This window comes from Acinetobacter sp. FY731 (assembly GCF_059515905.1).
The window spans coordinates 57,672-115,342 of sequence record NZ_JCAKNB010000007.1; the positions used below are offsets into that span (position 1 = coordinate 57,672).

Consider the following 57,671-nt stretch of genomic DNA (forward strand, 5'->3'; position numbering starts at 1 on the left):
CCTAAGCATTGCAATTGACGAAGCCCCAAACCTATTTGTGTGTTGATACGTCTCATCTTAAATGCAAACAATTCACTTTTAGTTAAAGTAAAAGATGACTTATTCTTAACTTGCCCAATAATAGAATTATAAATACAGTCGCATGACACTGCATATTCAGGACACTTATCACTTTGCAATAATGTAGCAGGTTCAATTTGAAATGCTTTAAGCCTATAACAACTATGAATAAACTCATCAGATAAGCCTATTGGACGTTTACTCATAAACTCTAAAAGAATTTTAGCACCCGATGGATATAGGACATATCCTCCTGTTCCGCTACGATCAACATATATTTCAAAAAGATTATATTGATTATTCGCTACTGAATATGCCGATTTTTTGGCTACTATTTTTTTACGACCATGCACTTCTAAATTTACATAATCAATATCAGTTAACCTATCAAGATCATTTATTATATTTTTAAAATCTTTAACTAAAACAGCATCATCTTCTAAAACAACACATGGCTCATTGTGCTCAACAATATAATCCCAGGCTTTTTTGTGACTTAAAAAACATGCTAATTCAGATTGCTTCATTGGGCGCTGACCATTAAATGCCATTCGCTTATAGTCATCTTCAGAAAAATCATGAATTGTCACGGCTGGTAATCGTTCAAAATCCAAGCCTATTTTTTCAAATTGATTTATTTGCTGCTCTAAACGATCTTTAGATGAATCTAAATTAATTAATAAGATTTTCATGATTTATTCGATTTTAATATGTTTTAAAGTATAAATATTTCATCGCATTGATTTTGTTTTTCCAAAGTCTTTTTTGCTTTGGGATAAATCGATCAACACGCAAACTATCTTTCTTTAGTGCTATTGTATTTGCATCAATATCGCTATCAACACCATTCGGACGTACTATCGCAGGATATATAGACAAACCTAGACCTGTTTTACATGCCCAAGACTGAATTTCAACATCAATAGGCGTATAAATCTCTTTCATTTGAGATAAAAAGGAGTTAGCCCCTTCTTTCGTCCAGACTAAACCAAGTGCCAAAATTGGAAAATAGTACGCATGTAAAAGCGAGTGATGAGCAAAATCCATTATAGGTTTAGAAAGCTTCCTTTTATTAGCAGCGACATTAATGACTGCCCAATTTAAGGTGTTTGTTTCTAAATAATGAAAAGTCTGAGCTAAAACTTCATTAAAATCATCAATTATATCTAGATCATCTTCTAAAATTAATGCATATTCGTGCTCTGATGAAACGAATGTTTCCAAAGCCTTTTTATGACTTAAATAGCATCCAATTTCAGCACCAATTAGATCTCGACCTGTGTATAAATTAGAACGAACTGAGTTATATCCATCAAAAGTTTTAACATCTAATTTTCGCCCATCAACAGCTGAAATACGTTCAAACTCAATATTATGCTTTTTTAACTCAGCTGAAGCTTGGGCTAAACGATCTGCACTTGAATCTAAATTAATTAAATAAACACCTAATTTCATTGTTTAATTCCAATTAGACCATTATTGCCAAGCATCTTTAATCCACTGCGAAGGTAGTACATAACGATACCATTTACCACCACCACCATTAATTGCATCGGGTGGATTAATCTCACCATGAAAAATAATGATTTTAACACCCTCAGGTTTTACTGGTGGCTTAAAGAATGCCATTGGAATTTTTTGTAGGCAATGATATTTATAACTTTTACACCAGCTATCTGGCCAATATGTTTGCTTACCTTCTTTATCCACGTACCAAGATAAATAAGCTTGTTCATTGCGGAATTTTTGACGAATATCATCAAAGTTTTCACGGAAATATGGTAATAAACCAGGAAATGCACCAAGCTTAAAGCGATATACAGAGCTATTTCCTGTAATACGCCAAGGACGTTTCCAATCATGGATAATAAGGAAGTCACCAGGATAAGTAAAAAATTCATCCATGTTATCGACAATAACAACATCTAAGTCTAAAAATAAAGCATTCCCTTTTAAACCGTATAAATCTGGCTCAAAAGTTGATAGTTTATTCCAACCACGTTCAGGACTACCTTCAGGCAACGCAAGTGGAGGTATAGGGAAGCATTGAACCTCCGGATTAATCCCTTCCGTTCGGTCTGTCAAACACACCATTTTAAAATCAACAGTCGTGTGACGTTTTACCATGTTATATAAACGATTGACGTATTCAGAACCGTATTTAGTTCCCCACTTCATGCACAACACAATGTTTTGATTATGCTGTTCTGATGTAGCTAAAACATCATCATTTTCAGGCAAAGACATGCTTTCTATATCCATCCAAATATTCAGAAACATCATATCATAGTCTTTTCACGATTTTATTTTTGAAAAGTAGTTACAATATTATTAAAAAAAAAACGAGGATTACTCCTCGTCTTTCTATCTATAATTATTCAAATTACAAGCAATTCTCTTATCTCTAATAATTTGTTTATAACAAACTAAAGCTAATGGGTGAAAAATTTGTCCAAGTATCGAATTCCATGGAATCGGATATCCTTCATTATCTCCCCAAATATTCCCAGGGTTTTTTTTCAAATCATCAAAAACAATATCAAGTCTACGGTGTAACTCTGTCATCCAAACTTTTGAGAAAGGGCTATATGGTTTAAAAATATAAGCAGTATTACCTATCATATATGGAAAATGCTTATGCATTTTGGTATTTAAGTTTGAAAATTGATACCCATCAACAAAATCATTCGAATATGCAATATACCAAGAGTATGTTTCCGGACAACCCAATGCAAATTTCGAATGGTCACTATTCAACCTATCAAATAATGGTTTCCAACTATGCGTAGCTCCTTTAACATCAGAATACCCCCCCCCATGATGATGCATGAAATAACATCTCAAATAGTCTGCTTTATGTACACATGAAAGGTATTTATACGCTGGATGTAAAGGATAATCCTTCAAAATATAACCTGATAAATTTTTAGGTGTTATGAGTTTCACCTCACACTCTGATATTAATACAAGCTCTTCAAATGCGGTCCTTCTATTCTCAGACATTTCATTATCACCTGTCCAAAAACAATAAATAACCTCTTCCGCAACATTGAATTCACCTGATTGATAAACTAGATAAGAAGGAATATCATAATTAAATAAATTATCGGATTTAAAATGTTTTGCTGTTATATACTCACAACGCTTTTCCCTAAGAAACCCACGAATACGACGACGCAACCCCATAACTTCCCCTAAACTAAAAATCTAACTCTATAAAATAGGGCTCCTTAGAGCCCTCTCACATCTTATTTTACGTAAGTTAACCAGTGAGCATATTTAGGATCTTTACCTTGAACCGCATCGAAATATGCTTTTTGGATTTGTGTTGTGATTGGTCCACGTACACCTTCACCAATTTGACGATCATCATATTCACGAATTGGAGTAACTTCAGCAGCAGTACCTGTGAAGAATGCCTCATCAGCAATATAGAATTCATCACGCGTAATACGACGCTCAATAACTTCGTAACCTAAGTCTTTTGCAATAGTGATAATCGTTTGACGAGTAATACCGTCTAACGCACCACCAGCAATATCAGGCGTATGAATCACACCATCACGCACTAAGAATACGTTTTCGCCTGAACCTTGGCATACATAACCTTGTGGATCAAGAAGCATTGCTTCATCATAACCAGAATGAGCCACTTCTTGATGAGCAAGAATAGATAATGTGTAGTTACCAGAAGCCTTTGCCTTACACATTGTCACGTTAGGGTGATGATGCGTGAAAGATGAAGTCTTAACACGAATACCCTTCGCCATTGCTTCTTCACCAAGGTAAGCACCCCAGCTCCACGCTGCTACAACTGCATGAATTGTATTATCAGTTGCAGCAATACCTAACTTTTCTGAACCAATAAAAATAATTGGACGTAAATAGCAAGATGCTAATTTATTCTCACGAACAACATCGATTTGCGCTTGTTCTAATGCAGCATGATCAAATGGAACATTCATTTGATAAATTTTTGCTGAGTTCAATAAACGCTTAGTGTGTTCTTTTAAACGGAAAATAGCCGTTCCATTCGGAGTTTCATAGGCACGGACACCTTCAAACACACCCATGCTGTAATGCAATGTATGTGTTAATACGTGAGTTTTTGCCTCACGCCAGTCAACCAATTGTCCATCTTGCCAAATAAAACCATCACGATCAGCCAAATTCATGACACACACTCCAAATTTTTATACACAGTCATTTTTATCCAAAGCTATATTTGCTGTTGGATCTATTAATCTTTGCCACAGTTTGCAAACGACCTTACGGGTATCAAGCCAGTCCGCAGCATTTACTTGCATGGATTGATTTGCAAGGGCTAAACGGTGACTCTCGGCGCGTTCACTTAAGTAAGCTTGAATCAATGCTGTCGCATCGTCACTGGATAAGTAACTTGTTTTTGCGGCATCCTCAAGGATTCGTACGTTGTCGGAGTAATGGGCGAGATCTGGATTCGACCCACTCCATGCCAATACTGCATACTGTGCCATAAATTCAATATCAACGATACCACCCGCATCCTGTTTTAAATGAAAAATTCCATCTTTTTTCTGATCAGCAGATGATCCAAGATGATCTTTCATTTTTTCCCGCATTTTCAAAACTTCAGCACGAACATTCTCTTCATTTCGTACACGAGTCAAAATATCACAGCGTAATAATTCAAATTTTTCTCGTAAACTCGATTCACCTGCAATTGTACGGGCGCGTACTAATGCCTGATGCTCCCAAACCCATGCACTTTTATTTTGGTATTGTTCAAATGCTTTTAAGCTTGTCACAAGAAGACCTGCCTCACCCGATGGACGTAAGCGAGTATCAACTTCATAAACTCGACCATCTAAAGTTTGTGTGGTCATAAGCGACATAAATTTTTGTGCAACCCGCATGGCAAATTCAAAGCCACTAATTTGCTTTTGACCATCTGTATCGGCTTGCTCATCCATATAATGAATAAAGACTAAATCTAAATCGGAGCCATAACCCAGCTCAATTCCACCTACTTTTCCATAACCAATCACAGCAAATGCAAGTTGATCTAAAGAACAACGCTGCCCATCTAAACATAATGGATAACCATGTTTTTTTGCTGTAATTTGATAAGCCAAATGTAAGGCTGCATTGACTGAAACTTCTGCAATATCGGTTAAGGCATCAGACACTTTCATTAAAGGACTTTCAGCAAGTACATCACTTGCTGCAACAGTCAGTACATTCGACTTTTTAAATAAGCGTAGCACACGCATTTGATCTTCAACTTGATCAATCTCAATGCGAAGCAATTGCTGGCGCAAAGAATCTTCTAAGTCTTTACGTTTTGGCAATTCAAAGTCCATCGATAAGAATTCGTCAAGAAGCACAGGGTAATGCGTAAGTTCTTCGCAAATCCAAGGACTTACTGTTGCCATTTTTACTAATCGTTGCAGCGCACCTTTACTCTCTATAAGCATCACCAAATACACCGTACGGCGCATAACAGACTCAACCAAAGGCATCAAACGAACCAACGCAATTTGCGGCTTATCTGATTGAAAAATAGCCTCTATAAGATGTGGCCAAAATGTTTTTAAACGCTGTACCGCTTTTGCAGGTAGTTTTTTAAGTGCGTGCCCATGCCAAAACTCATAGACTAAATTTTTCGCGCTATCATCTAAAACTTCATCCAATTGTTTTTCAATTTGAGAAAAGCTATCTACCAGTGGATCTGCTTCTTTTTCTTTAATTAAATGTTCAAATTGATAAATTACCTTTTCACGCTTTTTATTCAGAACTTCAAGAAATGCCTCCCAAGATGCATAACCCAACGTTTCAATCATTCGATTGCGTTGATCTGGTTCTGTCGGCAAAGACTGAGTTTGTTGATCATCTAAAGCTTGAATTGCATGCTCAACACGTCGTAAGAATAAATATGCATCCTCAAGCTCTTCAACAACTCTAGGCTCAAGTAAACCCACCTCACCTAAATGATGTAAGCTGACTAAACATTGACGGTCTTGTAGTTCAAGTTTTGATCCACCATAAATAAGCTGAAAAACTTGCACAATAAATTCGACTTCTCGAATACCACCAGCACCCAACTTAATATCATCTTCAATATTACGACGCTGAACTTCTCGCTCAATCATCGCTTTCATTTCACGCATAGCTTCAAAAGCAGTGTAATCGACATACTTTCTGAACACGAATGGTCGTGTCATCGCAAGTAATTCATCACCATCTTTTCCGCCAGTTACAACACGAGCCTTAATCCAAGCATAACGCTCCCACTCACGACCATGTTGGCTTAAATATTTCTCTAAAGCAGCGTGACTGATTGCTAATGCTGAGCCATCACCCCATGGGCGTAACCGCATATCTACACGAAATACAAAACCATCTGCCGTAATATGATCGAGCAAATAAATTAATTTCTGCCCCCATAAAATACAAAACTGTTGAGCATCAATACACTTACGACCATTGGTTTCACCTTGCTCATCAAAAGCAAATATAAGATCTATATCACTCGATAAATTCAGTTCTTGCGCACCATGCTTCCCCATTGCAATTACAATAAGATCTTGTACTTTCCCACCATAACCAATGGGTTCACCATGTTTGGCAACCAGTGCTGTTCGAGCAAAATTTTTCGCCACACACACAGCTAAATCGGCAAAGTCAGATAATTCTTGAGTTAATTGTTTTACATTAGTCAATTGATTTGCATCTTGCCAAATCCAGCGAAACATTAAACGAGCACGTAAAATACGAAGTTCACGCATCCACTGATTTTCATCTGTAATGTCATTTAATGTGTCATCGACAATTTTTGTAATTTGTGCGCGACTTAAAGGCTTTAAAAATTCATCTGAAATATAATCTTTTTCTATTCGTTCTTTATGCTTTTCTAAAACAAGCTCAGCATACTGACTTGCGCGTAATGTTTTATGCAATTGTTCCGAGTTCATTCCCAAACCTAAAGCCTTATATTTTTCTTAGTTATAGCAGTACTTGTAGTAAATTTGGAAAATAATTAATTAGAAATTTGTCTTTATTATTTTAATTTTTATGCCGCTAAAACCGTATTTTTATTTTTGGGTAAAGATACTTTAAATGTTGTTCCAACACCTTCTTTAGACGACACAGAAATTGCCCCATGATTTAGATCTACAAAACGCTTACATAGTACCAAACCTAAACCTATTCCCTTCTCACCAGAAGTACCACGAATACTGACCGTCAGATTAGGATTAAACAAATTATCCATTTGTTTTGCGTTCATTCCAAGCCCAATATCTTTAACATAAATATGAACATATTGTTCATCTTCATCTGCACTAATAATTACTTTACCTTGACCATCGGTATAACTAAATTTTAAAGCATTCGATACTAAGTTTTGGATAACTGAAGTCACCATATTAATATCTGCATATACTTTTAAATGTGGCGATACCTGACTAATAATTTCAATATTTTTCTTTGCAGCTAAACTTGCCAAAACATTTTGCACAATACTTGTTAATTGCGTTAAATCGAAACAAATTGGGTGATAAACAAAACGACCTCCTTCTGCCATTGCCCAATGTAACAAGCTTTCTAATAAGTTATAGGTCGACTGAGATGTTTCAAATAAATATTCTGCAATATCTCGAACACCCTGTTCATCTAAAGTTTCTTGCTCATGTGCTAACACATCTGAAAAGCCCATTAATCCATGGAAAGGTGCTCTTAAATCATGTGCAATAATTTGAAAAAATTTAGTTTTACTGGCATTCAATGCAGACTGTTGTTCACATATTTCTTTTAATTCTGCATTCTCAAGACGCAACTTAATAATATTCACTAGGCTTTGTACGAACTCTAAAACAACTTCTAATTGTTTATTATCAATCAAATCTGTTCGTTCATCATATAAAACCACATGACCGATAGATCTACCTTCATGCTTTAAACTCATCGTTACAAAGCGCTTGTGTTCCACGCCCCGTTCCAGAATATAGCCTGATACTTTTTCATAGTTAGGATGATTTACATCTATATAAGCTTGGTCTAAAAAAAAGTACTCATACTCTTCATGTGGCTGTGCCAAAAATGCGTGACAACGACCTTCTGACTCAAGCCATCCATAAGGTTCATCTTTAAAAACGAGAATACCGCAGTCCATTTGCAACATACCGCATGCAAATTTCAAAAATTTAACAATTTGATTTTCTTGAGACAAAATACCTAATAGTAAAGATAAACGGCATGCACCAAGCTGTTCTGTTTCTTCGCCTACGTCTAATAATTCTAATTTCATCTAGATCTCATTGTTGTTATCTTTAGCTTGCTAAAACTTTTAAATACAAAATATTACATAAAGTATAGTTTATCCACTAGTTTCTCAATAAAATTTAAATAAAGCATAATTAAACCAATATATTATGTAATTTTATTTTTGTAACACAGATTTTCTCACTTACCGCCTAGACCATAAAAAATAATAATCTTTATTCATAATTCCAACGAAATCTAAAAAAGAATTTATTTCACTTAATTTTAGTAAAAAAACGAATAACTTAGAAATATTTTCAACTTACAACACTAAAAGCTTTGCATATTCGCAAAATGCTAGTTTTTTGTTCAAAACAGACAATAAATAAATAAATAAAAAATACACTGATAATACATCTGTACTCAACGAAATGACTCAACAAACATTTCATTATTACTTTTTTAATTTAATATAGGACTCTTAAAATGAAACTTAAAACAATATTTATTACTGCATCTTTATCTCTAGCGCTTCCAGTTGCTGCAATTGCTGCTCCAACTGTAACATTCCAAGGTGAAGTAACTGATCAAACATGTAAAGCAACAATTAACGGTCAAACAGATTCGTTATTTGGGGGAGTGACTCTCTCGATCGTTGCATCATTAATTATGAAATTCCACAGGATCAAATAGGCAAGCCACTTGTTCGCCTAAATGAAATTTGCAAAATTGAGAACTAGATCATGAAAATATTTTTTAAAGTTTTCCTAGTCGTAGCAGCACTTATCATCATGAATACATCACATGCTCGCTGTACTCGTACTGGAAGTCTTAACGCTGCAGATAGTTATGCAACACCCATTGAATTTGGTAACTCAAATTTAGACTCTGCCTATTTACAACCTGTCGGAAGTGTTCTAGCTCATACTGTCGTGCAACCTTGGCATCGATCGCTTACAGCATCAGCTGTCATTTGGACTTGCGATGCTGCTGACTTACCCAACATCTACTTCCTTGTTGCAACCAATGGAGATGAACCTTTTGGCGGACATGTTGACATCGGTACAGCAGATGGTCTAAACGGTGTATATGCAACTTGGTGGCAATATATTGGACTTAAACAATCTATGGATGGCGTTGTATTCTCACGTTATTGGAAACGATTAGACATCAAAAACTATGCTGTTGCAGCAAATGGTCAAATTCAAATTCGTCTTATGGATATTCCGCCACTTGAAGCTACTTTATACAAAGTAAGCTCACTACCCTCTTTTAGTCGTGGATCATTTTGTCATAAAAATATGATTTCGGATGGTACATATAAAAGTGGTACTAAAGTTGGCACAACTCTAAAAATTTCATGTAACCAACCAAGTGCATACATTCAACTTGGTGGAAACAGTAATGTAAGCTTCCCATGGACACCAGATAAAGAGGGGGCAGACTCAAATACAAGCTACCACTTTTTCTCTGCCTATGGCATCGCTTATGGCTTAAATACGAGTTCTTCAAATTTATCACGTGCTCAATCATGTGTAGCTCGAAATGCAACACCTACTGTTAACTTCCCTGCTATTGCAGCCACACAATTAAGAGCTGGCGTAACATCTGAAGCTAATTTTAATGTTGAAGTAGAATGTAGTAATACGGCAAATTCTGGTACTGCTAGTAATCAAGTTGCTATTGGCTTTCAGCCATCTTCTGCAGCATACGCCAATGCTCAAAAGCTCAACTTAATTAATGCAAATGGATCTAGTGAATATCTAATTTCAGATGATTACACCAACCCGCAATCTGCAAAAGGTGTAGGAGTTAAAATCCAAAATAGTAGCACTGGCACAAATATGCTATTTTTAAATCAATATGCAATTAGTGGTGGTGGAGCATCTGCTGGGTGGTACCCTGTTTTAGAAGGAAATTCTGGTCCTTCAGGCTCCCAACAAGCAGGATACACTTCCTATTTACAACAATATCGTGCAATTTTAACGAAAATACCTACGCTTGATCCAATGCCAGGTAAAGTTAAAGCAACGGCTACTGTGGTTGTGAAAGTACAGTGAAAAAAATATTTAAAAATATACCGCTATTCCTATGTGCTTTTTTTAGTATAAATATAAGCTATGCGGGAATTTTGGCATCATCTACACGTGTGGTTTATTCTCAAACCGACACAGAAAAAAGCTTAATGCTCGTGAATACCAACGAGTATCCTGTGCTTACACAAGTCTGGATTGATAATGGGCAAATGGACTCTGAATTCCAAAACACTCCATTTGCTGTCTTGCCAGGTGTTTTTAAATTATCCCCTAGAGAAACCAAGGGTATTCGTATCATTTATAACGGGATGCCATTGGCTTCCGATCGTGAATCACTTTACTGGCTAAATTTATATGAAATTCCTGCCATAAAGAAAGATAACTTAGCTCAAGAATATTTAAATTTAGCTATGAATACACAGATGAAGATTTTTTATCGACCTAAAAATCTTCCATCTTTTACGCTTAATGAATTACAAAAAAAAATCCAATATGAACTCATTTCATCGGATCATAAGGTTGAATTAAAGCTTAAAAACCCAACCCCCTACTATCTAAATTTTGCCAATATCAAAATTTCGAATGCTCAATTTAATTCAGATATTCAACATCAAGACGATAATATTTTACCGCCTTTTTCTGAAAAAACTTATTCGTTAACCAATCCTAATTTCCAAAAAAAATCACCCGATCTTTTGGAGTACACGCTCATTGATGATACAGGGAAATCATATCCTTATAGCTATCAATTCAAGTGAGTTTAATTATCTAGATTGAGATCATTTTCAGTCAATTTTTCAATATTTAAATCACGCCAGCGCATTGGACTATAACCCGTCCAATTTTTAAATACACGATTAAAAGACGTTTGCTCTTGATATCCCAACAAACTCGCAATTTCCACAATAGTTATATTTGGATTTAATAAATATTGTTTTGCTAATATTAAACGAGCCTTATTTTGCAGGTCTTTAAAGCGTACACCATACTCTTTCAAAGTCATTTGTAAAACACGTGTACTCATATTTAAATATCCAGCAACAACACTAATTTGCGGCTCTTGAGCATTAATTGATTTAATAATAGCTTGATGTACATTTTCTAAAAACTTTGTATGTTTAGGCATGTTATTAAACATTTGATCTGCTGGTTTTTTTAGAATGTGCAGTAACATTGGGTCTTCCGTACTCAAGTCTGCATCAAAAACACTCACGGGCATTTGAAATAGTGTCCGTTCAGTATCAAAACTCACAGGGCAATTAAAGTATTTTTCATATAACTTCGTGTTTTTGGGTTTAGGAATAGCAAGCTCAACTTTAGTGAAAAGCTCATAATTTCCTTGAAAGAGTTTTAATAGTCTTTGATAAATAATTGCAACTTGTAATTCTTCTGAAATTGCTGTTTCACGAACATGTAAACCAGCACTGTAATAAGCAGGCTTTCCCCACGAAACCTGAACCTGATCACCTATCGTTTCTACATCTTTATACATATAGTCATACCACACCGAAATATACTGTAGTGGTAGCTCTGTATAACTTTTTAAGCTCTTGCAAGATGCAGCGATATACAATGAAACACCTAAATGACTTGGATGACTTAACTTCGCAATTTCTAAGCCGATTCCCTCTTTACCGTACTGTTGATCTACATATTTGAGTTTTCTCAACCAACGACTAAAAATCACTCTATCATCAAGATCATAAATACTATGTACTGGTGTTTTTAAATTATTCTGCTCACAAAAAGCATCCAACAATCGAACCATTCCACTATAAACACTTCTCGTTTTTAAAAATGATTTCATGTTAGATTCCTTCTAATCTCATAAAAATTTCATACTTATAATGACTAAAATAATTATGTAAATGACACTTCATTATTCATCTAAAAACTGTAATATTTTTAACATAAAGTTATTCTAAAACGACATTATTATTTTGCGAATACCTAAAGATATCTAAATTTTAAATATCAGATTCAATTTATGCACTAGACTATAAATTAGATCATTTGCCTTCATTTTTTATAAAACTTAACAGTAAATATATTGGCTTATAAAGTTCATATCTAATCCGTGACATGCCCAATACTAGAAAAAACAATAAAATAGTAAATTACAGGCAATAAAAAAGGCTCTAAGTCTTAATTTGCTTAGAGCCTTTTTAGGTAGATGGTCCCGAGGGTCGGACTCGAACCGACACATCATCTCTGATAGTGGATTTTGAATCCACCGCGTCTACCAATTTCACCACCTCGGGATGCGGCTATATTACTCTGTTTCAAAAACTTGTCAACGCAAGTTTAAAACATTTGTATATTTTTAAATCAGTCTTATTTTTTTTGACTTATAATCAATCAATATCATCTATAAAACTTAAAAAAGCATATACTAAGCCTAGTTTTAATATATGTGTTTGTTCTATTTCATCATGCAACTTTCCGATTTTAATTTCGATCTCCCAGATGAGCTTATTGCTCGCTACCCTCTTGAAACTCGTAGTGCTTCTCGCCTTTTACATTTAAATGCACAAGGTCAGTACCAAGACCTTCATTTCACCGACATTTTAAATTTACTAGAACCTGGTGATTTACTTGTATTAAACGACACCAAAGTCATGAAGGCTCGCTTAAAAGGTAAACGAGCAAGTGGCGGAGCTGTAGAAGTTCTTGTTGAGCGTATGCAAGATCAATTTGTTGCACACTGTCACATCAAAGCAAGTAATTCACCTAAAGCAGGTGCTGAATTATTTATTGGTGTAGATGAGGTTAAGGTCACGGTAACAGGTCGTCACGAAAATCTATTTATTGTTGAGTTTTCTCAACCTATTTTAGATGTACTCGATAAATACGGAAAGCTCCCTATTCCGCCATATTTCAATCGTGAAGCTGAAGATATTGATACAACACGCTATCAAACTGTTTTTAACGATCCAACGAAACTTGCTAGTGTTGCAGCACCAACAGCCAGTCTTCATTTCGACCAAGCACTTTTAGATCAATTAGAAGCAAAAGGGATTAATAAAACATTTGTCACGCTTCACGTTGGCGCGGGTACTTTCCTACCTGTTCGTACCAATGACATCGAAAATCATATTATGCACAGTGAATGGTGCCAAGTTTCCGATGAATCAATGCAGTTGATTAAAGAAACAAAAGCTCGTGGTAACAAAGTTATTGCTGTAGGAACAACTGCAACTCGTGCAACGGAAAGTGCTGCTCAAGCCAATGGTGGCGAATTAAAAGGTTGGACTGGAGACACTCAAATCTTCATTTATCCAGGTTATGAATTCAAGGTAGTTGATCGTTTAATTACAAACTTCCACTTACCTGAATCTACATTGCTTATGCTTGTTTCTGCTCTGTCAAATCAAGAAAATATTTTGAATGCATATCATCATGCTGTTGCAGAGAAATATCGCTTCTTTAGCTATGGCGATGCCATGCTGATTGACCAATTTAAAGGTTAAATATTCTTCGCAAACTCTAAGAATGATCTCATTTTATGAGATCGTAAAAACCCAATATCTAAAACCTTGGATATTGGGTTTTTTAATGAATAAACTTGAATGCTTAAGCACTCCTATTCAAAAAATTAATTTCCATAAACAAAAATAACAGAGTTAAAACTCAATAAAGCTAGCGTTTCATAGCAGAATCTAGGAAAATATTGAACTTTTAGCACATTTAATCAGCGAACTGTTTTTTCGCCTCGATTTCGGAACGTATATGAAGTTTGAAAAATTAGGTCAGTCGGGTCGTGCTCGACGTGGTCGTTTAACACTTGAACATGGTGTTGTTGAAACGCCGATGTTTATGCCTGTTGGTACTTACGGTACAGTAAAAGGCATGCTTCCTCGTGATGTTGAAGAAATTAAATCTCAAGTCATTCTTGGTAATACCTTCCATTTATATTTACGCCCAGGTTTAGATGTAATCCGTGAACACGGCGGTTTACATGAATTCATGAAATGGAATAACCCTATTCTTACAGATTCGGGTGGTTTCCAAGTGTTTAGCCTTGGTGCTATGCGTAAAATTAAAGAAGAAGGTGTAACTTTCCGATCTCCTATTGATGGTTCAAAAGTTTTCCTTTCTCCTGAAATTTCAATGGATATTCAACATACATTGAATTCTGACATTGTGATGATTTTTGATGAATGTACGCCTTACCCTGCTACACGTGAAGAAGCTCAAAAATCTTTACAGCTTTCTTTACGCTGGGCAAAGCGTTGTAAAACTCAACATCATGACGTATTAAAAAACCGTAATGCCCTATTTGGTATTATTCAAGGTGGTATGTATGAAGATCTTCGTGAGGAATCACTAAAAGGTCTACTCGACATCGACTTTGATGGTTATGCAATTGGTGGTTTATCTGTAGGTGAGCCAAAAGAAGAAATGATTAAAGTACTGGATTATCTACCTGAGCAAATGCCAGCAGATAAGCCACGTTACTTAATGGGTGTAGGTAAACCTGAAGATATCGTAGAAGCCGTGCGCCGTGGTGTCGATATGTTTGACTGTGTTATGCCAACACGAAATGCACGTAATGGTCACTACTTTGTGACAGATGGCTTGGTTCGAATTCGTAATGCGAAATATCGTCATGACCAAAGCCCACTTGATCCTCATTGCGATTGCTACACTTGTACAAACTTCACTCGCTCTTATTTATTCCATTTAGAAAAATGCGGTGAAATGCTGGCATCTATGTTGGGCACAATTCATAACTTACGTTATTACCTGCGTCTTGCAGAAACTATGCGTGATGCGCTAGATAACGGCACATTCGATGAATTTGTAGCAGATTTTTATGCGCGTCGTGGCTTAGAAGTTCCACCTTGTCCTCAAGATTAATATTTCAGTGTTTGCGCTGAAGAAAAAGACAAGGTAAATTGCTATCAAGTTAATTTATTATCATTTAGTTAATTACTGCTTTTTTATTTTAGGAAAATCAAATGAGTCTTTTCATTTCTACTGCTCATGCAGCGGGCGAAGCTTCACAACAGCCTAGCTTAATTGCTAACTTAGGTATGATTGCTGTATTCGTTGCAATCTTTTACTTCCTTATTTGGCGTCCTCAGTCTAAACGTGCTAAAGAACACCGCGCATTAGTTGAAAGCTTAGGTGTTGGTAGTGAAGTAGTTTTTGCTGGTGGTCTTATGGGTAAAGTCCTTAAGATCGAAGGTGATTTCGCTGTTGTTGAATTGAACCGTGGTGTTGAAGTAAAAATTCAACGTGCAAGCGTGATTTCAGTTCTTCCTGAAGGCACATTAAATAATCTTTAATCAAAAAAAAGTCGTGCGATTCGCACGACTTTTTTCATTTTAAGAAGAAAATAAATGCGTTACCCAGCATGGAAATATCTACTAATCCTATTTGTTCTTGTGATTAGTACATTATATGCCCTGCCAAGTTTGTATCCAGATGAACCTGCTGTTCAAATTTCTGGTGCCAAAGCTGGTACCCAAATTGATCAAAGCATCGTACAAAAAGCAGAGCAAATTTTAAAAAGCGAAAAAATTGCCAGTCATGACAATAGTTTCACCAACAACGCGGCATTATTACGCTTAGATTCGTCTGAAGCACAATTAAAAGCAAAAGATGCTTTGCGCCGTGGCCTTGGTGACAATTATGTTGTTGCTCTTAACCTTGCGCCTACAACTCCAGAATGGCTTCAAAAAATTGGTGCAAAACCAATGAAGTTAGGTCTAGATTTACGTGGTGGTGTTCACTTCTTACTTGAAGTAGATATGGACAAAGCCATTAGTCAGCGCATGGAAACATCAGCAACTGATTTACGTCGTCAATTCCGTGATAACAAAATTAAATTCAATAGCCTTTCGCTAAACAACAATGTCATCACAGTTCAATTCGCAGATAACTCTGATCGCGATGCCGCTGCAGATTTCTTACGCCGAAATGGTAATGAATATACACAGCAAGCCGTAGCAACAACGAATGGTTCAACTTTACGTTTAACTTATACAGATGTTCGTAAGCAAGAAATTCAGTCTTATGCGGTTAACCAAAACTTAACGACTTTACGTAATCGTATTAACGAGTTAGGTGTAGCTGAAGCACTTGTACAAACTCAAGGTAGCAACCGTATTGTGGTTGAACTTCCTGGTGTACAAGATACTGCTGAAGCAAAACGTGTATTAGGTCGTACAGCAAACTTAGAATTCCGTTTAGTATCTGACTTAAACGATCAACATATTGACCCTTATACGGGTCAGTTAAAAGATCAAGCACCTCCAGGTACAGAAGTATTCGCATTCCAATCACTAGACAGTGGTCGTGAATTACTTTTAAACCGTAGCCGTATTTTAACAGGTGAACGCGTTCAAAATGCATCTTCAGGCTTTAGCCAAGATTCTGGCGGTGCTGAGGTTAACATTACTCTAGATTCTTCTGGTGGTAAGTTAATGTCTGATGCCACACGTAATGCTGTTGGCAAACGTATGGCTGTATTGTTCATTGAGAACAAACAAAAGATTAGCTACGTTAAAGATCCTGTAACTGGTGCACAGACTGAAGTACGTACACCATATACAGAATCTGTTGTTATTAATGCTGCAACCATTCAAGCTGTATTAGGCTCGCAATTCCGTATTACAGGTCTAGATTCTCCTCAAGAGGCAGCTGAGCTTGCATTAATGCTACGTGCAGGTGCTTTAGCAGCGCCAATGTATTTTGTTGAAGAACGTGTTATTGGTCCAAGTTTAGGTCAAGAAAACATCGACAAAGGTGTTCTTTCTACTCAAATTGGTTTCTTACTTGTTGCAATTTGGATGGTTGTATTCTTCCGTCTATTTGGCCTCATCGCCAACTTTGCGCTTGTACTTAACCTTGCTATGATTTTAACAGTTATGTCTTGGCTTGGTGCTTCTCTCACCCTCCCTGGTATTGCAGGTATTGTGATTACCATTGGTATGGCGGTCGATGCCAACGTACTTATTTGTGAGCGAATAAGAGAAGAAATGAAATGGGGAGCCTCTCCTAAACAAGCCATTGTGGCAGGTTATGATCGTGCGTATAACACCATTTTTGACTCAAACTTAACCACATTCCTTGTTGCATTTATCTTATTTGCTATTGGTACAGGTCCTATTAAAGGCTTCGCTGTAACACTAATGATTGGTATCATTTGTTCGATGTTCACTGCCATTACGGTAACACGCGCAATTGTTCAAATTATTTATGGCAAAAAACGTAACTTGAAAAAGTTGAGCATTTAGGAGATCAATGATGACTGATAATACTCAACTAGATTCAAAAAAATACGGTCGCCCTGAAGAAGAACGTGTTATTCCGTTTATGAAAGTTGCAGTGCCTATGGCATTGATCTCAATTTTTTTAACAGTAGCAAGTATCTTCTTTATTGCAACCAAAGGTCTAAATCTAGGTTTAGATTTTACGGGTGGTATCGCTGCTGAGCTTAACTACAGCAAACCCGTTCAAGCAACTGAGGTTTCTGCTGCATTAACTAAATCTGGTTTCCGTGATCCTGTTGTGCAAACATTAGGCTCAAACCAAGACTTAATGGTGCGTATGCCCGTACAAGCAGACATGTCTGTGGAAGACCTAAATAACGTCATCAATACAGCGGTACAACTCCCTGGTAATCCAGCAGTTGTAAATAAAATTGATGTGGTTGGTGGTCAAGTTGGTAATGAGCTTTATTTACGCTCTGCTGGAGCAGTTGCTTTAGCATTACTATTAATGCTTGTTTACGTCACAATCCGCTTCGAATTTAAGCTTGCAATGGGTGCTGTACTTTCATTGTTCCACGATATTGTGGTGACTTTGGGTATTTTCGCCATGATGCAGTGGCCTTTCGACTTAACGGTTCTTGCAGCGTTACTTGCAATTATTGGTTTCTCACTCAACGATAACATTGTTGTGTCTGACCGTATTCGTGAAAACTTCCGTAAAATTCGTGGTGCTTCGCCATTAGAAATCATCAATATTGCATTGACTGAAACTTTACGTCGTACCATTCATACATCTATGACTTTATTGCTTGTTGTTATTGCAATGATGTTAATGGGTGGTGATGGTCTTAAATGGTTCTCTGTTGCAATGTTTGTTGGTGTTTTTGTAGGTACATATTCATCTATCTACATTGGTACTGCATTCGCTTTATGGCGTGGTATCAACCGTCAAGACTTCATTGTTCAAGTAAAACCTGAGTTTGAAGAAGAAGAAACTCACTAAGTAGATATCTAATTTCATCAAAAGCTCATCTTAGGATGGGCTTTTTTAATGCTGATAAATTTGTATTTGGGCTAGGTTAAAGCCTTTACAAGACTGCTCTGAACGCCAAGCAACCGTTAACATAACATGATCAAGCTGGAAGTTTTGGAAAGCGAATGTGCCTATTTGAGGATGATGACACATCCCCCCATTTTGTTCAGGATGGACTTGCGTATCAAACTCATTTAAATTAATTCGAATACCTAAACCTGCTGCTTTTAGTACAGCTTCTTTGGTTGTCCATACTTTAAACCAATATTCTTTTTGCTGTTCTAAGCTATTCCAAGTTTCTAATTCTTTAGGATGAAAAGCATGTTGAGCTAAAGCTTCAAAACGCACTTTACGGTCTAGGTCTTCAATATCAACACCCAAATTTTGTACAGAATGACTGAGTGCCAAAGCATAATTTTTTTGACTATGACTGTGATTAAAATAAAACTTTGGATGATGCTCTAAATAAGGCTTACCAAATTCTGTTGACACAATATCTGCATTCGAAACTTCCGTATTTAATTCACTAGACAAATATTGATTACGCTGCGTATAAATCTGTTCTTTTTTATAAAAATTAAATGATCGAATATCAGAAAAGTCTGATTTCGATTTTGCAATAAGTTGTGCCAATGAATGTACATGGATGTTAATTAATCTTTGCTTTTTCATTGGCTCAACTCAAGTACTGCTTAGAACTTAACAAGATTGCCCTTTAAAGCAACACCAGCAAGTGCTGTACCCTTATAGCATTCGTATGTTGTAGTGCTCTTAGACGTATTTGCCTTATAGTAACTTACAATATTTGTGACTGCATTAGCACCGCGTGCTTTTGCTGTATTTTGTAGCTGAATCAATGCTGAACGAAGCACATGATCACATGCATTTTCAGCAGATTTTGCAAAACCATTGGTTTTCTTATTGGTAACAACACCTTTTTCAATTAGCTTTCCACCAGACTGTGTTCCTGCTAAAAAAAAGCGCACTGAACCATCTAAAGTACCATCAGCAACTGCACGATCAACGGCTTCTTTAAAATTAAAGTTGTGTACCTTATCTGCAGCTTGAACAGATGTAAAGCCAACCAAACCTAATGCAGTAACTAAACAGATTTTTTTCAATAACATGGTATAACCTCTTTGCTTGTTATTATGAAATATCTTTTACCCTTCACCTTTTCTTACAACCTAACCATAAAACAAAAGTGTAAATTCAGATAAAAAATATATCCCTAAAGTACTTATACACGCATTAATTGTGCATAAACATGTTTGTCTAATTTAAGTTTCCAAGCCATAGCATTCTTATGAATAACATCGCCTTTTTGATTTAAATTTTGACTACCTGTGATTTGTGAAAATACTTGCTTACCGTGAACAAAATACGTTACTTGTAAATAATGACGACCATGAGTAAAACCTGCCGTCACCTTATTTACATCAGAATTTTCTACATACCAACCTGCTTTTGCATTACGTGCAATTGCAGCACGAATACGATCTTCAATATCTACAGGTGTTAAGTTTCCACGAACCATCATTTGTTTCTGTGGGTACGAAGAAATTCGAACACCACTTCCACATCCCACAAGAGCTAAAGTACTACAGCTCAAAACTATCGATAAAACGATATGTTGAATCTTCATTCCACCCCCGAAAGTATTATTCACTTTCACGTTTTAAAATAATTGACGTATTAATTCCGCCAAAAGCAAAGTTGTTACTCATTATAATATTGGCTTGCATTGGACGTAATCCACCAGTGATATAGTCCAAATCACCACAAGCTTCATCAACTTCTTCCAAATTTAATGTTGGAACAAATTGATTGCGATGCATCATCTCGATACTCAACCATGCTTCAACAGCACCACATGCCCCAAGCGTATGACCAAAATAACTTTTCAATGAACTAATAGGCTTACATCCAAGAGTACGTGCTGTAGCTTGTGACTCAGCAATATCGCCCTGATCTGTTGATGTACCATGTGCATTCACATAGTCAATTTCTTCTGCTGAAATTTTTGCATCCTTTAATGCAAGCTCCATGCATCGCCCCATCATTTCTGAATCTGGACGTGTTACATGTTGACCATCTGTATTGCTACCATAGCCAATAATTTCCGCATAAATAGTCGCACCACGTGCTTTCGCATGCTCATATTCTTCTAGAATCAAACAACCTGCGCCTTCACCCACGACTAAACCATCACGTGACTTATCAAATGGTCGTGGTGTTTTTTCAGGATGATCATTTTTAGTACTTGTCGCAAGTAATACATCAAATACAGCCGAACCTGCTGAACTTAACTCCTCAGCACCACCTGCTAACATCACAGTTTGTTTACCGTATTTGATCGCCTCATAAGCCTGCCCAATTGCCATTGAACCCGAAGTACAGGCACTTGAAGTAGGTAAAGTTAAACCTTTTAAACCAAAATACACGGTCATATTCACAGCGGATGTATGAGACATCATTCGAATATATGTAGTCGCATTGAGTTGGTTCATATTGTTATCTAACAACATTGCACCAAATTCACGAACAGCATCTACACTTCCTGCAGATGAACCATACGCCACACCCGCTTCACCACTTTGCAATATAGGATCGTTTAATAGACCTGAATCTTCCAAAGCTTTTTCAGCACAAATAACAGACATCAAAGCGACACGCCCCATACCACGTGTAACTTTACGATTAAAATGCTTAGGCACTGTAAAAGATTCGACAGGTCCACCAAGTTTACTACGTAAGTCTGTAAAAATTTCCCAGTCAGGCATATAGCGAATACCGCTTTTGCCTTGAGCAAATTGCTCAAAAATTTGATCTGCTGTTTCACCTAAAGAGGTTATTCCCGACATTCCTGTCACTACAACACGTTTCATTAGATCAATCCCCCATTCACTGAAATGACTTGGCGAGTGATATAACTTGCATCATCGCTACATAAGAATTTAACAACTTTTGCAACTTCATCAACTTGCCCCATGCGTTGTAATGGAATCATTTTTAACGCATGTTCTTTAACTTCTTCTGTGACCATTTCAGTTTCAATTAAACCTGGTGCAACACAGTTCACTGTAATTTTTCGCTTGGCCAATTCAAGTGCCAGCGCTTTAGTCGCACCAATTAAGCCTGCTTTCGCTGCACTATAATTAACTTGACCACGATTCCCCATAACGCCTGATACTGAAGATAAAGTCACAATACGACCACCTTTCTTCAAACGAATCATTGGCATGATAAGTGGTTTTAATACATTATAAAAACCATGAAGTGATGTATCTACGACCTGATCCCAATCATCATCTGTCAATGCTGGAAATGCACCATCACGTGTTAAACCTGCATTTAATACAACACCATAAAATGCTCCATGCTCAGCAATATCTTGCTCTAACATTTCAGCAATTTTTTCACGCTCATTTACATCAAACATAAGAACGTGGCTTTGTTGTCCTAAAGCCTGAATTTCAGCAACAACGGCTTCTGCTTCTTGTAAACGTGATCTAGCATGAACAGTGACATCAAAACCTGCTTGTGCAAGCTGCAAGGCAATTGCCTTACCAATTCCCCGACTTGATCCTGTTACCAATATTCTTTTATTCACGTTAAATTCCCAACTATTTGATCAACTTCTGGAGGTTCATATACACTCAGCATGGCTGAAATTTCATGTTCTTTATATTGAATAATGCATTGAAATTGTCCTAAGCCCTCATGCAAATAACTTTGTTCTACATGAATGACTAACACTTCATTTAATGCAAAATAAGCAATAGGAAGCTTCATTTTTCGAGTACCAAGTAAAAAACCTATTTTAGGTTTTGCATTACCAGCCTGCTTCCCTCTATATCCTGCATAAGCACTTACTGTTTGTGCCATAATTTCAATACTTGCCCAAGTCGGTAAACCTTGCGCTTCACAAAACATTAAATCTGGTGTAATTATTAGTTCAGCTGTTGCTTTTAACTCATCAGCTTCAAGTAAGTGATCCACAAAAACCATAGGTTTATCGTGTGGAATAAAATCAATAGCATTCATCATATTCTAAAAATGCCTTCCAAAAATTAAACTAATATTGCTACCACCAAATGCAAAAGAATTACTCATTGCATAATAAAGAGGTGCTTTTAATTGTGGATCTAATACATAGTTCTGATCATCTAGCTCAGGATCTAATACGCCTGAATGATGCAGTGGCAACCAAGATTGATCTAACAATATTTGCTGACAAATATAGGCCTCTATTGCCCCCGCTGCACCTAAGCAGTGCCCTGTTTTATGTTTGGTACTACTTAAAGCTACATCGCCACTTTTAAAAACCTTCTGTACAGCTTTAATTTCCATCGCATCATTTTGCGGTGTCGATGTGCCATGCATATTTAAGTAACCAATTTCAGAACTATCTAAGCCTGCCATTACCAAAGCTTTTTGCATAGCTTCTGTGGCCCCCTTACCATCAGGATGTGGTGCAGAAATATGCCAAGCATCCATTGACTCTCCCGCCCCCATCAACATGACTGGTGCAGATTCTTTCGACATCAAAAATAATGCTGCCGCTTCACCAATATTAATACCATCACGTTGTTTTCCGCATGGCTGACAAATGCCATTAGATAAACTTTCTAAGCTATTAAAACCATTTAAAGTAAGCTGACATAATGTATCTACACCACCCGCCAAAACAGCATCGACCAAACCTGAATTTAATAACCGCTGTCCCGCAGCCATAGCTTTTGCACTCGATGAACATGCTGTTGAAATTGTATAAGCAGGTCCACTCCAACCTAAATATTGCTGTAAGTCTTTTGCTAAACTTCCCATTTGCTGTTTTTGATGTGAAATTTCAATTTCTTTTTGATATAAAAAATGCTGTTTCAACACTTTTTCATTATCAGCAATTCCTGAAGTGGACGTTCCCATAACAATAGCTAAACGTGCTGGATGAAATTGATTTGTATAGTGACGAATATCAGCTTCAATTTTTTGTAATGCGGTCAAAGCAAAGCGTAAATTTCGAGAATCTTCAGTAGCTAAGCCATTAGGAATTTCTGCAATTAGATGACTAGAATATTCTCCAACCCATACTTTCTTATCTTCAATAAAATCTACGCGCTGACTTAACGTATTTTGTTCAGCAACCAAAGCATGTTGAACTTGCTCCGCTGTTTCCCCTAACGCAGATAAACCCACGCCAAATTGAATCCCAACTGCAGGACCATCGATACGAATATTATTGAACATCTAAATTCTCATCATTTTCTAAACTGTCACTCATAGCACTGATGACCATTTGATAAGGCACCTGCACATTATTTAAGTCAATTGTATCTGAGCGATGAGAAATCTCTAATACGACCTGTTGTTGAATATAAATTTTTTCAATTGACCCTTGCTTTTCCATGTGTACGCTTTCATTTTGATAGTCTGCAAAATTTGGATAAGTCGCATATAAAATGTCACGAACCACATAATCAAATGGAAGATATTTCATTTGATCTATACGTTGTTGCACATCAACTTTTTGCCCATCAAAACTGAGTTTGAATAATTGCTGTCCCGTTAAACTCAAAGCAATCATTTCCAATTGATTGCCTTGCTGTTGTTGGTACAGTAAAAAGCTAAAACTACGTTTATTCCACTCAACTTCAATTTGATCTTGACGTTGATAAGCCTGTGCAACCCAACTCGGTGCAACTAAACCTTGTGCTTTTGGAACCAAAACTTGGCAAGCACTGCAAGACAGTGCTATTACCAAAATCATCCCTGATAATTTAAAACCTTGGGTCAAATCCATAAATAAAACGTTCTCTTATAATTCTTCACGACAATATTCAGCAATGGTACTTAAACGTCGTTTTGCATTTTTATAAATTGGATTAGCTTCATCCCAAGCATAACCTGCCAATAATGATGCAATCATACGGCGCACTTTATCATCTTGCTTTTTAGAGAATACAACATCTTGAAACTCTCCCGTATACCACGACTCCACATAAACACGGAACACATTAATACCTGCACGAAGAGGTTTTTCATATTGCTCCATCCAATCTATCGTTTCACCTTGTAGATAACGATCGACCAAAGGAATTGCCATACTTGATGATTTAAGAGCAATGGTTACACCCGAAGAAAATACTGGATCAAGAAACTCACCCGCATTACCCAATAATGCATAATTGCGTTGAGCCAAATGTTTTACATTTGCAGAATAGCCAACAAGTGTACGAACAGGCGTGTCGAATTTTGCATTGCGAAGCACATGAGAAAGTGCGTCATCATCTGCTAAAATACGACGTTGTAAAGCTGCAATATCATAATCTGCACTACCATCAAAACCATATTTCTCAAAAAAATCTTCTTCGGCAACAATACCGAAAGATGAGCGTCCATCGGCAAATGGAATAAGCCAATACCATGCACGTGGGTCTTTTTCATGAACGGTAATTAAGATTTTTTCACGATCAAACTCTGGGTCATCCAAAATTCCATCTTCAATATGTGTAAATACAGCACGGCGTACGGGGAAGTCTGATGGACTTTCTAAATCCAAATGTTTCGGTAAAATACGCCCAAAACCACTTGCATCTAATAAAAATTTTGCCTGAATTTGGTATGTTGTACCATGTTCATCTTTTACTGTTAATACGGGCTGTTCAGACTCAACATCCACTGCTAAAACTTCATGTCCAAAACGAATATCTGTACCAAATTTCTCAGCTTGTTGAGCCAATAGATGATCAAAATTGGCACGGCGTATTTGCCAAGTTGTTCCAGGACCTTCACTAAATTTTTGCGTAAAATCGTAAAAATTACGTTTTTTCCCCTTTAAAAAAGCAGCACCATTTTTAAATTGAAAAGCATATTGGTCTACGTGTTCTCGAACGGTATCTAATAATCCAGCTTCTTCTAAAAAAACCATACATTGAGGTAGTAAAGATTCACCTATCGAAAATCTTGGAAAAAATTGCTTCTCAATAATAGTTACCGCATAGCCTTTCTTCTTCAGTAATGCCGCTGCCGAACTTCCTGAAGGTCCCGCCCCAATAATAATGACATCTGTATTTTGTATTGTGCTCATGCACTGTTCCCCACACCATCAGCTCTTTAACTGATATTGCTGAATAACAACATGTTTTTCATCTGAACGTGTAAACAATGTTGCGTAAATAAAAGCGAAAATAACGCCCAATAAAACAGTTAAACCAAAACAATGAATGGCATAGGTTTGACTAAAAGACAGTAATCCAAAGCCAAAGAATGTCGACATCATACAAAGGAATAACGCCATACCAACCACTTGAGGATGATCATGTCCATGTCGATAGAAAATCGCATAATCTACGCCTATCCCCATAATGAGAAATGTCCCCATTATGCTGAATAAGTTTATTTCAACACCTAACCATGCTTGAATGGCAAATGTTGTCATTAATGCCATGGTCACGGGTAAAACAAGTGGTAAAACCGATTTAACTCCATATAAAACCCCCAAGCCCACCATAAGCAGAATAATTGCGCTTAATAACAACCACTGTGCATGAACTCGATGTTCTTTAAATAATTCAGACAGCTGATGTACAGGACGTAACAGTTGTACATTTTGCCCCACTAAAGCTTGAATCGCCCGATCATCCTTAACACCTTGTAACATCACCAATCGCTCTGTTGGTGCCATTTGCATAAATGCGAGTGGATGGTTTTTAAAGATCTGTTCTGTCAGTAAGGGTTGTTGCTTTAATGATGATTGCCATGCCAGAACATCATTCACATTTAACTGCATAGCTTGGGCATATTCAGTTAATGTTTCACGTGGAATCTGCATTAATAATGCTACGTTTTGCTTTTGCTGATCGACAGATGGTAACCACTGTCCTAAACCTTGGAAATTTTCCAACTTGTCTGATTCTTGCAATAACTTTAATTTGGTTAAAAGCTGCTGTTCATTTTGTTCTAATTCATTCTCAGACTTTCCACTTACAACAAAATATTCACTACCTTGTTGTTGCATAAAGCGATCACGTACATATTGATCTTCCTGCTTTAAGCTTTTATCCATACTTTGCAAATTGCGAATGTCATCATTGCTTTGTACAAAGAATAAACTTGCTCCCGTAACCACTAAAATACCTGCCATCAAACCATATTGCAGCTTAGGTTTGGCTTGAACAAAGTTTCGAGTTTTACCAATAAAAGCCAAAGTTCTAATTGCTGGTTCTGCATTTAGTGCAGGCAACCGTGGTAGTAGTAAAATACTGGTAATCCATGCGGCTGTTAAACCCACCATCGAAAAAACAGCAATTTGTTTAAAACCAGGGAATGATGTAAAACTTAAAACGACATAAGCAAACAAAGTGGTAAGTAAGCCCACAAATAAGCTTGGTAGAACTGGTGCTAAAACTTTAAAACCATCAATATGTCTATGCTGAGATTGCATTGCCATAAAGTAAAAAGAGAAATCTACACAAACACCAATTAAGCTGGCACCAAAAACCAAAGTCATGAGGTGAATTTCACCAAAAATCCAATAGGTCATGGCAAATGCAACCAAGCAACCTGTTCCCACCGCAACCATTTCTGTCAACATTGGTCGTATAGATCGAAAACCAAACCAGACAAGTAATAACACACCAATAGTCGAGCCAATACCAATGGTCGAAATTTCATTTTTTGCAGAATCTGTACCAAATTGGGCAAACATCAAAGTGCCTGTCCAATGTGGTTGAACCTGATCTTGCTTTAATTGCTGAGTTAAATGTTCAATAAATTGTGTCGTTTTTTCTTGATATTCAATATTGTATGGGCTTTCTTTAAGTCCAATAACCAATAATCTCGAAATACCTTGATCATCTCGAATGGTGGCAAAACCCTGCTCCAAAGTAATATCTGCATTATTTTGTAAGCTTGAAAGACCCATCGCATAACGAGGAAAAAGTAATAATGGATCTTGCTGTAAAAGTTCGGCAGTAATTGGCATGCCCGGACTCATCAGCTGTAACATGCTTTGTTCTGTCAAAGATTGATAATCTTTTTGTTCTAATAATTTACGGTCATTTTCATTCAATAAACCTGCTTTATGCAGATATAGCGACTTGGCAAACTCATCAGTGTTTAACTGAGCTGTTAGAGGCTTAAATAATGCATTATTTTTTAATGCATCTTCAACTTGTGTAGTCGCTTTTTCTAAAGATGCATCATCTTTCGCATCTAACACCAAAAATACTTTATCGTTGAGTTGATTACTCACGTAATTTTGGGCTTTTTCCAATCGCTCATCTTGATGAGACTCGGGTAACAATGCAAAGATATTCGTTTCAATATGAATATCTTTTTTAAGCCATGCTGTACCCAAAAACAGCGCAATTACACAAAGTGTAATCACCCAAATGAGCGTGCACTTATTTTGCCAATTGGAAAAGCGCATTTTCGTTTGCCGTTAAAGTTTGTGGTTGTGCTGTTTGCTGACTAAAGCGAATAGTAGTACTGTTATTAGCTTGCTCATAAATCACAATTCGATCGACATATCGACCACCTTGTGCATTCACTTTTACAAATAACTTTTTAAATAGACTGCTTTTCGGTGACAACGTTACATTCCATGAAGATGACGAATAACTTACTGAATCAACATTAAAATTCTTCACCAATGCAGCCTCATTACCCGACATCAACTGTAAAAACATAGTCGCAACAGAACCATAAGGTGTTTTGTCGACCTCAATTTGGCTATATGTACGCTGTGTTTTTTGCACAAGCTTTTTCGGACTCACAATTAAATCCGCTTTTACAGGACTCTGAATTTGCCACAACACGCCATTTTGCTTAGTAAAAACAACATTACCTTTAGAAACATACGTCTTATTAATTGAAGCCAATTTTTTATGCTGTTCAAAATTTGCACGTACCACAGGTGTTGATGAAAGTTGGCTAAAAATTTGTTTCAGCTCTGTATTATCTGCATGTGCCGAAGTCATCAAAAACATAATAAATGATAGAATCATGCTTAAGAATGTCATCATGCTAAGGTTTATTTTTTTCATGATAACTCTCCCACTTTAAATTCAGACCATGCATTTAAATGGTCTATTAAAATTTGCGGAGATTGAAAACACATTTCACGAGTTTCCATATTCACTGCAACTTGGGATGTAAAACCTTTGGTTAATCGTTTGTTGGTTTCTGCATCGAATATTTGATATTCAATTTTCAAACGATTTTCCCACTCTTTCAAAATGGCACGTACCTTAATTTTTTGTGCAAATTCGATACCTTGCACATAACGCACATAGCTTTCAATGACAGGCCATGCATAACCTGAATGACGCATTTCATTATAGTTATATTGAAATTGATCGAGTAGTTTGCATCGTGCAATCTCAAAATACTTTAAATAATGCCCATGCCAAACCACATTCATAGTATCTACATCATGAAATGGCACTTCAATAATTACATCGGCATGCATAGCAAGTTCCTATTTTAAAACTGTTTTACGAAGCAATAAGTATGTTTTGTAATTCAAGATTTTCAAAACGATCAACCAAATTTTGCAGCTCTGTCTGCAAAGGTCGATCTTCATCTACATAGTTGAAGCTTTCAAGAACCCACTGTTGAAATGCTGTTAATGTTGCACTTAATTCTGTATCTAATCTACGTAGTTTAATCGCTTGAACACTTGCACAACTCAGTGCTGCAATCACTTGTTCAGTTAAAGTAATCACACGTGTTGCATCACGTGCTGCAATTGTTCCCATGCTCACCTTATCTTGATTATGACATTCTGTTGAACGTGAAAAAATTGAAGCCGAAAGTGTTTGTTTTAAAGCCTCAGCCGTCCAAGCAGAAACGCCTATTTGTACAGCTTTAAAACCATGATTTAACGGCAGACGCTCATTACTTGACCCAGTCAAATTGCGTGGCAAACCATTATTCATTTTATAATCAACTAACTGTGCAAGTTGTCGATCCATTAAATCTGCAATATTAGCAATCATGATTTTTAGGCTATCCATGGCCTGAGCAATATGCCCACCATAGAAATGCCCACCATGTAACACTCGTAAATTCACAGGATCAATCAATGGATTGTCATTACTTGAATTGAGCTCATTTTCAATAAACTGGCGCAACCATGTTTTTGAATCCTCAAATACACCAATAATATGCGGTGCACAGCGTAGTGAATAACGATCTTGTAGACGGGAATTTTGGTGTTCCGTTTGTACTTCGCTATTTAACCATTCACGTAATTGTGCAGCAATATGTTGCTGTCCTACATGCGGTTTTTGTGCAAATAAAACTTCGTCGAAATGGCTAGGATTTCCTTCTAAAGCGAGTACATTCAAAGCAGTAATACAAGTGCTTGCCAGTGAAATTTGTTCCGCTTTTTTATAGTTTAGACATGCGATAGCCGTCATCACAGCTGTACCATTCATGAGAGCAAGCCCTTCTTTGGGACGCATCACATGCGCTTGCATTTCTTTTTCAGCATATACCTCTGCAATAGGTACAATCTTGCCTTGGTAATACACATCACGCTCACCGACCAATGCACCTGCCACATAAGACAATGGCGTTAAATCACCACTTGCCCCCACTGAACCTTCAGAGGGAATAACTGGAATAACATTTTCATTAAGCATCCAAACCAAACGCTCAAGCAAAGCATGAGAAACACCTGAATAACCACGAGCTAAAGAGCATAGACGTGTCACTACAACTGCACGCGCTGTAATTAAATCTAAATTTTGACCTAAACCACAGCCATGAAAACGTGATAAATGAAGTGGAAGTTCATTGACTTGATGTGGTGGAATTTCAACGAGACAAGAATCACCATAGCCCGTAGTTACACCGTAGATCACCCCTTCATCTTCCAAAAGTTGATCTAAAAAATCTGCACCACGTTGAATAAGTTCACACCATGCAACACTTGTTGGCAATGCAACTTGTTTTTCTTGTCTTGCAACTGCCACAACATCTTCAATTGAAAGAGGCTTTTCTCCAACCACTAACACGTTCATTACTTCTTTACCCAAAAATTATAAAAATTAAACCATTGATACGGCACGCGTACGCAGTGCATCTCGAGAAGCATCACATACTGTCGAATCACTTTTTGCATTTCTTCCATGCGTGTTTTTCGAGGAAATTGAAGCTGATCTGCAATTTTATGAATATGCACTTCAAACTTTGCATTCATTCGATAACAAAAAACTGCCAACACCGGTACTTTCAGCAAATTTGCTAAAATCCATGCACCTTGTGGCCAATGGGCATCTTTACCCAAAAACTCAACGGATTGAACCCGATCTGATTGAACAGGCACTCGATCTGCCGCCACGATAATCCACTCACCCTGATCGAGTTTTTCTTGTAAAACAACGGCTGTTTCTATACCTAATTCATCTACCGAAACCAAATTAACATCGGCATGTGCATTTAATTTTTTTAAAAATTCATTAAATTTTGTGGCATGCTTTTGATACACCAAAACATTAATTTTTTGGCTGTGATCAGATTTAATCGCTCGTAATAATTCAATATTGCCAAAATGAGAGACCACAATAACTGCCCCTTTTTGGTAATGCTCTCGAAAATGCTCATGTCCTGAAAGTTCAAGTTTTGAATCATCAATATGACCTAACCAACCTTCAATTTTATCGAGAATACATTCAGCAAATTGCATTAAATGTAGATAGGTATGTCCTAAAGATGGCTCTTTTGGAAAGGGGGAGTTTTTACCCGCAAAATGATGTAATTTTTGCAAATATTGTAAAGATGCATCACGTGCAACTTTTGAAAATATCCAATACCAAAAAATAACAAAGAGAAGAACAAGTCGACAAAGCCAACGCCCACCTAAGCGGTAAAAACCAAGCATCAGCATTAAAGGAAGCATGCCTCCACGCTCCTTAATGTTATTCCATTGGTTTTGTTTATTTTGGCTCACAATTTAGCTCTTTATTTTGTTATATAGCAATTTAGGTAAGCGAAGAAGCATACCTGCAAACAACCGCGAATGTGCTTTCGTCAAACCAATATTGTCACGTAGCGCATTAAAATGTGAAATCCCATCTTCAGGATAAATCACCTTAGTTGGTACATTAATAAAAGGGACATTTTCCCATTTTAAACGAACTAAAATTTCAGTATCAAAGCCCATTCTTGGCTGAAAAGAAGCTTTATCTAAAAGCTGAATTGTACTTCCTAATGGATAAACACGGAATCCACACATGCTGTCTTTAATTTCAAAAGACAAACTATTAATCCAGACCCAAATATGTGTTGCGTAACGTCCATATAACCGTTTTTTAGGCACAGATGCATCAAATATTGGTTGTCCAATTACCATTGCTTGTGGATTTATTTGTGATGCATCTAAAAAGCGCTGCACATCATTCCAATCATGTTGTCCATCAGAATCGAGCTGTAGTGCATGACTAAAACCTAAACTATATGCTTTTCGCAATCCTGTAATAACAGCTTCGCCTTTACCTTTATTTTGCTCATGTTCAACAAGATGAACCCAAGATTCATTTGCTTGAGCCAAGCCACGAAGTAAATCTGTGCAGTCCTTTTCACTTCCATCATTCACTAAAATTGCTGGAAGTTTAGATTGAGCCAAATGACTAACCAAAGCCTCTAAATAATATGGATGGTTATAAACAGGTATAACAAAACATTGCTTCATTTAATTCACCTCAACATCATCTGACTGAACGGTAAACAATAAACGTCCTGATGCAATAATTTTATCCTCCATACGCATTTCGAAACTAACTTTATGTAATTTTCGGATCAGGCTTAGCTTTAATACAGTATAAGGATGAATCAGGTCTTGAAACTTTATTTGCTCCATACCATTACACCACAGTAAGTCTGACCAGCTTTGTTTGGCAAAATGCTGAACAAATCCAATTTGCCCTACCCCTGGGAAAATTGAAAAATTAGGAAAATGCCCCTTAAAACATTCCAATTCAGGACTAAATTCAAGCTTAAACTCACATTGTTCCGCTTGCCATTGCTGTTCTAAAACAACTGGTAATAGCATTGGTTCAAACAAAGACTTTAAATATTGCTTATTTAATTTAGATTGTGCATTTTGTGGCAATTGCGTGATGAAGCGCCACTGACGTGGAATTGCTATCGTTTCGAGCTTGTCTTTCAACTGAGCCTTTAACGCTGCAACAAACGAAGCTTTACCTATTCTTTTGAGTTGTTCACGTGCTGTTTCAGTCAGTACGACAACACATACTAGAATCTGACGATGTTCTTTTTCAATGATAAGAACATGACTATGCTGAACAACATCAAGATTTGAAATTTTATGCTCAATCGCATCTAGACTCAGGCGTTTTTCTTCTAATTTTACAATGCGATCTAAACGTCCTAATAATTTAAACAAACTTTTAGGATTTTGCTCATCAATTAACTCAACCTTATCACCTGTTAAAATCCAATCAGAAGCACAGGCATGGTTTGCTTTTACTGCAAGCTCTTGCTGTTCACTTAAACGAATATCAACATTGGCAAAAGGTTGCCACAATGCATTTTCTTCTTGGCGATATGCAATACCACCCGTTTCCGAGCTACCAAATACTTCTGTAATGGGTGCATTTACAAATGGACGTACGCCTGAATCTAATTTACCACCCGATGAATATACGGTAATACACTGCTCAAGAATGACATCAGTTGTCCAGCGCTTTAATAAAGCTGGACTCGAAATCACATAATTTTCTATATTTAAATGTGCAATTTTCTTTTGAATATCGACAACATCTTCAGGAAATGCGAGCTGTGTTTGATAGAAAGCTCGTCCACTTGCAAGTGGCCATAACAGTTTAAACAACAAACCATAAATGTGTTGATGACTTACCGTTGCTATAGCAACAGCTTTTTCCGCTAATGCAAAGCTTGCATCCAAACCTGAAACTTCATTAAATAATTGTACAAGCGTACGTGGAATTTTTTTTGGTTGACCTGTTGAACCTGAAGTGTAGAAATAAACATTGGTATTTTCTAAAAAGGCATCATCAAAGCTTTGAACGGTTGATGTAGCATTATGAACCACAGGTTGCCGAGTCAAAAAGTGAATATTTTGTTGAGCTAATTCTTCTTCTAAATCTCGAATTCTGTGCGGCGGTAATAAAACTTGTTTTTCCGCATTTAATGATGCAAATAAAAGGACTAGGAATTCGTAACTGTCTTGTTCCCAAAGTGCCCATATTTCATTTTCAAGCTGCTCTATTTGCGCTTGTTGCTCTGCAACATCTTGCCAAAACTGAGCAAAACTTACGGTGCTTAAATCGGATTTAATACACAAAATATTGGATGAGTGAACATGATTTTCAAAATGACAAGACATAAGTTTCCGTTCTTTTCTTCTGCTTAATTGGTGTTTTGCGATTCATGCAGCCTTTGTTGACGCTTTCGCAATACAAATTCCCCAAGCAACAAAATTCCCATAAGTACATAGGAAATAAAACCGTTGTACAGCACCCAAACTTTAGTTGAGCTAAATACAACAGTAAATAGAGCAATCAAGGCATTAATGATAAAAAAAACACACCAAACCACCGTGACTTTCTTTGTCCAAACCACCCCTTCTGGTGGTAAATTTGGCTCTGCTAAACGTGCAAAACGCTCAATCATTGATGGTGGTTTTATGAGTGTTGAAGCAAAAATTATGCATGCTCCCACACTCATAAAAACAGGATATAGTTTTAACCAAGCATGATCTTTAAGAATTAAACTTAAACCACCACACAAAATTGCAAAGCCTGTTAAGGGCCATAACAATGTATTACCTTTGGACAATAAACGTAAAATACCAAAGCCAATTAAAAAACAACTAACCCAAATATATTGTCCATTTGCAAGGCTATACCCCACTAAAAAGGGATACAGAATCACCCCAAGTGTGACAATCCCTTTTAGTAGCCAACTCATTCAGCAGACATATTCTGAATAACAGTCACAACATCTTGAATGGTACGAACATTTTTAAAGTCTTCAGGATTTACCTGTTTACCTGTTAACTCTTTAATTTTCACAACCAAATCAATTGCATCAATGCTATCGACATCAAGGTCAGTTGCAAGATTAGAGTCTAATTGAATATCTTCTGGAGCAATTTCAAAAAGCTCTTCCATCCATTCACGTAATTTTTCGAGTACTTGGTCTTGAGTCAGCATGAAAACCCCTTATGCCGTTTTTTGCGCTTCAACCAAAGCCACTAAGCTTTGAATTGACTTAAAATATTGTTTCGTTTCAGTAGATTCAGCATTCAAATGAATGTTGTAACGCTTTTTCAGCGCTAACCCCAATTCTAAAGCATCAATTGAGTCCAAGCCCAAACCATCACCAAAAAGAGGTGCTTCAGTTTCAATATCATTTACACTGATATCTTCAAGGGCCAAAACATCAATAATCATTTGCTTTAATTCATCAGCAAGATTGCTCATTTTAAGATAACTCTTGGTAAAAAAATTGATGTAAATAATGATTTAGAAGACGTACATTTTTAGGGTTAACACTGACATCTTCTAAAACATCTTGAATATTAAATGCATCGAGAACTTTTATTTTAATATGAAAAGCTTCTGAAGGAATATGATACCACTTTTCATTTTTAGTCAGGGTTGATGGTGTACAAGTCACGAGAATAGGACGGATAGGAACATTTGCACGTAATGCAATATTTGCAGCTCCACGTTGGAATTCATTCAGTATTGAGCTTTTCTCTGTTCGTGTTCCCTCTGGAAAAACCAATAATGAAGGTGCTCCATTTTGCGAAAGTTTATGCACACAATCGTGAATGAATTTCTCAGAACCCGCATTTAAAATATAACCAGCACCTTGCACAGGACCTCTCGTAAAAGGGTTTGACCATAATGCTTGTTTTACAACACAATTGGCTTGTTCCATTAAACCAATCAACATTACAACATCAATTAGGGTTGGATGATTTGCAATCACCAACTCTTGTCGGCTTTGTTGAAGTTTTTCCAACCCCTCAATTTCATAAGTCATAACGCCCAGCTTTACCATCATTTCAGTAAAACCTTTAAAGGTATGCTTAATTAATTTCTGCGTTTTTATTTTACGTTGTTCTTGATCTTTGGTCGTTAAATAAATAATGGGTGATGCTAAACCACCAATTGCCACGCCACCAATTCCAAAGCTTGCAAAACTAAAACCTGTTGCACCAACACGCCATGCATAATTGACTTTTTTCTTTATATTTTTAATATTTAGCATTTTGTCCACGCATTAAATTGAACAACATCTTGCTGCTGCCAAAAATCAAAAAATGCTTGTGCTTCTAGTGCTGCATATTTTTCAGTTTTTGCATAACCTATTTCTAAACTTAAATTTTCTTGTGCTAAACTAAAAATTGCAGACATTGCAATTGCATCAAAATTTTGTTGTTCATTATATATTTCTGGAAGTGGCTCATCATAATAAACCACGAGCACTTTAGCATTTTTATTTTCAGTTGTTTTCAACCAAGAATACGCTTCAATAACAGCATCCTTCCATGTACCAGCTAGGCTTGTTGATGGTGTCGAATCTTCACACAGAATCGAATATAAACCTGATACTGCATTATGTACCGATGTTGAAAACTGTGTTGGAGAAGGCGTTTGCCCTTGTAATACATCCTCTAAAATTTTAAATGTTTTTTGTTCATCACCATATTGTGAAACCCACACAATATAGTCCGCAGTATTATTTTCCAAAGCCAATAAAGCATTACCTAGAGCAAGTTTTGCAAGTGAAGATAAACGACGACGTTGCATAGGAGGAATTTTACTAAGTGATGAAGCAACCATATCAAACTGACATGCTTGCAATTGAGACATATTAATCTTCATTGTATATGTATCATTCATGCTTAGTCCCCTCATGCATTTGCATGACCTCTAATAAAAACTGCGAAATTATATCACTAGCCTTAACTTTTAGATAAAGGTTAAGGCTTAAATTATTAATATATGATATCAGCCATTTTTATTTAAATTAAAATATCTTTTACCGCTTAAAAAAAGAAAACCCACAATTGTGGGTTTTCTTGACATGTAAATTTAGTTCCCTTGAACTAAACGACGTGCGCTAATAATACCAGGCTGTTGTTCCAATCGAGCCAATAGTTTGGACAGTTGGGCAAGCCCTTTCACTTCAATTAACAATTTCATATTGGCAATACCATCTGCTTCAGAAATCGTATTAACCTGTCGAATATTGATTTGATCAGAGAAAATAACTTGTGTTAAATCTTTTAGCAAACCACGTCTATCATAAGCTTCAACGACAATTTGCACACTTTGACCACGTGTTGGCTGCATTTCCCAATCTGCTTCTACAGCACGTTCAGGCTCTTGCCCAATCATGCGAATATAATCAGGGCAGGCAACTTTATGGATACTTACACCACGATTTAAAGTAATGTAACCCGCAATTGATTCACCATGAACAGGTTGGCAACATTGAGCAATATGCAACTCAACATTATCTAAGCCATCAATCAAAATTCCATGTGCAGAAAGTGTATGACTCGCACGAGGATTTAGCGTCGGTTTCAGCACTAGCTCAGGCTCATCCTGATCTAAATGCATGTGACGATTCACTTGATTAATTAAGGAATGTAAGCTGATATCACCATTCACCAAAGCAATCAGAATATCTTCGCCCTGTTTTACGTTGAAATGGCTACAGTAATCACTTAAATCAATACTCTTCGGATGAATAGCAAGACGAGCAAGTTCTTTATTTAAAAGCTCACGACCAACCTCTAAATTCTTACTACGGTCTTGTTGACGGAACCAATGACGCAACTTGTCACGTGCCCGTGCAGTTTTAATATAACCTAGAGAGTTCACCAACCAATCACGGTTTGGCTCACGATCTTTTTTGGTTAAAATTTCAACCTGCTCACCTGTTTTTAACGCATACGTTAAAGGTACATAACGCTGGTTAACACGTGCTGCATAACACTTGTTTCCAACTTGCGTATGAACATGATATGCAAAATCTAAAACCGTAGAACCGCGTGGTAACTCTTTAATATCTCCATCACGGCTAAAGACATAAATCTTTTCAAAGTCTTCAAATTCTTGAATTTGATCAAAATCTTCTTCATCTTTATCATCTTTATGTGCACTTGCATCTGTACGCTCTTGATAGTGCTCAAGAACCGAACGCAATGAATGTAAGCGATGATTAAATGAATGATCTGTAGCTTTAGCACCTTCTTTATAATTAAAGTGTGAACATACGCCTAGCTCTGCTTCTTCATGCATACTCATCGTACGAATTTGCACTTCTAGAGATTTATTTTCAGCAATAACAGCTGTATGTAATGAACGATATCCATTGGCTTTAGGATTAGTAATATAGTCATCAAACTGATGTGGAATATGACGCCAAATTTGATGAACAATACCTAAGCTGTGGTAACACTCTGGAATTGTTTTAACCAAAACACGTAATGCTCGAATATCATAAAGCTGATCAAAGCTGAGGTTTTTACTTTTCATTTTTCGATAAATCGAATAAATGTGTTTCACTCGCCCATTAATTTCAGCTTCAATTTGATGATCAGCTAATTCGCTTTTTAACTTATCAATCACAAATTGAATATATTGCTCACGCTCTAAACGCTTTTCATTTAGAAGTGTTGCAATTTCTTTATAACGATCTGGTGCTAAATAACGGAAAGCTAAATCTTCAAGCTCCCACTTTAACTGAGCAATACCTAAACGATGTGCAAGTGGTGCATAAATTGTTAAAATTTCTCGAGCAACACGCTCTTGACGCTCTTTTGAAGAGTGTGCCAACTCACGTAGTGCATACGTACGTTCAGCAAGCTTAATCAGCACCACCCGAACATCTTCCGTTACAGAAATGAGCATTTTATAAATGCCAGTTAAATGTTCACGTTGGTTGTTATTAAAGTGATCTTCTAAACGCTTATTTTTTTCAATTAAGTCTGACAAACGCCCCATTGCCAAAGTACCCTTAACCAAAGCAAATATAGCTTCGCCAAACAAAGAGCGTATTTCGTCAACCGAAACCAACCCCTCTCGGATACTTCGATAAAGGAATGCAGCAGATAAGGTGTCTTCGTCAGCATGTAAATGCGCAAGAATATCTGCCATTTCAATGCCAGCATCTAGCGTATTTGAGCGATGGTTAACCGTCGTTTCAAGTTGCTTTTTTAAAATATAATTAGCAACTTCTTCGAGTCGCTCTAGTGCAGCACCATCTAATATGCCACGTACACGATTGAGCCATTCAGCCACATCTTGTCGTGCTTGCTCGGCATGTTCTACAGTCGTTTCCTCAGACAATTCGTTGAAATGTCCAGGAAGCTGTTCACGTACTGTGACCATACCTTTCTCCTACCTCTATATGTTTCATTATTTATTAATCGTTTATTGCGAGTTCTTTCTCAAACAATGCAATTGATTCAACATGACCCGTATGAGTAAACATATCCATAACGCCAGCTGTTTTCAGTTTATAGCCTTGTTGCTCTAACAATTTTGCATCCCTTGCAAGAGTTGCAGGATTGCACGACACATAAACGATTTTTTTTGCACCAAACTTGGGCACATACCCCATAACCTCTTCCGCACCTGAACGTGGAGGGTCAATCAATAATGCATCAAAACCTTGATTTGCCCAAGAATGATGCGAAAAATCTTTTGTTAAATCTTGTGAATAAAATTTAACATTACTTAAACCATTGAGTTTCGCATTCTCAGCACCACGATGAACCATTTCATCGGAACCCTCAACAGCAACTACTTCACCGTCTGCACCAACACAACGCGCTAAAGGCAATGAGAAATTTCCTAATCCACAAAATAGATCTAGAACTCGTTCTCCACCCTTAAGCTGAAGCAATTCACATGCCATTTTCACCATTTGCGGATTAATCGTAGAATTTACTTGCGTAAAATCTAGAGGATGAAATGCAAACTGAATATCAAAATCACTCAGACTATAATACAAACGCATTACAGTTTTAGCATCATCTACTCGATGAACAGACTCTGCACCTGCAGGTTGTAAATATAACTGCCACTTCTTATGTAACGCAAAACCTTTTAATACGTTGACATCTGCATCACATAATTCTTCAGTATGACGTACCAATAGTGCAATTTCTGTATCACCCATTGCCAGCTCTACATGACCAATGTCTGCTTTGCCTTTTAAACTTTGAAGTAACTGTTTTAAGGTCGTTAAAGAACCGAACTCTTTATCGAGTACCAGACAACGGTCAATATTGGTTAAATGATTGCTCGCACGCTCTCTAAAGCCAACAACAAGTTTATCTTTACTTGGGATATAACGTACACCTACACGTGCTTTACGACGATAATCTTCACGCAATGAACGTAATGGCGCCAACCATTGTTCAGGTTGAATTCCTGCAAAATGTTCTAAGTGAGATTTCAATACATTTTGTTTTAATAAAATTTGTTCATCTTTTTGAATATGTTGCATATTACAACCACCACAAATTCCATAATGTGGACATTGTGGTTCTGCACGAATTGCAGATGGTTCACTTAACAATTCAACAAAATCAGCTTCTTCTAACTTTTTTACTTCACGAGTAATTTTTGCCTTCACTGTTTCGCCAGGTAAAGCAGAACCAATAAAAACTTTTTTACCATGTTTTTCTTTCGGATGATCAGGATGTGAACCATAGTGTGCTATACCACGCCCCTCGTGTGAGAGTGACTCAACCTGAAAAGTATAAATTGCTTGTTGAGTAGTGCGAGGTTTAGCTCTATGTTTCATGTGTACCTAATCTTGGGAAGAAGGGAAATCGGAGGAAGTAAATTCCGTATGCTGAGCGGTTTTCCGCCAAACTTGTAAAAAATCGACATGTTGCGGTTGCAACTGTAAATACTCAATGGTGCTTTGAATCCATAAGCGATGATCTTCCACATTCAGCTGCCCTTTAAGCAAAAGCCAACGAATATAAATAAGCCATGTATTCAATACATCACCTTCGCAATAGCTGGTTAATTTCAACCATTGCTCAGTTTTAACGTATTCAGGAACATGATAACCCGAATCGCCACGTTTACCCGGAAAACCAAGTAAATGTGCCATATCATCTAACTTTTGGAAGTTGCGACCATTAAACATTGCCATCACATCCATTAAGTCGATATGACGGTGATGGTATCTGTTCTGATAATTATTATACCGTTTTTGGCTATCAATTTCGCCTTGATCGAACAAACTTGGTGCAGATAAACCATGATACATCGCACGGTACAAAATTACAGGAATATCAAACTGTGAGCCATTCCAACTCACTAAAGTTGGATTCCTCTTATCAAAAATAGACAAAAATTTTCTTAAAATTTCTGCTTCTGAAAATTGTTCTCGGCTAAATGAAAATAATTTCATTGCACCAAGTTCATCTATCCATAAACCTGAAATACAGACAATTTCATGTAAAGGTAAGCGTGGAAAATCCATACCCGTTTCTTGACGACGAAGTTTCATTAACGCCTGTTCAAGATCGGCTTCGGGTAAATCTAAACCATATAAATGCGCACCCGATTTAAGGTCGGTAAGAGTTTCTATATCAAAAATTAAAACAGGTAAGCGCATTTTTATCTCAAGCTTATTATTCAGGATCTACTACAGAGAATAACCCAGTAGAGAGGTAACGGTCACCACGGTCACAAATAATGCACACAATAACTGCATCTGGATTTTCTTCAGCAATTTTAATTGAAGCCCATGCAGCACCACCCGAAGATGTACCTGCACTAATACCTTCTTTACGTGCCAATTGACGTGCTGTTTTTTCCGCTTCAATTTGCGGAATATCCATAATTCTGTCTACACGTTTAGCATCAAAAATTGTAGGCAAATATTCTGTAGGCCAACGGCGAATACCCGCAATATTTGAACCTTCAGAAGGTTGTAAACCAATAATTTGAATATCAGGATTTTGTTCTTTTAAATATTTAGAAATCCCCATAATCGTGCCTGTTGTTCCCATAGAACTCACGAAATGAGTGATTTTACCGCCTGTTTGTTGCCAAATTTCAGGCCCCGTTGTTAAGTAATGTGCTTCCACATTATCTGGGTTACCAAATTGGTTTAAAACAAGACCTTTACCCTCTTTTTCCATTTGAAGAGCTAAATCACGAGCTTCTTCCATATTTTCAGATTCAATAAGTTCGGCGCCATAAGCACGCATCGCATCTTTACGTTCTTGGCTTGAACTTGCAGGCATAATAAGTGTCATTATATAGCCACGCATTGCTGCAACCATAGCTAAAGCAATACCTGTATTACCACTGGTTGCTTCAATAAGCGTATCACCCGGTTTTATTTGCCCTCGTTTTTCCGCTTGCATAATCATGTTATATGCAGGACGGTCTTTCACAGAACCTGCCGGATTATTACCTTCAAGCTTTGCTAAAACGGTTGCTTTGGTATGATTTGCAAGGCGCTGTAAACGTACTAATGGCGTTTTTCCGACATAATGGTCTAATAAAAAATCGGCTGCTTGGAAATCTGGGGATGTGTTACTCATTGTATGCACCTATATCGAGGTGCGCATATTGTATGAAAAAAACCTTTATTCTGCATCCTTTTAAGTACTTTTTCCTAAAGATAACCAAATAACAAACGCTTATCTTCTAAATGTTTAGCTTGAAAAATACTTAAATATTATAAGGATTTCCCTATATATCTTTTTACTTTAGTATCTATTGAATTCACAGATGAAAATATTAACTGCTGAAAAAAGCATGCTAAACTCAATTGCATAACGAAAACTTGATCTAAACATGTCAAATATCAACAAAAAGTTATTTAAACGACTTCATTTAAATCATGCTTATGGACAGCTCATTGCACTGATTTTTGTTCCTATCACCATTTTGGCATGTGTAGGCGCGGTTCTTGTTTTATCTGAAACGTCTAATGCGGCAAAGTCACAACAAAAACAAATGGCTTTGGCTATATTAACGCGTAATGAAATTGCTGCAGAAACCTTTGTTTCTCAACTTACCCACCCTGAACTGGCATCTATTCAATCGCAGTTTTTTATGCAAAGTATCATGGATGAAAAACATGTGACGCGGGCTGCAATTGTCAATTTAAATAATCAAATTTTATTAAGCCGTGGCTATCAACCCCAAACACCTTGGCCAAATTTCACTAAAAATACTGATTTTATTGGTCCAATTAAATCTAAAAATAGCAATATTTACGGATTAGCCATTCAGAATGCAGGAACCTCACCTACTTGGTTAATGATTGAGGTTGATAACCAGCCATTACAAATTGCACGTTATCGCGTTTTAATTGTTTTAATTGCAACAGGATTAACCACTTTACTCTTACTGTTACTGTGTTTAAATTTCTATTCTAGACGTTGGATTGCACCAATGTATGAAATTCGGATGCAACTACAACGTCTGAATGCCGATACATTAGATCAACATATGGTGATTAACAGTACGGGAGAGTTACGCTTACTACAACGTGATATTGCAAACGTAGTAAAACGCTTACATTTTAGTTTTTTAGAACTAAAAGAACATACAGAACAAACTGAAGATGACTTAAGAAGAACACTTGATACATTAGAAGTTCAAAATATCACGTATCGTCAAGCACGTGACCAAGCTATTTCAGCCAATCAATCTAAGTCTGTATTTTTGGCCAATATTAGTCATGAATTACGCACACCTTTAAATAGTATTGATGGTTTTATTCATTTGCTCTTACGTCAGGACAACATGAGTAATGAACAAAAGCTTTATTTACAAACTATTCGAAAATCTTCCGCACATTTACTTGCACTCATCAATGACGTTTTAGATTTTTCTAAAATTGATGCAGGCAAACTTGAGTTAGAAACAGCACCTTTTGATTTAGAAGAAGCCATTTATGATGTTATGGATATGCTCTCGCCACTTGCTGCGCAAAAGCATATCAACATGGCATTTTATTATGCTAACGATTTGCCAACACAAGTCATTGGCGATGCACTTCGCTTTAAGCAAATTTTAACGAATCTAATTTCCAATGCCATTAAGTTCACACCAGATGGTGAAATTATTGTACGTGCACGGATAGAACACGATGATATTGGACAATGTCTTGTTCATTTCAGTGTGCAAGATAGTGGAATTGGTTTAAGCGGAACAGATCGAAAACGTCTATTTGAATCATTCTCGCAAGGTGATGCTTCTGTCACACGTCAATTTGGAGGAACTGGCTTAGGCTTAGCCATTTCAAAACAGCTTGTACACCTTATGCAAGGTCAAATTGGTTTTGAAGATAACCAAGAGCGCGCACCTACAGATAAAGGTTCAACTTTCTGGTTTACTGCAATGTTGGGTACAGATGATGATGAAATTACGGTTCATCCTTCTTTTGAAAATACCCAAGTTTTATCATTTATGGCTCACCCTGCGACTGCCAACATTTTGCGCCATTATTTAGAAGACTACAAAGTCAATCATATTGAAGCGACATCCATTATTGACCTCTTTAGTCGTTTAAGTTTATTGTCCGAAAACATTGAAAACACATGGCTTATTTTTGACCAAAATGGTGACACAGAAGCATTACTGAAAGAAATTCGTTCTAGATACCAAGGTAAAATTGGTATTTATGGCTATCAAATGGCTTTAGAACCAGATTTGCTTCATCAATATCGCGCATTACCACTTTACCAACCATTAAGTCGTTCTGCTTTAGCGCACTTACTCAACAATGAAAATACATTTGAAGAACTTGAAACTGAAGAATTTAACGGACAGGGTTTACATGTCTTAGCCGTTGATGATCACCTTCCAAATCTCATTGTTTTAGAAGCACTATTAGGCGAAATGAACGTCAGAGTAACGAAAGCATTAAGTGGTCAAGAAGCTCTTGGAATTTTAGAACAAAACTTTGAAGATAATAAAAAAACCTTCGATTTAGTCTTTATGGATATTCAAATGCCCGTCATGTCTGGCATTGATACTACACGTGCTATTCGTTCTTTAGAATCGACTTTAGAAAATCATAAACGCTTGCCTATTATTGCTTTAACGGCACATGCCCTTGCCGATGAAAAGCAAAAACTGCTTAAAACAGGCATGGATGATTACGTCACTAAACCAATTCAAATGGAACAAATTATCCAAATTTTAACGGATTGGACATCACCAAATTTTGTAAATAAAGCATCACTGACTGAAAAAACAGTAACGCTTGATGCAATTGATCCTCAAATATTGAATTGGCAACAATGTATTCAGCTTGCCGCAAATAAAGAAGACTTAGCCCTAGATTTACTTAAAATGCTAACCGATAGTTTTTCTGCTGAACTTAAAGAAATTGAACAACTCATCGAAATGGAAGATTTCCCTCAGCTTGAACATGTCTTACATCGACTACATGGTGCAACACGTTATGTTGGCACGCCAAGCTTACAAGAAATTACCAGTAACTTTGAGCAATTCGTTTCTACCTTACGTAAAGAAAGACGTAAGGCAGATGATCAATTTATACAAGAAGTTATGCATAAGTTTAATGAGTTGAAAGAAATTATTCTTCAAGTAGATCATGTAGCCAAACAAATTTTAGGGCGCTTGAACTCATAAATATCTAGCTCTTTTCACTTAATATTGACAATATCTATAGCTAGGATGTGACTGTGCTGTCATGTATCTTATATAGGCACATGCTATGCTCATAATCGAAGCTAAATAAGAGTTTTTAATATGGCATTACTTCGAATAGAAAAAGACAATGGAATTGCTACGGTTTACTTAAACCGCCCTGACAAACGTAATGCAATGAGCTTTGCACTACTCAAAGAACTTGTAAATACAGCAGAAAGATTCAAAAAAGATCGTTCACTTCGATGCGTTATTTTAACGGGTGAAGCTCAAGTTTTTAGTGCAGGTATCGATTTAGCAGACTTAAATAACCCTAAAAATAAAGCCTTTGCTGCTTGGGAATTAATAAAACCGGGTCAAAGTTTATTTCAAAAAGCATTCTTAATTTGGCAAGAACTTCCTGTTCCTGTTATTAGTGCGATTGAAGGTTTTTGCTTTGGTGCAGGTATGCAACTTGCTCTTGCATCCGATATTCGAATTGCTCATCCCAAAACACAAATGTCGATTATGGAAAGCCGTTGGGGCTTAGTTCCAGACATGGGTTTAAGCCGCTCTTTAAAAGGACTCATTAGTCTAGATTTAGCTAAAGAATTAACATTAACTGCACGTATTTTTGATGGTGAATATGCCAAAGAAATTGGCTTAATTACGCATTTAGACGAAACACCTTTAGCTCGTGCTCAAACTATTGCAAATGAAATGATTCAACGCTCTCCAGATGCGTTAACAGCATCTAAACGTGTACTCGATGCTATGGAGCATCACCCCTCTAAATCTTTACGTTTAGAGAAAATTTGGCAGTTAAAATTACTTTTGGGCAAAAATAGCCAAATTGCCCGAAAGAAAGATAAAAAGCCTGAACTTAAATTTTTACCGCGCCAATATAAATAGTGAAATAGCTTTAAAGGGATTTGCCATGACTTTTGATCAACACACTAAAATCGCATTTTTAGGGATAGGATTAATGGGAAGTCGTATGGCATCCCGCTTATTAAATGCGGGTTTTCACGTTGCTGTATGGAATAGAACTGCATCTGCTTGTGATGACCTTGTTGCTCAAGGTGCAGCCCCACTTCATTTAAAGGATATTGGACAATATCCCATTATTCTTTCGTGCCTTGCTGATGATTTTGCAGTTCAAGCTGTAATTGACCAAATTATCAACAATCTACACCCCCAACAAGTCATTGTGGATTTCTCTAGTTTATCTGTGGATAAAACATTGTCTTTAGCAAAACAGGTTCAAGCCAAAGATGCTATTTGGATTGACTCCCCTGTTTCAGGTGGAACGGCAGGGGCAGAACAAGGTAGCTTAGTCATTTTTGCAGGTGGCGATGCAAAAGTGATTGAAAATCTGACTATTGTTTATGATGTACTTTCACAACGTGTTACACGCATGGGCAATACAGGTACAGGGCAAGCGACAAAAATTTGTAATCAACTTATTGTTGCTGCAAACAGTACTTTAATTGCCGAAGCTGTCGCACTTGCCTCTTTATCTGGTGTGGATACTACTTTATTAGCCCCTGCACTTGCAGGCGGTTTTGCCGACTCAAAACCCTTCCAAATTTTAGCACCACGCATGGCTACGCATACTTTTGAACCTGTGCAATGGAAAGTTCAAACGCTATCTAAAGATTTAAACAATGCCATAAAACTTGCCGAACAATTTGGCCTAAATATTCCTGTTGCAACACGTGCTTTATCTCAACTCAAAGATCATCAAGAACACGGTTTTTCTGAGGCAGATTTAGCCACAGTCATCCAACATGTTAAACCCCAATAAAATCATACAAAGTATTTAAGGAGCTATCGCATGTCTAAACTCGCAGTTAATCTTTCTATGATTTTTACTGAAGTTCCACTAATTGAGCGTTTTACTTTAGCAAAAGAACACGGTTTTCAACATATTGAAATTCAATTTCCCTATGAACTGAGTATTGAAGATATTCAAGCCCAATTAAAACAACATGATTTAAGCCTTTGCCTGATTAACGTTCCTGCGGGAGATTTAATGCAAGGTGGCAATGGCTTAGCAGGTATTCCTGGTAAAGAAACTGAATTTCATCAAGCTTTAAAACTTGCTATTGAATATGCAACTGCGCTCAATGTGCCAAGTATTAATATTTTGGCAGGTAAACAGCCATTAGATGCAGACCTTTTACCGTGTTTAAATACACTTTCTAGCAACTTAAAACTTGCTTGCCATTTGTTTGCTGAACATGACATTCAGCCTGTTTTTGAAATGATTAATGGCACAGATATGCCACGGTTTCTAGTTCAAAATATTGCTCAAGCTCAAGAAATACTTGAAGCAATTCAAAACCCAAGACTTAAAATGCAGTTTGATTGTTACCATATGGCAATGATGGGAGAAAATGTTTTAGAAGCTTTGCAAGAGAATATTGGTGAAATTGGACATATTCAATTCGCAGATTGCCCAAATAGACACGAACCCGATACAGCAAATATTGCTTATTCTGAACTTTTTAATTGGTTGAGGAATAGCAAATATGAAGGTTTTGTTGCCGCCGAATACAAGCCATCAAAGAGCTCAACGCTTTCTTTTGATTGGAAAAAGAAATATTTTGCTTAGGCTACATGAACCTAAAAATAGATTCGATTGAATTTTAGCTAAAAAACAGCTATATTAGAACATGCCTAATTGTCAGGAAATTATACCGTTTATGAATTTAGAACCATCGCCTGGCGCTTCTAATTCTCACGATCTCAAAATGAATTCTCAAAGTAAAGACGTACAAGCTTGCTTGAAAGTTGTACACGAAGCTCTTCTAGATGTAAAAGCAAAAGAAATTGTTGAACTCGATATTAGCAGCATTAGCAATGTAGCAGATGCTATTGTTATTGCGAGCGGTACTTCAACTCGTCATGTTAAATCTCTTGCAGATAACGTTGCTGAAGAAGCACGTAAAGCTGGCTTCCGCCCTATTGGTGTTGAAGGTGAGCGTGATGCAGAGTGGATCCTTGTGGATCTTGGGTTTGTTGTGGTGCATTTAATGCTTCCAACAGCTCGTAAATTCTATGATTTAGAAAGCTTATGGCGCGCTACTCCAGAATCTGCAGTTTAAGCGATATAGCAATAAAAAAAGCGGCTCAATAGCCGCTTTTTTTATTGTCTCAATTTTTATCTTTTATCTAAAATTAAAGTAATACATGCATATCTACATTTGGATAGTTTTGCTTTGTTCTCTCTTTAAGTTGTGCATATACATGGTCTGCTTTGGGTGGTCCAAAATATTCACAATATACTTCATACAATGCTGTAATGAAGTTTGCATACGACTCAACAGGTATAAAATCTAAAAAAACCTTTTCATTGATTTTTGAATGCGTTAAAAGCTCAAACTTAGACTGAGATAAAGCGTTATATACGTCTAAATTAAACTCTTCAAAGTTCTTAAAAGGTACTGTTTTACACAGCTCTTGAACAAAAAACATAAATGCATCATAGGTTTGTTTAGATAAAGCTACATTATTTAATGTCGAATCTTTTGAAGAATAAAGCAAAGTATCTTTTTCAATAGACGATAACTCACCTAATACTTTCTTTAAAATATCCTTTTTAAAAAAGCGCAACTCATCTGTATTACATATTTCCGTCAAAAATTTATTCAATACAAATGGAGGCTGATCACCATATTCATCTTCCCAGTAATTTAAGACTTGTTGTAATGCTGTCTCATTCATATAAGGACTTAAACCGCGACCTATTGCCTCACGCTTTTGTGTACGGCTCAATAATTGGCTCGACATGTTTTAGCTCCTTAATGACGCTTGTGAATATTATCTGTTTCAAAAGTCACATCTTTTTGAAACTCTGGATAAGATAATTCGGCATGTTCTGTGTAATCCAAACCGCGTTGCTCATGCTGCTTCTCTACACGCAAACCGCCCAACACTATATTTAGAATTTTAAATACGATAAAAGCCATACCAAAACCCCAAGCAAATGCAGATACCACACCCAATGCTTGAACAATTAAAATATCCGAATTAAACATATTGTTTTCTAGGAATAACCCGGCTGCCATCGTTCCCCAAGCACCACAAAAACCATGTACAGTCACTGCATCAACCACATCATCTAAGCGTAGTTTTTCCATTAAATATGGCAAAGTACTTACCACAAGACCTGCAAAAGCACCTGTAAGAACTGCGTAAATTGGTGTCATTGATGCACAACCCGCAGTAATAGCAACTAACCCACCTAAAGATGCATTAATGGTTGTTTTCAATAAAATTGCTTTACCACGAAGTAAGGCGTAAATCATATAGGTGACTGCCGAAGCACATGCCGCTAAATGTGTATTTAGTGCAATTCGACCAATACTCACATCTGCATTAATTGTCGAACCTGCATTAAAACCAAACCAAGCCAACCATAAAATAAAACCACCCAATGCTACTAATGGCATGTTATGACCCGCTAAGTAATGACTTTGACCATTTTTACCAAAACGACCTAAACGTGGACCTAAAACAATAATTCCTGCAAATGCAACCCAACCACCCATTGAATGCACAACCGTTGAACCTGCAAAATCAATAAATCCGAGCTGCTTTAACCAACCTTCTCCATTAAACAAACCACCCCAAGCCCAACTACCAAATACTGGATAAATAAAACCTGAAACAACTACTGCACTCACTACATACGCAACAAAATGAATTCGCTCAGCCATTGCACCACTTGCGATTGTTGTCGCTGTTGCAGCAAACATCATTTGGAAAAATAATAAATTCCAATTCCAATCTTCTAAATCATTTGGTGCAAAATGGCTAAAACCGAACCATCCTGTAGAATTCACACCAAACATTAAACCAAAGCCAACCAACCAAAAAACTAATCCGCCTAAACAGGCATCCATATAGTTTTTCATTAATACATTGACTGTGTTTTTACTTCGTACAGAACCACTTTCCACAAGTGCAAACCCTGCCTGCATAAAAAATACTAAAATACCCCCCAAAATGACCCATACACTATCAAGTGAAATACGTATTTCTTGAATATTTTTTGCTGTTGTTACAACTGTCTCATCAGCCCAAGCCGTAGAACACATTGCCATAAGTAGCAATGCTAAATAATTTATTTTTTTCATGCACAATCCCCCAAGATTGCAGCGTGCAATTGCAACAAATATGCCAATTTATTCTTCTATTTTTTATTTTCTTTAAAATCATAAACTCACAGATAAATCATATTTCATAATGGTATGCAAAAGCACATATAAGATTTTTGCTTTTATATTTCACAAGATTATTCATCTATTAGTGCACCATTAAAAACACACCTGATTTTTTATGCTTCAACAACATACAAATCCTCCATTTCCTAGAATATCTCCTCTTTTAAATGAATAGTTAATACAATTTTTAAAATAAAAAAAACCGCCCAAAGGCGGTTTAATTTTTATGAACTAAATTGATGATTAGTGACCATTACCATTAATGGCTTTTGTCATATCTTCGACCACTTTTTTCGCATCACCAAAAATCATCATTGTTTTGTCATTGTAGAATAGGTCATTGTCTAAACCTGCATAACCAGTTGCCATTGAACGCTTAATTACCATAATTGTGCGTGCCTTATGTGCTTCTAAAATCGGCATACCATAAATTGGTGAGTTCGGATCATCTTTTGCAGCTGGATTCACAACGTCATTTGCACCAATCACAAGTACAACATCCGTTGCAGGGAAATCTGAATTAATTTCATCCATTTCCAAGATGTCTTCATAAGGTACATCTGCTTCAGCTAAAAGTACGTTCATGTGTCCCGGCATACGACCTGCTACAGGATGAATTGCAAAACGAACTGTCACACCTTGTTCTTTTAACAAATTAGCCAATTCTTTAACTGCATTTTGTGCACGACCTTGCGCCATACCATAGCCTGGTACAATCACAACGCTATCCGCATTCGACATTAAGAAACCAGCATCATCTGCCGAACCAGAACGATGATTACGTGGTGCTTTATCTCCTGCTTCTACAGCAACGGTTGTTCCACCCATTGCTCCACCAAATAAAACATTAATAATTGAACGGTTCATGGCTTTACACATAATGTAAGACAGAATTGCACCTGATGAACCCACAAGTGAACCCGCAACAATCAACATATTATTTTCTAAGGTAAAACCAATACCTGCTGCTGCCCAACCCGAAAATGAATTCAGTAATGAAACAACAACTGGCATATCACCGCCACCTACAGGCGCAATCCATACCCAACCAAATGCAAGTGCAAGACCCGTCATTGCCCAGAAAGAGGTCATATTTCCTGTGAGGAAAAAATGAATACCCGCTGCGACCATCGCAATGAAAATCAATGCTTGAACTGGTTTAACCCACGCACCTGAAATGGTCTTAGCCCATTTTTTTGCAGCCAATTTACCGTAAGCGAATACAGATGCTGTAAAGGTAATTGCCCCAACAAAACAACCTACAAATAATTCAAATAAATGAACTTTACTCATCTCATGGAAGTTAACACCATTTGCTTGAAGTAAATTAGCATCCATTTTTGCTAATTCATTATTATGAATGATGGCAGCCACTGCAATTAGTACCGCAGCCAAACCCACTAATGAGTGCATTAATGCAACTGTTTCAGGCATTTGTGTCATTGGTACTGTACGTGCACGCGCAATACCTACAATTGCACCTAGCACCATTGCACCTACAATCATCCAAACCACAGGATTTTCAGCAACAAAAAATGTTGTGAGTACTGCAATTGCCATTGCGATCATACCGTAGCGGTTTCCTGCAATTGCTGTTTTAGGTCCAGATAAACCTCGTAGCGTTAAAATAAAAAGTACGGCGCCAATAAGATAAAACCAATCTGCATATTCTCGAATGAAATCCATGTCTTAACCCTCTTTTTTCTTTTGCTTTGGTTTAAACATTTCAAGCATACGTGCAGTTACTGCAAAGCCACCAAAAATATTGATGCTTGCAAGAAATACTGCAATTGCTCCTAACACACTCACAACATTAATGGTTTGGAAATCTACACTACCTTCAACACCAACCATAGGTAAGCCAACAGTTTGAATCATTGCTCCTACAATAATGATTGATGAAAGTGCGTTTGTTACTGCCATTAATGGCGTATGTAAAGCAGGTGTAACACCCCAAACCACGTAGTAACCAACAAAAATGGCTAAGACAAAAATTGTAATAGTTTCAACCATGAAAATTCTCCTTAACCACGTTTGAATAGCAATGAGCCACTATGAGTAATAAGCAATGCTTTTTGAATTTCATCTTCTTGATTAATTACAAAATTCTTTTCTGCATTAAAAAGTGTTTCAACAAAATTAAAAACATTACGCGCATAAAGTGCAGATGCTTCTGTTGCAACAGTCGATGGAATATTCGGAACACCTAAAATTTTCACACCATTTTCAGTCACAACCGTTTCACCACAGACAGAACCCTCAACATTTCCACCTGTTTCTACAGCCATATCTAAAACAACTGAACCTGGTTTCATTTTGGCAACTGTTTCAGCTTTAATTAAGCGTGGTGCATCACGACCAGGTAAAAGTGCTGTAGTAATTACGATATCTGCATTTGAAACAGCTTTATCCACAATTGCCGCTTGATCACGAATGTATTCTTCGCCCGGCATCCAGCCATAACCATTTTTTGCTGCATCCGCTGCTTTTTGTTGTTCTTCTTCAGACATTGGTACGTCTAACCACTTACCACCTAAAGATTCAACTTGGTCTTTTGCTGTTGGACGTAAGTCTGTTGCCTCCACCACAGCACCTAAGCGCTTCGCAGTTGCAATCGCTTGTAATCCTGCAACACCAACACCCATAATCACAACACGTGCAGGTTTTACTGTACCTGCTGCGGTCATTAACATAGGGAACATACGTTGATATTCAGTTGCTGCTAAGAGCACAGACTTATAACCTGAAAGATTCGCTTGAGATGACAACACATCCATGTTTTGCGCACGAGATAATGTTCGGGGCAATAGCTCTAATGCAAATGCTGTAACTTGTTTTGCTGCAAATTGATCTAGCTCTGTATTTCGATAAGGATCAAACATAGCAACGATAGTACTGTTAGGTGCTAACTTTTGAATTTCATCACCCTTCGGCGCACGAACCTTCAAAATAATCTGACTACCTGCATAGGCATCATCAACAACTTTTGCACCTACTTGTTCAAAAGCACTATTTACATAAGCGGCTTTCACACCTGCATTGCGTTCAATGACTACTGTATGTCCTATACCAATCAACTTTTTTACAGTCTCTGGTGTAGCGGCAATTCGGTTTTCACCGACAATAGTTTCTGCTGGAATTCCTATCTGCATGAGCATCCCTCAAGCTAATTTTTCTTTAGTAAACACTGCAAATATGCAGCATTCCCCTCAAGATTTAATTTCTTTGTTTTTTGGATTCTAATCAAAGTTTTTCAAATTACTACCTACTATTTATTTAATAAATATAAGAATTTTGAACTGACAATTCATAAAAATTTTTATGTCTTTTTATAACTTATATGGCTTAACTAATATAAATAAGGTCTTTTTTACAGAAAAAATAAAGTCAAATTTATGTTAAAAGTCATAATTTTTACAGACAAATACCTTTTGTTTTTTCGATTAAATTTTAAACTTGTATTTCTGACAGAAAAGATCAACTTTTCAATATATTTTTATTATTTAAAATTCCTAATAACAATACCGCTTATACAACCTTTTGCTCATAAAATTTTAATCATATTGACTTAATTGACATCGACCTCTTGATCAAACCAACATAAAATTTAATTTTCATTCATGCTATCTTCATTCAAAAATTAAGCTAAAAAATAGAGCCCTCACATCTTCTCCAAAGCCTTAAAAAATTATGCTTATTGTGCAATTTGCTTAAATTAAGAATAGTGACAAATGAAAATGTTTCAAAAAATATATATTTAGCCATTTAGACAATTTATATCGGATCACTTTTTGCACTATTTTTGTGCATGCTTAAGTTTAAGCTCAAACTACCCTCTCTCGTTCCATTCCAATAGGTTTTAAGGAGCATCATTTTTTTGCATTTAAACTCTTTGATATAAAACTTTATACTGTTTTCACCAACCGTCCCTCTATATATTTAACACAATGAATTTAGCTTTTTCAAAAAACCAAGTTGGGACTCTTTTTGCAGTAACAGCTGCATTTTTATTTAGCACCAAAGCCATTTTTATTAAACAAGCTTATGAATTATCGCCATTAGTCGATGGCACCGTGCTTATGGCATTAAGAATGCTCAGTTCGCTACCTTTCTTTTTATTATTGGTTTGGCTTAATAGATCACACAGTAAAAATATTGCCGCAAAAGATTGGGGAATTTTAGTTGTTGCAGGCTTAATTGGTTATTATCTTTCTAGTTGGCTAGATTTCGCAGGGCTAATGTATATCAGTGCATCATTAGAGCGCATTATTTTATTTCTATATCCAACATTAACTGTTATTGCGACCAGTTTTATTTATAAAAAGCCTTTAAGTGCTCAAAATATTTTTGCTATTTCTTTAAGCTATGGTGGTACCGTTATTGTCATGTTACAAGAACAAAGTAATGTGCCACATGAAGGTAATTTTTGGTTAGGTGCAAGTTTAGTCTTTGCGAGTGCTATTTGCTTTGCAACTTACTTATTACTTACGCCACGTTTAATTCGTCAATTTGGATCTTGGAATTTTAGTGGCTTAGCTTTAAGTATTGCCTGTATTGGTATGCTGACACATTATTGTATTGCAACTCCCAATCCTATTGGTTTACTTGTTTCTCTTCCATCGAGTGTTATTTGGTATGGATTCGCTTTAGGCGTATTGGTTACGGTTTTACCAACAATTTTAGTCGCTCAAAGTATTGCTCGACTGGGTGCATCTCAAACCGCCATGATTGCATCGATTGGACCCATTTTAACAATTATTCTAGCAACATTATTCTTAGGTGAAAGCTTAAATGCTATTCAATGGTTTGGCTGTGCTTTAAATATTATAGGTGTGCTGATGATCACATTAGCCAAGAAAAAACTTTCATAAATACAATAATCATGAACCACATTGTATGTCATGATGATGCGCTTTTTAAGCGCTGATTATTTAGGATACACCTTAATATTTAGCCTGATTTTATTCAATGAATTCTTGCTCATTTTTGAGTATTGCAAAGGAAGTTACATGCAGTTAAAAGTAGATATTAGTCAAGATAAAGCCTTGCTTTGGTTAATGGCTATTGCATGTGGTCTTTGTGCTGGGGCAAATTATTATTCACAACCTTTAATTCACTCTATTCACCTTTATTTTCAAGTACCAGAAGATCAAGTCGCTCTCACCGTCACATTTGCACAAATTTCTTATGCACTCGGTTTGCTCTTTATTGTTCCTATTGGAGATATCGTCAATAAAACCAAACTTATTCCGTTGCTAATGTTTTTAGCCTCTTTGAGTTTGTTTTTATGCGCATTTTCTACAAGTCTGCCTATGCTTTGGATTGGTACGGTTTTAACGGGGCTATTTTCAGTCGCAGCTCAAGTACTTATTCCCTTTGCTACCATGGCAGTTTCTCAAAAGAAAATTGGTGAAGTTATTGGCTTGCTCATGAGTGGTTTATTGGTTGGTATTTTATTATCGACAAGTTTGGCAGGATTACTTTCCAACCTATATAACTGGAAAGTAATTTATTTTGTTAGTGCTATTTTCATGCTGTTTCTAGCAATTTTTTTAAAGAAAAAGCTCCCAATTTTGCCTATTTCAAAACTGCATTATGGTGAAATTTTACTCTCCATGGGGCAACTACTAAAATATGAAAAGCGCTTAGTATTTCGTTCATTTACAGGTGCATTTGCATTTGCTTCTATGAGCGTATTATTTTCAACTATTGCCTTATTACTTAAATCTAAATTTTATTTGTCCGACATGCTTGTTGGTGTTGTGACATTAGTAGGGGTGTTTGGTGCACTTTCCACTAAAAAAATTGGACAATTTGCAGATCGTGGCTTTACCCAAAAAATTACTTTACTCGGCTTATTGACGCTTGCAATTAGTTGGATTTTTCTCTATTTCGGAAAGTACTCATTAATGAGTTACATTTTGGGCTTTGGCGTAATTAACTTAGGTTTAGCTCTTATTCATACAAGTAATCAAAACATTGTTTTTCGCTTAAAAGAAGATGCAAAATCACGTATTAATTCCATTTATATGACGATGTACTTTTTAGGTGGTGCTACAGGTTCAGCTTTAGGCGTTTACGCATGGCAACATGGCGGTTGGGACACAAGTTGCATAGTTGGATTCAGCTTAGTGCTTTTATCTGCATGTTTTGCATTTCTAGATAAATATTGGTTATTTAAAACCAATCAGCCTTAACGCTTTTCATTAAAACAAGCTTTATCTAAAGGTACATATCTTTTATTGGCAATAATAAATTTTTTATTATTTTTAACACTAATATCTGTAAAGCTTTCCCCTGGTAACATATAGAAATGGTTTGCATCATCATCTGTACCATTACAACCATTTTGAATAATCACACGAAAAAAAGTATTCCCAGTATTTCGAATGAGTCCTTGCTCTTCATCAATCTCATATTTGAATATTTGCTTACGTGGACGAACAATTAAAATTGTACTCATAGATACTGTTGGAAAAAATGATGTTGCATTATTTTGAGATTGAATAGCTATCGTCGTTAATGGTGTTTCTTTAAATACAACACGGTAATAACGTTCTTTATCATCCTCGGGGCCAATATATAAAATTTTAAAATAATTGAAAGTATTCGCATCAATTTTCAATCTTGCAGGTGTATAGACCAAATCTCGACTTTCTTCTTGGATTCGATTTTCACCCTGTACACCTGGCTTATCAATTTTGAAAGATTTGACTTCATACATATTTGAAGTCTTTGTATCATTGCTTACTGGTTTCGCAATAAATTTTTCGCTCGACAACATTTCATAAATAAAAGATGAAAAATAGGCAGCCGATGCAGACTGCGCTATATACAATAAGCCAATCACAAACAATATCTTCTTAGTTACTTTTTTCATCTTAGACCTATTCTATTTATGTCGCTTACCAGCTTCAACACCAATCCATTTAGCTTCTACTTTTACATCACCTTCAGCATGGACAGTTCCTATCCAATCATTGCCATCAAGACTCAAATCAGAAATTGGATCATTCATTGGAAATGACAACTTTAAATCGGTTGAGTAGAAGAAACCTGATTGCTGCTCATCCCAAGGTACAGCAGTCCAATTCGCCGTAGTCATATCTATTTTTTTACTTTCATCACATCCACTATATTCTGATTGTGCTGCACCCTGTTCATCTTTAAATGATAAAAATGCAGGA

Annotated in this window: 54 protein-coding genes, 1 tRNA gene and 1 pseudogene (2 of these 56 cut by a window edge); 15 read left to right on the forward strand and 41 right to left on the reverse strand. The window is 36.6% G+C overall.

The annotated features are described in order from the left end of the window. The 7 genes from AC5YC8_RS10230 to AC5YC8_RS10260 form a co-directional block, all read right to left on the reverse strand. A protein-coding gene (locus tag AC5YC8_RS10230; RefSeq protein ID WP_496164443.1) for a glycosyltransferase family 25 protein crosses the window boundary here: on the reverse strand, positions 1–752 show its 5' portion. The gene continues 52 nt to the left of window position 1, outside the view; 752 of the gene's 804 nt are visible here — the first part of the coding sequence; it begins with the start codon at positions 750–752; its stop codon lies off the left edge, out of view. 13 nt (positions 753–765) lie between these two features. Then, positions 766–1,515, reverse strand: coding sequence for a glycosyltransferase family 25 protein (locus AC5YC8_RS10235; RefSeq protein WP_496164444.1), 750 nt, complete (start codon positions 1,513–1,515; stop codon positions 766–768). A 21-nt stretch (positions 1,516–1,536) separates the two neighbouring features. After that, positions 1,537–2,307 (reverse strand): glycosyltransferase, encoded by a 771-nt coding sequence (locus AC5YC8_RS10240; protein ID WP_496164496.1) that lies wholly within the window; start codon positions 2,305–2,307, stop codon positions 1,537–1,539. A 117-nt stretch (positions 2,308–2,424) separates the two neighbouring features. Beyond that, positions 2,425–3,246, reverse strand: a complete 822-nt coding sequence (locus AC5YC8_RS10245) for a glycosyltransferase family 32 protein (protein ID WP_496164445.1) — start codon at positions 3,244–3,246, stop codon at positions 2,425–2,427. Positions 3,247–3,308: 62 nt separating this feature from the next. Beyond that, positions 3,309–4,235, reverse strand: a complete 927-nt coding sequence (locus AC5YC8_RS10250; RefSeq protein WP_496119926.1) for a branched-chain amino acid transaminase — start codon at positions 4,233–4,235, stop codon at positions 3,309–3,311. A gap of 18 nt (positions 4,236–4,253) precedes the next feature. Continuing rightward, a complete protein-coding gene (gene glnE, locus AC5YC8_RS10255) occupies positions 4,254–7,013 on the reverse strand; it encodes a bifunctional [glutamate--ammonia ligase]-adenylyl-L-tyrosine phosphorylase/[glutamate--ammonia-ligase] adenylyltransferase (RefSeq protein ID WP_496164446.1) in 2,760 nt (919 codons plus the stop codon). Positions 7,014–7,111: 98 nt separating this feature from the next. Then, complete coding sequence (locus tag AC5YC8_RS10260) at positions 7,112–8,347, reverse strand: sensor histidine kinase (protein ID WP_496164447.1); 1,236 nt, start codon at positions 8,345–8,347, stop codon at positions 7,112–7,114. A gap of 440 nt (positions 8,348–8,787) precedes the next feature. Between AC5YC8_RS10260 and AC5YC8_RS10265 the strand changes: the two are divergent. The 3 genes and pseudogenes from AC5YC8_RS10265 to AC5YC8_RS10275 all read left to right on the forward strand — a co-directional run. Beyond that, a pseudogene (locus tag AC5YC8_RS10265) lies at positions 8,788–8,931 on the forward strand (fimbrial protein); the annotation flags it as partial. Between the two features lie 113 nt (positions 8,932–9,044). Beyond that, positions 9,045–10,361, forward strand: coding sequence for a fimbrial protein (locus tag AC5YC8_RS10270; RefSeq protein ID WP_496164448.1), 1,317 nt, complete (start codon positions 9,045–9,047; stop codon positions 10,359–10,361). Then, entirely contained in the window at positions 10,358–11,095 is a 738-nt protein-coding gene (locus AC5YC8_RS10275) for a fimbrial biogenesis chaperone (RefSeq protein WP_496164449.1), read from the forward strand. Before AC5YC8_RS10270 ends, AC5YC8_RS10275 begins: the two co-directional genes overlap by 4 nt. A gap of 2 nt (positions 11,096–11,097) precedes the next feature. Here AC5YC8_RS10275 and AC5YC8_RS10280 read toward each other — a convergent pair whose 3' ends face one another. Together AC5YC8_RS10280 and AC5YC8_RS10285 are read right to left on the reverse strand one after the other, a co-directional pair. Continuing rightward, positions 11,098–12,144 carry a helix-turn-helix domain-containing protein gene (locus tag AC5YC8_RS10280; protein WP_496164450.1) on the reverse strand — a complete coding sequence of 349 codons (1,047 nt, stop codon included), beginning with the start codon at positions 12,142–12,144 and terminating at the stop codon, positions 11,098–11,100. Positions 12,145–12,511: 367 nt separating this feature from the next. Further along, positions 12,512–12,598 (reverse strand) — tRNA-Leu (locus AC5YC8_RS10285). A 171-nt stretch (positions 12,599–12,769) separates the two neighbouring features. Here AC5YC8_RS10285 and queA point away from each other — a divergent pair. The 5 genes from queA (at position 12,770) to secF (ending at position 18,560) form a co-directional block, all read left to right on the forward strand. Continuing rightward, a complete protein-coding gene (queA, locus tag AC5YC8_RS10290; protein WP_496164451.1) occupies positions 12,770–13,807 on the forward strand; it encodes a tRNA preQ1(34) S-adenosylmethionine ribosyltransferase-isomerase QueA in 1,038 nt (345 codons plus the stop codon). Between the two features lie 259 nt (positions 13,808–14,066). Further along, entirely contained in the window at positions 14,067–15,197 is a 1,131-nt protein-coding gene (tgt, locus tag AC5YC8_RS10295; RefSeq protein WP_496116392.1) for a tRNA guanosine(34) transglycosylase Tgt, read from the forward strand. Positions 15,198–15,298: 101 nt separating this feature from the next. Then, positions 15,299–15,628 (forward strand): preprotein translocase subunit YajC, encoded by a 330-nt coding sequence (yajC, locus tag AC5YC8_RS10300; protein ID WP_496116390.1) that lies wholly within the window; start codon positions 15,299–15,301, stop codon positions 15,626–15,628. Between the two features lie 54 nt (positions 15,629–15,682). Then, positions 15,683–17,581, forward strand: coding sequence for a protein translocase subunit SecD (secD, locus tag AC5YC8_RS10305; RefSeq protein WP_496164452.1), 1,899 nt, complete (start codon positions 15,683–15,685; stop codon positions 17,579–17,581). Between the two features lie 7 nt (positions 17,582–17,588). Then, positions 17,589–18,560 (forward strand): protein translocase subunit SecF, encoded by a 972-nt coding sequence (gene secF / locus AC5YC8_RS10310; RefSeq protein WP_496116387.1) that lies wholly within the window; start codon positions 17,589–17,591, stop codon positions 18,558–18,560. 45 nt (positions 18,561–18,605) lie between these two features. On the opposite strand, the gene AC5YC8_RS10315 is transcribed toward secF, so the two are convergent. The 25 genes from AC5YC8_RS10315 to cysM all read right to left on the reverse strand — a co-directional run bounded on the left by AC5YC8_RS10315 (position 18,606) and on the right by cysM (position 42,186). Next, positions 18,606–19,262, reverse strand: coding sequence for a 4'-phosphopantetheinyl transferase family protein (locus tag AC5YC8_RS10315; protein ID WP_496164453.1), 657 nt, complete (start codon positions 19,260–19,262; stop codon positions 18,606–18,608). A 20-nt stretch (positions 19,263–19,282) separates the two neighbouring features. Further along, positions 19,283–19,717, reverse strand: a complete 435-nt coding sequence (locus AC5YC8_RS10320) for an excinuclease (RefSeq protein WP_496116385.1) — start codon at positions 19,715–19,717, stop codon at positions 19,283–19,285. A 113-nt stretch (positions 19,718–19,830) separates the two neighbouring features. Beyond that, positions 19,831–20,235: a hypothetical protein gene (locus AC5YC8_RS10325; protein WP_496116384.1), complete on the reverse strand. Its 405-nt coding sequence runs from the start codon at positions 20,233–20,235 to the stop codon at positions 19,831–19,833. A gap of 16 nt (positions 20,236–20,251) precedes the next feature. Next, complete coding sequence (locus tag AC5YC8_RS10330) at positions 20,252–21,478, reverse strand: beta-ketoacyl-ACP synthase (protein WP_496164454.1); 1,227 nt, start codon at positions 21,476–21,478, stop codon at positions 20,252–20,254. Continuing rightward, positions 21,478–22,203 carry a 3-ketoacyl-ACP reductase FabG2 gene (locus AC5YC8_RS10335; RefSeq protein ID WP_496116381.1) on the reverse strand — a complete coding sequence of 242 codons (726 nt, stop codon included), beginning with the start codon at positions 22,201–22,203 and terminating at the stop codon, positions 21,478–21,480. Before AC5YC8_RS10335 ends, AC5YC8_RS10330 begins: the two co-directional genes overlap by 1 nt. After that, entirely contained in the window at positions 22,200–22,640 is a 441-nt protein-coding gene (locus tag AC5YC8_RS10340) for a hotdog family protein (RefSeq protein ID WP_496164456.1), read from the reverse strand. The genes AC5YC8_RS10335 and AC5YC8_RS10340 overlap by 4 nt, the downstream gene beginning before the upstream one ends. Positions 22,641–22,643: 3 nt before the next feature. Next, positions 22,644–23,840 (reverse strand): beta-ketoacyl-[acyl-carrier-protein] synthase family protein, encoded by a 1,197-nt coding sequence (locus tag AC5YC8_RS10345; RefSeq protein WP_496164457.1) that lies wholly within the window; start codon positions 23,838–23,840, stop codon positions 22,644–22,646. Further along, positions 23,830–24,393 (reverse strand): DUF3261 domain-containing protein, encoded by a 564-nt coding sequence (locus AC5YC8_RS10350; protein WP_496164458.1) that lies wholly within the window; start codon positions 24,391–24,393, stop codon positions 23,830–23,832. Before AC5YC8_RS10350 ends, AC5YC8_RS10345 begins: the two co-directional genes overlap by 11 nt. Positions 24,394–24,408: 15 nt before the next feature. Continuing rightward, positions 24,409–25,680 (reverse strand): NAD(P)/FAD-dependent oxidoreductase, encoded by a 1,272-nt coding sequence (locus AC5YC8_RS10355; protein WP_496164459.1) that lies wholly within the window; start codon positions 25,678–25,680, stop codon positions 24,409–24,411. Positions 25,681–25,698: 18 nt separating this feature from the next. Continuing rightward, complete coding sequence (locus AC5YC8_RS10360; protein ID WP_496164460.1) at positions 25,699–28,023, reverse strand: MMPL family transporter; 2,325 nt, start codon at positions 28,021–28,023, stop codon at positions 25,699–25,701. Then, complete coding sequence (locus tag AC5YC8_RS10365) at positions 27,998–28,582, reverse strand: LolA family protein (RefSeq protein WP_496164497.1); 585 nt, start codon at positions 28,580–28,582, stop codon at positions 27,998–28,000. Before AC5YC8_RS10365 ends, AC5YC8_RS10360 begins: the two co-directional genes overlap by 26 nt. Positions 28,583–28,635: 53 nt before the next feature. After that, positions 28,636–29,064, reverse strand: coding sequence for an acyl-CoA thioesterase (locus tag AC5YC8_RS10370; RefSeq protein WP_496116375.1), 429 nt, complete (start codon positions 29,062–29,064; stop codon positions 28,636–28,638). Between the two features lie 25 nt (positions 29,065–29,089). Then, positions 29,090–30,622 (reverse strand): HAL/PAL/TAL family ammonia-lyase, encoded by a 1,533-nt coding sequence (locus AC5YC8_RS10375; protein ID WP_496164461.1) that lies wholly within the window; start codon positions 30,620–30,622, stop codon positions 29,090–29,092. Further along, entirely contained in the window at positions 30,622–31,500 is an 879-nt protein-coding gene (locus AC5YC8_RS10380) for a lysophospholipid acyltransferase family protein (protein ID WP_496164498.1), read from the reverse strand. Before AC5YC8_RS10380 ends, AC5YC8_RS10375 begins: the two co-directional genes overlap by 1 nt. Before the next feature lie 54 nt (positions 31,501–31,554). Further along, the gene (locus AC5YC8_RS10385; protein ID WP_496164462.1) at positions 31,555–32,292 is read right to left on the reverse strand and encodes a glycosyltransferase family 2 protein; all 738 of its coding nucleotides are present in this window, start codon (positions 32,290–32,292) and stop codon (positions 31,555–31,557) included. Continuing rightward, positions 32,293–33,969 (reverse strand): ApeI family dehydratase, encoded by a 1,677-nt coding sequence (locus tag AC5YC8_RS10390; protein ID WP_496164463.1) that lies wholly within the window; start codon positions 33,967–33,969, stop codon positions 32,293–32,295. It abuts the gene before it with no gap. A 23-nt stretch (positions 33,970–33,992) separates the two neighbouring features. Further along, entirely contained in the window at positions 33,993–34,553 is a 561-nt protein-coding gene (locus AC5YC8_RS10395) for a COG4648 family protein (protein WP_496164464.1), read from the reverse strand. Then, positions 34,550–34,798 carry an acyl carrier protein gene (locus tag AC5YC8_RS10400; protein WP_496116368.1) on the reverse strand — a complete coding sequence of 83 codons (249 nt, stop codon included), beginning with the start codon at positions 34,796–34,798 and terminating at the stop codon, positions 34,550–34,552. Before AC5YC8_RS10400 ends, AC5YC8_RS10395 begins: the two co-directional genes overlap by 4 nt. Before the next feature lie 9 nt (positions 34,799–34,807). After that, complete coding sequence (locus tag AC5YC8_RS10405; protein WP_496116367.1) at positions 34,808–35,068, reverse strand: phosphopantetheine-binding protein; 261 nt, start codon at positions 35,066–35,068, stop codon at positions 34,808–34,810. Between the two features lies 1 nt (position 35,069). Continuing rightward, the gene (locus tag AC5YC8_RS10410; RefSeq protein ID WP_496116366.1) at positions 35,070–35,864 is read right to left on the reverse strand and encodes a lysophospholipid acyltransferase family protein; all 795 of its coding nucleotides are present in this window, start codon (positions 35,862–35,864) and stop codon (positions 35,070–35,072) included. Next, positions 35,858–36,499 carry a beta-ketoacyl synthase chain length factor gene (locus AC5YC8_RS10415; RefSeq protein ID WP_496164465.1) on the reverse strand — a complete coding sequence of 214 codons (642 nt, stop codon included), beginning with the start codon at positions 36,497–36,499 and terminating at the stop codon, positions 35,858–35,860. Before AC5YC8_RS10415 ends, AC5YC8_RS10410 begins: the two co-directional genes overlap by 7 nt. 192 nt (positions 36,500–36,691) lie before the next feature. Further along, the gene (locus AC5YC8_RS10420; RefSeq protein ID WP_496116364.1) at positions 36,692–38,998 is read right to left on the reverse strand and encodes a RelA/SpoT family protein; all 2,307 of its coding nucleotides are present in this window, start codon (positions 38,996–38,998) and stop codon (positions 36,692–36,694) included. A gap of 34 nt (positions 38,999–39,032) precedes the next feature. Continuing rightward, the gene (gene rlmD / locus AC5YC8_RS10425) at positions 39,033–40,421 is read right to left on the reverse strand and encodes a 23S rRNA (uracil(1939)-C(5))-methyltransferase RlmD (RefSeq protein WP_496164467.1); all 1,389 of its coding nucleotides are present in this window, start codon (positions 40,419–40,421) and stop codon (positions 39,033–39,035) included. Positions 40,422–40,427: 6 nt separating this feature from the next. Then, entirely contained in the window at positions 40,428–41,249 is an 822-nt protein-coding gene (locus AC5YC8_RS10430; RefSeq protein WP_496116362.1) for a 3'-5' exonuclease, read from the reverse strand. A gap of 16 nt (positions 41,250–41,265) precedes the next feature. Further along, entirely contained in the window at positions 41,266–42,186 is a 921-nt protein-coding gene (gene cysM / locus AC5YC8_RS10435; protein WP_496164468.1) for a cysteine synthase CysM, read from the reverse strand. 256 nt (positions 42,187–42,442) lie between these two features. Between cysM and AC5YC8_RS10440 the strand changes: the two genes are divergently transcribed. The 5 genes from AC5YC8_RS10440 to rsfS all read left to right on the forward strand — a co-directional run bounded on the left by AC5YC8_RS10440 (position 42,443) and on the right by rsfS (position 48,363). Next, on the forward strand, positions 42,443–45,256 hold the full coding sequence (locus AC5YC8_RS10440) for a GacS-like sensor histidine kinase (RefSeq protein ID WP_496164469.1): 2,814 nt from the start codon (positions 42,443–42,445) through the stop codon (positions 45,254–45,256). Positions 45,257–45,376: 120 nt separating this feature from the next. Further along, positions 45,377–46,165, forward strand: coding sequence for a crotonase/enoyl-CoA hydratase family protein (locus AC5YC8_RS10445; protein WP_496164470.1), 789 nt, complete (start codon positions 45,377–45,379; stop codon positions 46,163–46,165). A 25-nt stretch (positions 46,166–46,190) separates the two neighbouring features. After that, the gene (locus tag AC5YC8_RS10450; protein ID WP_496164471.1) at positions 46,191–47,060 is read left to right on the forward strand and encodes an NAD(P)-dependent oxidoreductase; all 870 of its coding nucleotides are present in this window, start codon (positions 46,191–46,193) and stop codon (positions 47,058–47,060) included. A 30-nt stretch (positions 47,061–47,090) separates the two neighbouring features. Further along, positions 47,091–47,870: a hydroxypyruvate isomerase family protein gene (locus tag AC5YC8_RS10455; RefSeq protein ID WP_496164473.1), complete on the forward strand. Its 780-nt coding sequence runs from the start codon at positions 47,091–47,093 to the stop codon at positions 47,868–47,870. A 91-nt stretch (positions 47,871–47,961) separates the two neighbouring features. Further along, on the forward strand, positions 47,962–48,363 hold the full coding sequence (rsfS, locus tag AC5YC8_RS10460; RefSeq protein WP_496116354.1) for a ribosome silencing factor: 402 nt from the start codon (positions 47,962–47,964) through the stop codon (positions 48,361–48,363). Between the two features lie 73 nt (positions 48,364–48,436). Here the strand turns inward: rsfS and AC5YC8_RS10465 are convergent, their stop codons facing one another. From AC5YC8_RS10465 to AC5YC8_RS10485, 5 genes are all read right to left on the reverse strand, one after another. After that, positions 48,437–49,048, reverse strand: a complete 612-nt coding sequence (locus AC5YC8_RS10465) for a hypothetical protein (RefSeq protein ID WP_496116353.1) — start codon at positions 49,046–49,048, stop codon at positions 48,437–48,439. Positions 49,049–49,059: 11 nt separating this feature from the next. Then, a complete protein-coding gene (locus AC5YC8_RS10470; RefSeq protein WP_496164474.1) occupies positions 49,060–50,397 on the reverse strand; it encodes an ammonium transporter in 1,338 nt (445 codons plus the stop codon). A 330-nt stretch (positions 50,398–50,727) separates the two neighbouring features. Then, the gene (locus AC5YC8_RS10475; RefSeq protein ID WP_496116349.1) at positions 50,728–52,170 is read right to left on the reverse strand and encodes an NAD(P)(+) transhydrogenase (Re/Si-specific) subunit beta; all 1,443 of its coding nucleotides are present in this window, start codon (positions 52,168–52,170) and stop codon (positions 50,728–50,730) included. 3 nt (positions 52,171–52,173) lie between these two features. Next, a complete protein-coding gene (locus AC5YC8_RS10480; RefSeq protein WP_004783638.1) occupies positions 52,174–52,497 on the reverse strand; it encodes a proton-translocating transhydrogenase family protein in 324 nt (107 codons plus the stop codon). Between the two features lie 11 nt (positions 52,498–52,508). Beyond that, positions 52,509–53,636, reverse strand: coding sequence for a Re/Si-specific NAD(P)(+) transhydrogenase subunit alpha (locus AC5YC8_RS10485; RefSeq protein WP_496164475.1), 1,128 nt, complete (start codon positions 53,634–53,636; stop codon positions 52,509–52,511). A gap of 795 nt (positions 53,637–54,431) precedes the next feature. Here AC5YC8_RS10485 and AC5YC8_RS10490 point away from each other — a divergent pair. Together AC5YC8_RS10490 and AC5YC8_RS10495 are read left to right on the forward strand one after the other, a co-directional pair. Next, entirely contained in the window at positions 54,432–55,355 is a 924-nt protein-coding gene (locus AC5YC8_RS10490) for a DMT family transporter (protein ID WP_496164476.1), read from the forward strand. Between the two features lie 138 nt (positions 55,356–55,493). Next, positions 55,494–56,681, forward strand: a complete 1,188-nt coding sequence (locus AC5YC8_RS10495; RefSeq protein WP_496116346.1) for an MFS transporter — start codon at positions 55,494–55,496, stop codon at positions 56,679–56,681. Here AC5YC8_RS10495 and AC5YC8_RS10500 read toward each other — a convergent pair. Both AC5YC8_RS10500 and AC5YC8_RS10505 read right to left on the reverse strand, forming a co-directional pair. After that, on the reverse strand, positions 56,678–57,364 hold the full coding sequence (locus AC5YC8_RS10500; RefSeq protein WP_496164477.1) for a fimbria/pilus periplasmic chaperone: 687 nt from the start codon (positions 57,362–57,364) through the stop codon (positions 56,678–56,680). The two genes, AC5YC8_RS10495 and AC5YC8_RS10500, sit on opposite strands and share 4 nt — an antisense overlap. A 12-nt stretch (positions 57,365–57,376) precedes the next feature. Further along, positions 57,377–57,671 carry the end of a fimbrial adhesin EcpD family protein gene (locus tag AC5YC8_RS10505; RefSeq protein ID WP_496164478.1) on the reverse strand. Its footprint extends 1,367 nt past the window's final position, so 295 of the gene's 1,662 nt are visible here — the last part of the coding sequence; its start codon lies beyond the right edge, outside the window; the stop codon is at positions 57,377–57,379.

Bases quoted from the DNA above. Each gene is read 5' to 3' on its own strand.
- AC5YC8_RS10350 (WP_496164458.1), bottom strand. From the start codon at position 24,393: ATGGATTTGACCCAAGGTTTTAAATTATCAGGGATGATTTTGGTAATA.
- AC5YC8_RS10470 (WP_496164474.1), bottom strand. From the start codon at position 50,397: ATGAAAAAAATAAATTATTTAGCATTGCTACTTATGGCAATGTGTTCT.
- AC5YC8_RS10330 (WP_496164454.1), bottom strand. From the start codon at position 21,478: ATGAAACGTGTTGTAGTGACAGGAATGTCGGGAATAACCTCTTTAGGT.
- yajC (WP_496116390.1), top strand. From the start codon at position 15,299: ATGAGTCTTTTCATTTCTACTGCTCATGCAGCGGGCGAAGCTTCACAA.
- AC5YC8_RS10420 (WP_496116364.1), bottom strand. From the start codon at position 38,998: ATGGTCACAGTACGTGAACAGCTTCCTGGACATTTCAACGAATTGTCT.
- AC5YC8_RS10280 (WP_496164450.1), bottom strand. From the start codon at position 12,144: ATGAAATCATTTTTAAAAACGAGAAGTGTTTATAGTGGAATGGTTCGA.
- AC5YC8_RS10340 (WP_496164456.1), bottom strand. From the start codon at position 22,640: ATGATGAATGCTATTGATTTTATTCCACACGATAAACCTATGGTTTTT.
- AC5YC8_RS10360 (WP_496164460.1), bottom strand. From the start codon at position 28,023: ATGCGCTTTTCCAATTGGCAAAATAAGTGCACGCTCATTTGGGTGATT.
- AC5YC8_RS10405 (WP_496116367.1), bottom strand. From the start codon at position 35,068: ATGAGCAATCTTGCTGATGAATTAAAGCAAATGATTATTGATGTTTTG.
- AC5YC8_RS10445 (WP_496164470.1), top strand. From the start codon at position 45,377: ATGGCATTACTTCGAATAGAAAAAGACAATGGAATTGCTACGGTTTAC.
- AC5YC8_RS10500 (WP_496164477.1), bottom strand. From the start codon at position 57,364: ATGAAAAAAGTAACTAAGAAGATATTGTTTGTGATTGGCTTATTGTAT.
- rlmD (WP_496164467.1), bottom strand. From the start codon at position 40,421: ATGAAACATAGAGCTAAACCTCGCACTACTCAACAAGCAATTTATACT.
- cysM (WP_496164468.1), bottom strand. From the start codon at position 42,186: ATGAGTAACACATCCCCAGATTTCCAAGCAGCCGATTTTTTATTAGAC.
- AC5YC8_RS10260 (WP_496164447.1), bottom strand. From the start codon at position 8,347: ATGAAATTAGAATTATTAGACGTAGGCGAAGAAACAGAACAGCTTGGT.
- secF (WP_496116387.1), top strand. From the start codon at position 17,589: ATGATGACTGATAATACTCAACTAGATTCAAAAAAATACGGTCGCCCT.
- AC5YC8_RS10245 (WP_496164445.1), bottom strand. From the start codon at position 3,246: ATGGGGTTGCGTCGTCGTATTCGTGGGTTTCTTAGGGAAAAGCGTTGT.
- AC5YC8_RS10240 (WP_496164496.1), bottom strand. From the start codon at position 2,307: ATGTCTTTGCCTGAAAATGATGATGTTTTAGCTACATCAGAACAGCAT.
- AC5YC8_RS10325 (WP_496116384.1), bottom strand. From the start codon at position 20,235: ATGAAGATTCAACATATCGTTTTATCGATAGTTTTGAGCTGTAGTACT.
- AC5YC8_RS10395 (WP_496164464.1), bottom strand. From the start codon at position 34,553: ATGAGTTGGCTACTAAAAGGGATTGTCACACTTGGGGTGATTCTGTAT.
- AC5YC8_RS10365 (WP_496164497.1), bottom strand. From the start codon at position 28,582: ATGTTTTTGATGACTTCGGCACATGCAGATAATACAGAGCTGAAACAA.
- glnE (WP_496164446.1), bottom strand. From the start codon at position 7,013: ATGAACTCGGAACAATTGCATAAAACATTACGCGCAAGTCAGTATGCT.
- AC5YC8_RS10450 (WP_496164471.1), top strand. From the start codon at position 46,191: ATGACTTTTGATCAACACACTAAAATCGCATTTTTAGGGATAGGATTA.
- secD (WP_496164452.1), top strand. From the start codon at position 15,683: ATGCGTTACCCAGCATGGAAATATCTACTAATCCTATTTGTTCTTGTG.
- AC5YC8_RS10490 (WP_496164476.1), top strand. From the start codon at position 54,432: ATGAATTTAGCTTTTTCAAAAAACCAAGTTGGGACTCTTTTTGCAGTA.
- AC5YC8_RS10385 (WP_496164462.1), bottom strand. From the start codon at position 32,292: ATGAAGCAATGTTTTGTTATACCTGTTTATAACCATCCATATTATTTA.
- AC5YC8_RS10480 (WP_004783638.1), bottom strand. From the start codon at position 52,497: ATGGTTGAAACTATTACAATTTTTGTCTTAGCCATTTTTGTTGGTTAC.
- AC5YC8_RS10375 (WP_496164461.1), bottom strand. From the start codon at position 30,622: ATGAACGTGTTAGTGGTTGGAGAAAAGCCTCTTTCAATTGAAGATGTT.
- AC5YC8_RS10370 (WP_496116375.1), bottom strand. From the start codon at position 29,064: ATGCATGCCGATGTAATTATTGAAGTGCCATTTCATGATGTAGATACT.
- AC5YC8_RS10415 (WP_496164465.1), bottom strand. From the start codon at position 36,499: ATGAATGATACATATACAATGAAGATTAATATGTCTCAATTGCAAGCA.
- AC5YC8_RS10250 (WP_496119926.1), bottom strand. From the start codon at position 4,235: ATGAATTTGGCTGATCGTGATGGTTTTATTTGGCAAGATGGACAATTG.
- AC5YC8_RS10440 (WP_496164469.1), top strand. From the start codon at position 42,443: ATGTCAAATATCAACAAAAAGTTATTTAAACGACTTCATTTAAATCAT.
- rsfS (WP_496116354.1), top strand. From the start codon at position 47,962: ATGAATTTAGAACCATCGCCTGGCGCTTCTAATTCTCACGATCTCAAA.
- AC5YC8_RS10475 (WP_496116349.1), bottom strand. From the start codon at position 52,170: ATGGATTTCATTCGAGAATATGCAGATTGGTTTTATCTTATTGGCGCC.
- AC5YC8_RS10355 (WP_496164459.1), bottom strand. From the start codon at position 25,680: ATGAGCACAATACAAAATACAGATGTCATTATTATTGGGGCGGGACCT.
- AC5YC8_RS10320 (WP_496116385.1), bottom strand. From the start codon at position 19,717: ATGTTATTGAAAAAAATCTGTTTAGTTACTGCATTAGGTTTGGTTGGC.
- AC5YC8_RS10400 (WP_496116368.1), bottom strand. From the start codon at position 34,798: ATGCTGACTCAAGACCAAGTACTCGAAAAATTACGTGAATGGATGGAA.
- AC5YC8_RS10465 (WP_496116353.1), bottom strand. From the start codon at position 49,048: ATGTCGAGCCAATTATTGAGCCGTACACAAAAGCGTGAGGCAATAGGT.
- AC5YC8_RS10410 (WP_496116366.1), bottom strand. From the start codon at position 35,864: ATGCTAAATATTAAAAATATAAAGAAAAAAGTCAATTATGCATGGCGT.
- AC5YC8_RS10455 (WP_496164473.1), top strand. From the start codon at position 47,091: ATGTCTAAACTCGCAGTTAATCTTTCTATGATTTTTACTGAAGTTCCA.
- AC5YC8_RS10235 (WP_496164444.1), bottom strand. From the start codon at position 1,515: ATGAAATTAGGTGTTTATTTAATTAATTTAGATTCAAGTGCAGATCGT.
- AC5YC8_RS10390 (WP_496164463.1), bottom strand. From the start codon at position 33,969: ATGTCTTGTCATTTTGAAAATCATGTTCACTCATCCAATATTTTGTGT.
- AC5YC8_RS10270 (WP_496164448.1), top strand. From the start codon at position 9,045: ATGAAAATATTTTTTAAAGTTTTCCTAGTCGTAGCAGCACTTATCATC.
- AC5YC8_RS10345 (WP_496164457.1), bottom strand. From the start codon at position 23,840: ATGTTCAATAATATTCGTATCGATGGTCCTGCAGTTGGGATTCAATTT.
- AC5YC8_RS10380 (WP_496164498.1), bottom strand. From the start codon at position 31,500: ATGCTTCCTTTAATGCTGATGCTTGGTTTTTACCGCTTAGGTGGGCGT.
- AC5YC8_RS10485 (WP_496164475.1), bottom strand. From the start codon at position 53,636: ATGCAGATAGGAATTCCAGCAGAAACTATTGTCGGTGAAAACCGAATT.
- AC5YC8_RS10495 (WP_496116346.1), top strand. From the start codon at position 55,494: ATGCAGTTAAAAGTAGATATTAGTCAAGATAAAGCCTTGCTTTGGTTA.
- AC5YC8_RS10430 (WP_496116362.1), bottom strand. From the start codon at position 41,249: ATGCGCTTACCTGTTTTAATTTTTGATATAGAAACTCTTACCGACCTT.
- tgt (WP_496116392.1), top strand. From the start codon at position 14,067: ATGAAGTTTGAAAAATTAGGTCAGTCGGGTCGTGCTCGACGTGGTCGT.
- queA (WP_496164451.1), top strand. From the start codon at position 12,770: ATGCAACTTTCCGATTTTAATTTCGATCTCCCAGATGAGCTTATTGCT.
- AC5YC8_RS10315 (WP_496164453.1), bottom strand. From the start codon at position 19,262: ATGAAAAAGCAAAGATTAATTAACATCCATGTACATTCATTGGCACAA.